The sequence below is a fragment of the Pseudoalteromonas sp. NZS127_1 genome, from assembly GCF_015864295.1.
Taxonomy (GTDB): domain Bacteria; phylum Pseudomonadota; class Gammaproteobacteria; order Enterobacterales; family Alteromonadaceae; genus Pseudoalteromonas; species Pseudoalteromonas arctica.
Genome location: NZ_JADYXO010000013.1, coordinates 57,672 through 115,342, shown reverse-complemented (window position 1 = coordinate 115,342; position 57,671 = coordinate 57,672). Strand labels below are relative to the sequence as shown.

The following is a 57,671-nucleotide window of genomic DNA, read 5'->3' as shown; positions in this document are numbered from 1 at the left end:
TGGCTGGCTATATTTTTACTTTGTAGCAGCCTAATCGTTATTTTTAGAACCAAACTTAAACACGCAGTTTGGTCTATTGCATCAGGCTTTATAGCGTACGGCACCAGTATTGGCTCGGCTATGTACCTTGATTACACGTTAGGTACGTTTGTAGGTGCTTTATCGGTGGGTATATTTAGTAACTTGTTTAACCGCGTTGCTAATGCGCCGGCCTCTATTGTTGCCATGCAAGGCTTAATTGTATTAGTACCAGGAAGCAAAACGTATATTGGCTTAAACTCACTTATTGAAGGCCAAGACTTTGTATATGCAGAGCACATAGGCCAACAAACGTTTTTAATATTTATGTCGCTTGTTGCAGGACTAATATTTGCAAACGTAGCTCTTCCGCCTAAAAAGAGTTTGTAAATTATACTGAGCACTCGCTTTACTTTGATTGAGTAAAGCGAGTAAATCGTTAAGCTAAAAACAACTGCCAAGTAGCAATTTATACCAATGCTAAGTGTTTTAGCTCATTACATTGCACTTGAGTCAAACTCAAAAACCTCATAATGATTCCAGCGTAAAAACAGTTCGCCGCTTTCTAAATAAAAATTTATATCATCACTTGATGGATAGCAAAAATCATCCCAGTGATCACAAAAAATTAGCCAAGGTAATGTAAGTGCTGTTTCTTGATCCCAGCAAATTGTTATTGTTTGCGAATCATTTACTAAGCCCTTTAACCATTGCCGTGTTAATTCACTTCCTTCTGTGGAGTCGAATCTTTTTGCGCCAACCGGAAAGTTAATGGGTGTGGCGGCAATTAATGCTCTTGCTTGCTCTTCACTCAACGGAATAAGTTTGTTTAATGTATCTTTAGAAAAATCACCATGGGATGCGCTAATCCATCGCCATGCTAAAGAAAAGTCTTCAATTTTAATCAACGCTCTATACCTACTTTTACGAACACTTAATTGACTCTACAACACTATTACAACGCTCTAAATACCCTATTAATTTTGGACCTTCGGGGTAGTCAGAGCAATTGCCTATTATAAGGCCTGCAACTTTACCTGCGGGTTCTATTTCTACGTCCATGTATGATGCAAACATAGCGTTGTTTTTGGTTTCAGTCCACATAAAGTGGTAGTGAGTATTATGTGTACTAAGAAATTTACGATCTGGTTTATTAAACTTACTGGTTGTTGCTGTCAGAAACGTATTTTTCTTCTTAACGGTAATTTCTGCGCCGCTTATAGCCCAAGATAATGGCCATTCTCTTGCAATTTCGGTAGAAACCTCACATTCGCCAAGTGAATTAACATTATCTAAATCAGAAATTATATTTGCGTATTCACTGGTGCGTAAACTGCTTTGCTGAGCTTGAATAAGCCATAAAACAGCCAGCGACAGTAAAACCGATTTCCATTTCATTATTGCTCCGTTCCCTCTATGAAGTAGAGGTGTTTTATGCGTATTTTTATTAATTTAATGATAAACCATATATGATTTTCTATTTTGGTTCAATTACTTACAAACAGCAGCCATAGCTTATTAATAATAAAAGATGATAGTGAGGATTATTACTTGGCACTACCCTATTGAGCCAAAATACCCAATAGGGTAGTCACTTAATTAGCGTGACCAGTTAGTTTTGGCAAGCTCTATAATTTCGTTTCCTTTGCCGTTTATTAATGCTTTCATCATGTAAACACTAAAGCCTTTTGCTTGCTCTAGTTTAATTTGCGGTGGCATTGAAAGCTCTTGTTTTGCAGTATCGACTTCTAAAACAACAGGTCCTGAGTGGTTCATCATCTCGTTCATTGCCGATGGCAGTTTTTCAGGGTCGTCCACATGAATCCCTTTTAAGCCACAGGCTTCTGCAATTTTAGCAAAACTTGGGTTTTCTAAATCAGTATCGCTTGATAAAAACCCACTGGCTTTCATTTCCATAGCCACAAAACTAAGTGAGCGATTATTATAAACAATAATCTTTATTGGTAAATTAAGCTGCTTAAGCGAGATCAAATCGCCCATTAACATCGAAAAGCCGCCATCACCACACATTGCAATTACTTGGCGGTCTCTGTTAACAGATTGAACGCCCATTGCCTGCGACATCGCATTTGCCATAGAGCCATGATTAAACGAGCCAATTAAACGGCGCTTACCGTTCATTGATAAATAACGCGCAGCCCACACTGTTGGCGTACCTACATCACAAGTAAAAACAGCATCGTCTGCTGCTTTATCGTTTAGTAAACGCGTTAGATATTGCGGGTGAATTAAATTTTGCGACGTTTTGCCACTGGCAAGTTCATCGAGATCTTGTCTCGACTCTTTGTAGTTTTTAACACTCTTTTGTAAGTGTGAACTTGTGCGTTCACCTTTAATATAATCAAGCAGTGTTGTTACTGAATTTTTTGTATCGCCTAATACACCACAATCAATTTGAACGTGTCGCCCAAGTGACGCTGCCTGATTATCAATTTGCAATATGGTGGTATTTTCAGGATAAAAAGCACGATAAGGAAAGCTCGTACCAATCATAAGTAACGTATCGGCTTCTTGCATTGCATGGTAGCCCGACGCAAAACCAATAAACCCAGTCATACCAACACCGTAAGGATTGTCGTATTCAATAAATTCTTTACCGCGCATGGCGTGCACAATCGGTGCTTGTAATTTTTTGGCTAGCGCAACAATTTCGTCATGGGCGTCTTTACAACCAGCACCACACAATAAGGTTACTTTTTTACTTTTATTAAGATGAGTCGCCATTGCTTCAATATCAGATAAAGCAGGCGTATAAATCGCAGGTTTTGGTACATTCCATTTTGGTGTAATGTTTTTAGGCATATCTTTTAATGCAATGTCGCCAGGTAGCACTAGTACACTCACGCCTTTGTTTAGTATTGCTTGTCGCATTGCGGTTTCTAGCAGGTACGGCATTTGCTCAGGGCTCGAAACCATTTCACAATATACACTGCATTCTTTAAATAATTCTTGCGGATGGGTTTCTTGAAAATAACTACTGCCAATTTCAGATGAAGGAATGTGTGCGGCAATAGCTAATACCGGTACATTATTACGCTGACAATCAAATAAGCCGTTAATTAAATGAAGATTACCCGGCCCGCAAGAACCCGCGCACACTGCAAGCTCGCCTGATAAATGCGCTTCGCCACCGGCTGCAAATGCGGCAACTTCTTCATGTCGCGTTCCTAGCCATTCAATTGTTCCCATTTTTCGCAGGCTTTCACTAATGCCGTTAAGTGAATCGCCAGTTACTCCCCAAATACGTTTTACGCCAGCTTGTTCGAGGGTTTTAGTGATAAAACTTGCGATATTTTGACTCATAATATAGAACTCCTAAATATTCAGTTATTCTGTAAATTGATTTTTCGCCTCTGCTCTATCAAGTAAGTCATCGTTTCGAAATGCGCTCAATTATTGAGAATCGATAAGCTTAGGTATTTTGATAATGATAGATATATTACTACTGAGACTTTACTAACAAACGATACTCCTAGGTTTGCTGCGCCCCCATACTGATACATAAAACATGAATGTCCGCTTTAAAGTGTTTATGAATATGCGAGTGCGAGATTTTTAGTGGCTTAACTATGAATATGTTATTATGCGCTCAATTATTTTACTGAATGCTTTTCTCTTACTTCTATGTCAAATTCTGCTTTGTGCTTTACATTATTTTCTCAAAATATCGATTCTCTCGCGCTTCCTGAAAAGTTTACTTTCCCTTTTTATTACGAGCCGCAACCATTAGCTGTAGCAGCCACAAAACAATTACAGCAACAACTTGAAACGTTAACGCATTTAAAAGCAGAAAATGCCGGTAAAATGTTTGGGGTTTTAGTGGTGCAAAATACTAAGCAACAATTAGGCTTTTTAAGTGCTTACTCGGGGCAAATTGAAGGTGATAAAGCCAATATTAACTTTGTACCGCCTGTTTCTAGCATGCAGCTGCAGGACGATAGCTATTTGGCTCAAAGTAAAATAATTAACGATATTAATGCTCAAATTGAGCAGTTAGAAAATAGTGAACAACTGCATGAAGTTAATAGCAAACTTGATGATGCAACACAGAGTTACCAGCAAGCACTATTAGCCCAACAGGCAGTAATGCAAGCCGGTCGCCAGCAACGAAAAATACAACGTACCGAAGGCGAATTAGAGCTTAGCGAAAGTGATTTTGAGCAGTTAAAAAATAAGCTTGCAGGGCAAAGTATCGTAGAAAAAAAGCAACTGCTGGCACTTAAAGCCTATTGGCAAAATATAATCGAGTCACTGCAGCAAACACACATCAATATTTCTGATGAAATTGCTCATTTAAAAAAGCGCCGTAAAACGCTTTCTAAAAGCTTACAAAAAAAGTTGTTTGCGCAGTACAAATTTTTAAATGCAAATGGTGAAACTACAGACTTAAATGCCATATTTGCAGCATTACCTGAGCACACTCCTCCTTCGGGGGCTGGCGATTGTGCAGCGCCTAAATTATTACAATACGCCTATAAACATGACTTAAAGCCACTTGCTATGGCTGAATTTTGGTGGGGAGCTGCGCCAAAATCAGCAATTAGGCAGCATAAAAACTACTACCCTTCTTGTTATAGTAAATGCCAACCAATACTTGGGCACATGCTAAAGGGTTTAGATGTTGAAGATAACCCGCTACTTATCAACCCAGCTCAGGGTAAAGATCTAAGTATTGTTTATAAAGATGACGATTTACTTGTGGTAAATAAGCCCGCTGAGTTTTTATCTGTGCCTGGCGTTAATATTGATGACTCAGTTTATATGCGAATCAAAACGCAGTTTCCAGAGGCATCAGGCCCGCTAATTGTACACAGATTAGATATGTCGACTTCTGGGTTATTGATGATTGCACTTAATAAACGCGTGCACAAAGCACTGCAAAAGCAGTTTATTGAACGCACCATAGATAAACGTTATGTCGCATTAGTTAATGGTAACGTAGCTGAGGATAGCGGAGTAATTGATTTACCCTTAGTGCTCGACTTTGATGATAAACCGCGCCAAATGGTGTGTTACACACACGGTAAGCCATCACTTACTACCTGGCAGGTTTTAGAGCGTAACAACAATATTACCCGATTACAGTTATACCCTAAAACAGGGCGAACTCATCAATTAAGAGTCCATTGTGCGCACAGCTTAGGTTTAAACATGCCAATTATAGGCGACACACATTACGGGCAAAAAGCCGATAGATTACATTTACATGCAGAATACTTAGCATTTACTCACCCAATTACGGATAAACGATTAGAGTTTGAAGTAGCCGCAGATTTTTAATAAAAACACATAGCTACAACCACTATATTATACAATGTGTTGGTTTTTATTAATTAAATTGATATCGTTTATGGTCTTTCTATTCAATGATGAGTATAAAAAAACGGTACAAACCCAAGTTTATTAAGTAATGTTAATAAGTACTTCAATAATAAAAATAAGTCAGCAAAGGATTAACATGACTAACAATACACAAATAAAGGTTTTAGGTAATACTTTGTGGGCTAAGTATATTGTTCTCATTTTATTTTTACTTTTAAGTAAGCTTTCCTCAGCTAACGGCGACTCATTAAGTGCAACTTTACACGCACTAGACTTTGACACGACTCAAGTCCTGATCAATAACATAAAACTAAATGAATTAGACTATCTTCAAAATGAAGACAAGCTCACTCAAGCGTTTAAAATAAGCAAAGAGCAAAATTGGAAAAAACTTCATCTAGAAGCGGCCGCTTTGTATGCGGAGTTACTTTTTAGACAAGAAAAATACGAAGCGTTAAACACACACTTATCCTATTACTTAAAGAACAAAGAGTTACCAAATCAAAAAAGTGTATATTTATTATTTCTCGAATCACAACTCAAGTCTCTAGCAAGGGAGGCGAACCCAACTCCAGCACACACGCTAGCCACCAAATTAGAAGAGAGCTTGCAACAGCATTCAACTAAAGAAAAAATCATTATTTTACGAGCACTTGCTTACTATTACACCGATACAGATGCATTGAAAAAGACCCTAAATGTTGCACTAGAGGGGCTAGAATTAGCATTAAAAGATGACGATTCAGCATCTCAAGGGTACTTTTTTAGAAAAATAGCCGATGCATATAATTATCTAAACGAAAAAGACAAAGCCATATATTATGCAAAAAAAGCGGTTGCGGCCTATGAGCAAACACAAGATGGGCTTTTTACTGCAAAAGCATACTGGAGCTTAGGCAATGTATTGCTTGAAGTAGAAAAACCTAAAGATGCCTTAATATACCTAGATAAAGCATTGCTCTATTTTAAAAAAGTTAATATGCAAAAAGGCTTAACCTTTGCTCAGTACTCAATTGCCAATATTGAGTACTTACAAGCAAACTACGATAAAGCTTTAACTTTAACTAAAGAAAACATTGAGCTTGCTCGTTCTGCAGGTGTATACGACATGCAACTCGCATCGCTCATTTTGTTAGCTGACATATATATAAAACAAGATTTAATCGAGAGAGCAAATGAAGCAAACGATGAGGTGTTTTTAAAATTAGATAAATTCAGCCGCAGTATTTATAAAGCCGATTTTTTAAGTAAACGCTATGAGCTAAAGCGACGCCTTAACTACACTGACGAGGCTTTTGAAGCAATTGAACAAAAGCTCCTTTATACAAAAAAACACTACGAAGCAACTAGTGAAAATAATATAAAAACACTACAGGTGCAGTTTGAAGTAAAAGAAAAAGAAGAAAAAATACAGCAACTAGAGTACGCAAAAGACATTAGTGAACTACAAGCTAAAGAAGAGTACCAACAAAAAATAATTTGGCGACTCAGCGCTGCTATTGCATTTATTTTAGTGATTGCTTCATTATTTTTATTTTATCGGCAAGCCCGACAACGTCAAAAATATTACGATATTTCATTAACAGATTATCTAACAAATTGCCCTAATCGCAGAGGAATAATGCGCGCAGCAGAAGCAAAGCTTGGTGAAGGTAAAATGACGATAGCAATTGTTGACTTAGACTACTTTAAAAAAGTTAACGACCATTTTGGTCACGATGTTGGAGATTTAGTTCTTATTGCCTTTGCAAAAGCTGCAAAAGAAACACTATGTAATGATCATCAGTTTGGTCGTTACGGCGGCGAAGAATGGTTATTTGCACTAAATACGGTTGATGAACGAATAATTCGCGATATATTTGACCAGCTCGCCATTAGCTTCGCCAAGCATTGCAGTAATATAGAAGACTTTCCTAGTGATACAAAAATCACCTTTAGTGCAGGGGCCTCTGTAAGTGGCCCTTTAAAAAGCACACTAGATGTTCTTATTAAACATGCAGATAAATTACTTTATAAAGCAAAAGAAAACGGAAGAAACCAAGTCGTTGTTGATTAAATAAACACAGCTAAAAGTATTGGCTCATTTACTTGACTAAAGCCCATCTAAGATCATTTTTTTGATGGTCTTTGCTTTTACAAAATGATCTAATTTATGGGTGTGTATCCACCAAGTAGCAGCTTCCATAAGTAGCGCTGGGTCGTCGTTTTTATTAGCAAAAAATGCATAAAAAGAAAGCCCTACATTTTCGCCTTTAACTGCTATTTTTTTATCGCATACGGTAATTATTTTTGCTCTTAGTTCTTCCCTCATACATACCTTATTTAATTATATTTTTACTATTAAAATACGCCATTTAAAACGCTAACGATTAGCTGTAAAAGGCTTCTATCAACCAAGCCATGATTCTCAAGCTCTTTATTAGGCGTATTTACTTTTGCAGCTTTGCATTCATTATCTAATATCTCATTTTTACGTGTATCGGTTTCGTATGCAATATCTGCTTGTTCCATACATTTTGCCGAGCCTGCGTAAGGCTGTGCCGCACAAGCGCTTAGTAATAAAAAAAGTGGAATTGCTATCAATAATTGCTTCATAACTAATCCTATTTTTACGTAACTTATTTACTTTAGACTATAGCTGCAAGTTAGCCGTATTTACTTTTCTACCTCCATTACAAAAAATTCAAAAAAGAACGTACCTATAGCATCAAAAAAAGTGTCATTTTTTTCATCCTTTTTAATTTGTGCGCTAATGCATTGATTATAAACTTCTGAGCTTGTTTGAGCGCCATTTCGATCAACCGTTTCAGCCTCTTCAATGCATAAGTTAGGGTCAGAACGTGGGGCAGTACTACAAGCACTTAGTAAAGCGCACAGCAATAATGCGGCGATGGGGCTTTTTGTGTTCATCCTTAAACTATCCTATTAAGTTAACGTGCTACCTGCATTTATACCGATTGGTATTATATGTGGGAGTAATATATAGATTGTACCTAAATAATGTTGCTACTTTATCACTGCAATAAAATAAACAACCAGTAAATATTTGTAAGGTTCTGTAGGGATTTATACTCACTTCTATAATTGAACTACGTAAAAGCCTGAAATTATTGCATTCATATCACTGTAAAATTTACAGTGATAGCAGCCCAAAAATAAAAAATCAAAATAAAAGCAATAAAATACATCAACTTAATATTTGGCATTTAGTTTGCTAGTTAGTGATATAAGCAAATAAATTGTAAAAGGATTAGTTATGAATATTTTTGAAGCACTACGTCATGACCATGACAAACAACGAGAATTGGTAGATGCGCTTATTCAAACGCACGGCGACACAGAGCAGCGCCACACGCTAATGGACGAGCTAAAAACAGAACTAGAACAACACGCAAAGTTTGAAGAACGTTACTTTTACAACCCACTTATGTTTGATGACTTAACTCATGAAAAAGCGCGCCACAGCGTAGCTGAACATCACGAAATTGATGAATTAATTGAACAACTTGAAGATACCGAAATGAGCTCGTCTGCATGGTTAGTTGCAGCTAAAAAACTGCATCATTTAGTACATCATCATTTAAGTGAAGAAGAACACGAAGTATTTCAATTAGCGGGTAAAGCACTAACCGAAGGGCAAAAACAAAGCTTGGCAAAGCAGTATAATGATGCAATGCACTAATACTTTTTATTTGTGAGTAACTTTACTCACAAATAATTGAACCACCTTATATACACTCCCTTGTGTACTATTGGTTATAAGCCACTTGGCTTATAACCATTTTTTTAAGCCTATATGCTAACTCTTCTCTAGTAAGGGTGCTTCTGTCGGATCAAAAATTCGATACGCCACTAGCTTTAAACCATCGTTAATAAAAAACCACACCAAAGCATATGCCCACACAGCAAGTGCCCATCCCCATCCTAGTGGGGTCATAAACACACCATAAACAGCAATAAGTGTTGCTATAACTTGCGTGCCAAATACGGCGACCATTAATATAGCAGACGGTTTAATAGACCAAAATGGACCTCGGGTACGCGCTAAAAATATAGTCAAATGCCCTGCTACAGAAAGTAATAAGTACATTAATGTTTGAAGATGAGGACGGTCGAGTTCAAATACTTTATCTCCTAAGTAAAATAAACCAAAGGCTGCAATTGGCCCTACAATTCCCAGCACAGATGCAATACCTAAAACGAGCCGCATATTCCATGTCTCGGGCTTATTTTGATAATGCACATTGTCGTATGCAATAGACAAAATGGCGGCATCGTTAAGTAAAGCAAGCATTACAATCATGACTGCTGTTAACGGATAAAAGTTAAAAATTAATATCGCCATGGTCATAAACAGTAATACGCGCAGTGTTTCAGCAACCCTGTAAATAGCGTAACTGTTCATGCGTTGAAATATTTTTCGGCTTTCTTTAACTGCATCAATAATAACCGACAAGCCATCGGTCATTAACACAATTGATGCTGCTGAACGCGCTGCATCTGTAGCACCCGATACAGCAATGCCACAGTCAGCTTTTTTAAGTGCTGGCGCATCATTTACGCCATCTCCTGTCATGCCAACAATGTGCCCTCTATGCTGAAGCACATCAATAATATGGTATTTATGCTCAGGGAATACTTGTGCGAATCCGTCAGCACTCTCGATAGAATCATCTAACTGTGTGGCTTGATGATACTCAGTTGCACCAAATCCACTAGCATCAAGAATGTTTGTCCCTAAACCCAGTTTACTTGCAGTTTCGCGCGCAATGGCTACTTGGTCGCCCGTGACCATTTTAACACTCATACCCATTTCTTTTGCATCGGCAATGGTTTGTATTGCTTCTTCACGCGGTGGATCAAAAAGTGGCAATACGCCTATAAATTGCCATTTACCTTGCTCGTCTGTTTTAGCAACCGCTAAAGAGCGAAACCCACGTGCTGCAAATTCATCTATTGATGCCTCAACTTGAGTTTTAACTGCCTCAATATTAGCCGACAAAGCTAAAATAACCTGCGGTGCACCTTTGGTCACTTTAAACGTTTTGCCATCAGCATTTTTAATTAATGCTTCAGTACGTTTGCTCACAGGATCAAATGGCTGAAAATGTTCTATATGATAAGAATCTAGATACTGCTCAGCTTTTACACTTTGTAATACTGCTAAGTCAATCGGATCGTTATTTTCTGAGCGAGATGCTAATGCCGCGTACAATATAACTTGCTCAGCAGAGCCTTTATTTATTGAGTTTTCGATATAAAACGGGTCACCCAACGTTAATAGGTTTTGTGTCAATGTGCCGGTTTTATCAGAACAAAGAATATCAACACCCGCTAGCTCTTCAATTGCAGCTAAACGTGTTACAACCACTTGCTTTTTAGCCAATAAACGAGCGCCTACAGCCATAGTAACTGATAGCACTGTTGGCATTGCAACTGGTATTGCAGCAACAGTTAATACGAGTGCAAACTGTAATGTGGTGATCATTGGATCATCGCGAAACAAAGCAACAATAACTATAAGCAGTACTAAAGCCGCAGCAAGCATTATTAAATAATTACCAATTTTAAGCACCGCACGCTGAAAATGACTTGCAGTTCGCTCCCCTTGTACTAACTGTGCTGTTTTACCAAAAAAGGTATTTGCACCGGTCGCGTATACTATTGCCTCTATTTCACCTTGGCGGATAATAGATCCCGAATAAACAGTTTCACCCGCCGACTTTATAACCGGTAACGACTCACCCGTAAGTGATGATTGATCGACCTCTACTGTATCGCCATCTAACAAACGCGCATCAGCAGGCACTATATCGCCCATACGCATTCTTATAACATCGCCTGGCACAAGGTCACTGGCATTTAAGTTTTGCCATTGAGTATCGCGGCGTACTCTCGCCTTATTTGCTAATTTTGCTTTTAATGCAGCAATTGCATTGCCCGCTTGGTGCTCTTCCCAAAAGCCAACCAATACGTTGGACAACAATAATACAAGAATAATAAAAAAATCAGCCCAGTGTTTAGCAAGTGCCGATAAAATAATAGCGGCCTCGATCATCCACGGTATTGGCCCCCAAAAGTAAGATAAAAATTTGAGTAATAAGTTTGTTTTTTCTTCGACTAGTTCGTTAGGCCCGTATTGTACCAATCTTTGTGTTGCGTCAATTTGGCTTAACCCGTCGGGTGATGTTTTTAGTTTTTCTTGAAATTGTGCTAAATCGAGGTTACTCCATTCATCACTATTTTGATTGTTTGTTGATTTATTTGCTGAACGGTTTGGTGATTGATGTACTGATGAGATTTTGACCTTTTTCATGCAAGCCTTCTATACAACATTGAGTTGAATAATTTTTAAAACCGACTAACCGTATAGCTAACATAAACTAAAGCAGTCGATATTGTTCTTAAAAATGTATTAAATTTGATCTAACGCAATATTGAGACTGAAATAAAATGAAAAATTTATTTTAAAAGGATGACTAAGAAATTGGGTTACGAGGAGAATTGCCGAAAGGCTATATACGGGGCCGAAGTAGTAAATAACTTAGCCCCGTGTACTTTTTAGTTACAGCTCTGTCGGCTTATAACGATTAGTTTTGATTACTTTACAGTAAACTTAACGTCTTGGTCACGTAGTAAGTAAAGTGCAAAACACGCTGCCCACATTGGCCACGCTGTAAAGAATAATAAGTTGTTAAAACCGTCTATATACTGATTGTACGAAGAAAGCGTAGATAAGCCGTGCATTACAAAAATGATACCGTAAGTAACGCGCTTTTTAATACCCGCTAAAAATGCCAACACTAAAACAAGTTGAAGAGCACCAATTACATAAGCAACAATATCAGATGAGCCACTAATACCGTAAAAATGTTCAAAAATACGTGCGCTATGACCAGGATTTACGAATTTATCAAACGTCCACATAACCATTACAATAAATACGCCTAAACGCAAAGATAAAAGTGACCATTGTAAACGGTTTTGAACATCAGAATTGATTGAGCCTGTCATAAAACTTCCTTAAATAAATATTAATAAACGCTGAAGTAACCTAGACCGTATAAGTTATTTTTTATTTCAAAAAAATTTAATTATTTTAAATAAAAAAGTAATTAAGCCTTGTAGTAATAAAAGTGAAGCTTATTTTAGGAATTTTAAAATGCTGCGTAAAAGTTAACAATTTTAAAATGTTAGCAGGTGAAAAGTAGTCTATAATTAAAAAAGCCCATTAAAAGCAAATATTTACATTCACTCTAATACAATCGCTCTATTAATATTTTACCAACTAATAAAACAATAGTACTTAATTACCACCTTTATAATGCATCCGTTTTGTTATGTTCTAAAAAACAAAAAGAATCGAAATTTTACTGAAATTTATTTTTAATCCTTTCGGTCTTTATCGCCAACAACATTTTAACCGTAGAGAGAAAACGTTTGAAACACGCATATTTAGCACTTTCCCTAGCCACCATATTAAATACACCACTTAATGCTTTTGCAGCCGAAGAATCAAAAACAACAAAAGATGGCGCAATAGAGCGCATTGAGGTGGCAGGCCAAGTTATTAAATCTCAAGGTCTTTCGGTTAAAAACGCCACTGTAGACGGCCCGTTTGGCGACAACTTAGCCCTACAAGATATAGCCCGATCAGTAACACCAATTTCAAGCGAGTTAATAGAGCAACTCAATATTACGACTTTACAAGACGTGCTCGCAGTAAGCCCTAATACCTATTCAGCCAGTGGTTTTGGGGCACCCAGTTTACCTACTATTCGTGGGCAACTGGGTGAGCTTTTTCAAGATGGTACACGCCGTCAAGCTGGTAATAATGGCTTTGGTGTGCCGTTATCGTTCAACTCTATAGAACAGATAGATGTAGTAAAAGGCGCGCCACCAGTATTATTTGGCTCAAGCCAACGCAACGGTGGTTTTGTAAACTTACATTCTAAAAAAGCATCTACGGATGAAAGCAAAGGCAAAGCAACTGTATCTGCAGGTCGATGGGATCAATACAGTGTCTTAGTTGATTACAGTGCACCCATTGTAAAAGATAAAGTAGGTTTTAGAGTAAGCGCTGAACACATAGATAACGGCAGCTACTACGATTTTTCAGGCACAAAGAGCGACAGCTTATTTGCATCATTACGCGTATTACCTGATGACAAGAGCAGCTGGGATATTAACTTTGAGTTATATCAAGTTGAATTTACCGATAACGCAGGTATTAACCGCCCTACTCAAGCGCTAATAGATAATGGCCTTTATATTACCGGCCAAGGCGTGCAAGCAAATGGCAGCACAGTACCGGCAGCAGGTTCAATAATCTCACCAACTGGGCAAGTAAAAATAGATCGCAGTACAGTGCTTACCGATCCTGATAATCAAAACGAAGCCACTACTTATTTACTACACAGCATTTATAAGCGTGAACTTTCCAACAATGCATCAATAAAAAACATTACGTATTTTCAGCACTTACAACGCGAAGAAATTGCACAAAATAGCTTTGTTGAAATTATAGATGGTGCCGATACCGCGCAAAACCGTACCGAGCTTACCTATCTTTGGAATAGCGACCAGCAAACAATTTTTGCATTTGATGTGCGTTATAACCGCGTATTAGGCTACAGCCAATTTACAACAGAAGCCGATTTACCTATTGATTTAACAGGCCCACTTTCAAACCGCCGCATTCCTTTAACTGATGTACAACAAGCGCGTTTAATTGAAATTAGCCCAGGTATATTTGTATCCCCTGGTGGTCAATATGATATTAATAATGACGGCAATGGCGACTTTAACTTATCAGACACTACCGATTCGCGCTCATGGCAAACAGGCTTTGCTATTCAGCAGGATTCTGATTGGACAGATAAGTTTCATACAAGTGTTGGCTACCGCATTGATTTTTATGACGTAGACGCGCACGACCCAATAGCACCAGAGGGTGAAATTGCAGCTCGTGATAGCATTAACGATAAGCTACATTCAGGGCAAGTAAGCTTTAACTACCGATTAAACGGTGATTACACCACTTATGGTGCAGCAAGTTACAACGAAGCCACATCAAATAGCATGGCTGGCGGCACGTCTCTTGGTGGCGACAACACGATTAGCGCGCAAAACTTTTCAACCGAAAATACTTTAGTTGAATTTGGTTTAAAATACGCACCAACCGACAGTGATTGGTACGCCGATGGAGCAGTATTCAGCCAACGTCGTAGTTTACGTAATCGCGATGGTAGCAATACCGGCATTCGTACTACCGGCTTTGAAAGCCAAGTATTTTATGATGCTTACCCTTATTGGCTAAGTGCTGGCTACAGCTATATTGATGCTCGCTACGATAATTCTGCAAGTAGCCAAGATTCAGCTCAAGTAGCCGATGCATTTGACAACTCACGTCCAGATATTATTGAAGGTACCAGTGTTGGCGCACCTAGTTTTACTCCATTTGCACGCTCTAATCGCCAAGTTCAAGGCATTCCTGAGCAGTCGTTCAGTTTTAACGGAAATTATTCAATTAATTCGAAATGGCAAACGGGTTTTTCAGGTCTATATACAAAGAGTTACCCATTAGACTTTTTGGCGACAGTTAAGATTCGTGATCAGTACACATTAAACGTTAATACTAGCTATGCTTTTACGCCTAGTACTAAGTTACGTTTAGATGTAAACAACGTAACGAATCAAAAAAACTGGCGCCCTGTATTTGAAGGCGGTTACTTTGGTGCAACATTGGCTTTTCCTGAGTTGCCAATAAACGCAAAGTTAACCCTTACGCATAGTTTTTAAGAGAGAGAACATGATTAAAAAAATATTTTTATTATTGATTGCAGCTGCCGCTATCGGCCTGTTCTTTCATTTTGACTTACACCAACTACTTACACTTGATGGCTTAAAAGGGTCGATGGATCAATTTAGCGATTACAAAGAGCAATCACCGCTACTTGTTATTGGTGGGTTCTTTTTATTGTATGTAGTGGTAACGGCTCTCTCTTTACCGGGCGCGGCTATTTTAACACTTGCCGCAGGTGCATTGTTTGGTTTAGTTGAAGGCTTATTGGTTGCCTCTTTTGCATCAACTATTGGCGCAACACTTGCCTTTTTAGTATCACGCTACTTACTACGTGACACTATTAAGCAACGCTTTCCTGAGCGCTTAGCTGCAATTGACGCAGGCGTTGAAAAAGAAGGTGGTTTTTACTTATTCACTCTTCGTTTAGTGCCTGTGTTTCCGTTCTTTTTAATTAACTTATTGATGGGTGTTACTTCAATAAAGTCGTGGACTTATTACTGGGTAAGCCAAGCAGGTATGTTAGCCGGCACATTTGTATTTGTTAATGCAGGTACACAGCTGGCGCAAATAGATAGCTTATCTGGCATTTTATCGTTCAACTTAATTTTATCATTCGCTCTATTGGGTATTTTCCCTTTCATTGCAAAAGGAATCTTAAACGTGTTTAAAAAACGTCGAGTATACAAAAATTATACTAAACCTAAAAAATTCGACCGCAACATGATTGTTATTGGTGCTGGGGCTGGTGGTTTGGTAACAAGTTATATTGCTGCTGCTGTTAAAGCAAAAGTAACTCTTATTGAAGCGGGCGAAATGGGCGGCGACTGTTTAAACTACGGTTGTGTTCCAAGTAAAGCAGTTATTAAAAGCGCTAAAATTGCAGAGCAAATTCGCCACGGCGAAAACTACGGTCTAGAAAACGCAACACCGCAGTTTTCGTTCAAAAAAGTAATGGCACGTGTACACAAAGTTATTGCAGATGTAGCACCACACGACAGTGTTGAGCGCTACACCGACTTAGGCGTAGATGTAGTAAAAGGTTACGGTAAATTAATAGACCCGTGGACTGTAGAAATTAAACTTAACGACGGTGGCACGCAAACACTCACCGCTCGTACTATTGTGATTGCCACTGGCGCACGCCCATTTGTACCGCCACTACCTGGTATTGAAGAAACAGGCTATGTAACAAGCGATACATTGTGGAATAAATTTGCAGAGCTAGATGAGGCACCTAAAAAGCTTGTAGTACTTGGTGGTGGTCCAATTGGTAGCGAATTAGCACAAAGCTTTGCACGTTTAGGTTCAAGCGTTACGCAAATTGAAATGGCAGAACGCATAATGATCAAAGAAGACCTAGAAGTGTCTACTTTTGCTCACGAAGCGTTAACCGAAAGTGGCGTTAATATTTTAACATCGCATCAGGCACTGCGCTGTGAAGCCCGCGATGGTAAAAAATTCATTATTGTTAAACATAACGACAAAGAAATCGATATTGAATACGACGAGCTATTATGTGCTGTTGGCCGAAGTGCACGCCTTAAAGGTTACGGCCTTGAAGAGCTTGGCATAGAAACAAACCGTACTGTTGTAACTAACGAATACCTTGAAACGCTATACCCAAATATTTTTGCAGCAGGCGATATTGTAGGTCCATACCAGTTTACACATGTGGCAGCCCATCAAGGTTGGTACGCAGCGGTAAATGGCTTATTTGGTCACCTTAAAAAGTTTAAAGTAGATTACCGTGTTATTCCGTGGACTACGTTTATTGACCCAGAAGTTGCACGTGTTGGCTTAAACGAGCAAGATGCAAAAGACAAAGGCATAGACTTTGAGATTACTCGCTTTGAATTTGAAGAGCTAGACCGTGCAATTACCGACAGCGCTACAAAAGGCTTTATTAAAGTAATTACACCCAAAGGCAAAGACAAAATACTCGGTGTTACTGTGGTCTCTGAGCACGCTGGCGACTTAATAGCTGAGTTTGTACTGGCAATGAAACACGGTTTAGGTCTTAACAAAATACTCGGTACTATTCATAGTTACCCTACATGGGCTGAAGGTAACAAATACGCAGCAGGTGAGTGGAAACGCGCTCATGCACCTGAAAAAGTGCTTAACTTGCTTGAAAAATACCACACTTGGCGTCGAGGTTAATTATGCTTAAAACACCTCTAAAAGCATTACTACTTGGCTCGGCTTTAGTTGCAACATCGTTTGCAACTTCATTTTCAGCCCAAGCCCAGAGCATGCACGATAGCTGGAATACATTGTTAAATAAGCACGTTATCGAAATTAACCAAGGTCACAGTACTGAGGTTGATTACGCTGCCATAAAACGTGAGCATGCACAGCTAAAAACGTATTTAGATTCGTTAACGGCTGTAACACAAAGCGAATTTGACGCATGGGAAAAGCCTAAGCAACTCGCTTTTTTAATCAATGCTTATAATGCGTGGACTGTTGAGCTTATTTTAACTAAGTACCCTGATCTCAAGTCAATTAAAGACTTAGGAAGCTTTTTTAGCTCACCATGGAGTAAAGAGTTTGTGCCATTACTTGGCAAAACTCGCAGCCTTGATGATATAGAACATGGTTTAATACGTGGCAGCGGTAAATACAACGACCCACGCATTCACTTTGCAGTAAATTGCGCGAGTATTGGTTGCCCAGCGCTTCGAGAAGAAGCGTATACAGCCACTGATTTAGAAAGCCAATTGCAAGAGCAAACAGTGCGCTTTTTATCAGATATGACACGTAATATGGCTCAAGAAAATACGCTAAGCGTGTCTTCAATATTTAAATGGTACGGCGATGACTTTGAAAAAGGTTTTAGAGGTACAAATACGCTACAGCAGTTTTTCTTGCAATACAGCGATGCTCTTAAACTGATACCCGCTCAGCAAAAAGCACTTAAAAATGATGACATGAAAGTTGAATTTTTAGACTACAACTGGGATTTAAATGTTCGCCATTAAGTTTTGGCAAACACTGACGCGATACAGCTTTTGCTGTGTCGCGTTTTGCGTTTGTACAATCGCAAATTTAGCTGTTTTTTCGAGCACTGCGTTTGCTAATACCGTTATTAACTCAAATAGTAAAAGTAATTTAGTAATAAACACACAACAGGGATCTCGCTGGCAACAAGTTCAAACACTTGGTAGCAATCAATATGTATACTTTTATGCATGGGGCGGCGACGCGCAAATAAATGCCTATATTCAATGGGCTGCAAAACAAGTTAAAACTAAGTACAACATAAACTTAGTACATGTAAAATTAAGTGACACCAGCGAAGCAGTAAGCCGTGTACTTGCCGAAAAATCAGCAAACAATAACAACCAAGGCAGCGTAGATTTAATGTGGATCAACGGGGCTAACTTTGCCACCATGAGCGAGCACTCTCTTCTTTTAAAAGAATGGGCGAATAAATTACCTAACTTTGCATTAACTGATCCGGCTAACAACCCTGCTGTAAACTTTGATTTTGGACTACCCACCAATGGAATGGAAGCGCCATGGGGGCAAGCGTCACTTACGTTTTATTACGACAGCATTGCAATAAATGGTAATGCAAACAACAAATTGCCGACTACATTAAACGAATTATTAAACTGGAGCGCGCAAAATCCTGGTCGCTTTAGTTACCCAAAGCCGCCTGACTTTTTAGGCATGAGCTTTTTAAAGTACGCCTTAGTTGTACTGCATCAGCAAAGCAGCGAAAACATTAAAGCGCAGCTAAACCAACCAGCTACTACTAAAAACACGGCGCAAGTGTTAACCCCTTTGTGGGAGTTTTTAAATAAACTACACCCAACTCTTTGGCGCGGCGGCACTCATTTTATGCAAAGTGGTGCGCAAATGCGCCGCCTAGTAGACGATACAGAGCTCAGCTTAGCCTTTACTTTTTCTGCACCAGAAGTACCGGCAGCTGTAAAACGGTTTGATTTACCAAACAGCATTCGCAGCTATGCAATGAGTGATGGCAGTTTAAGTAATACCCATTTTGTGGCAATCCCTTACAATGCAACCCACCAGCAAAGTGCGCAATTAGTGGCTAATTTTTTAATGAGCCCAGAGGCGCAAGCTGAAAAACAAAAAGCGCATATATGGGGCGATAAAAGCGTACTTATTCAATCAACGCTAACGCCTGATCAGCAAGCCTTATTTAAAACAGCTAAACCGCATCCAAGTGCACTGCCTTTAAACAGTATTAAACGCACATTGAGCGAACCTCATCCAAGCTGGGTAAACGCCATTATGCAAGGTTGGCAAACCCGTTATGGAGTAAGCCAATGAGCGTTATTTCAAAAAGTGTACCAGTAAATACCAAAGCAACAACGCAGTGCAGCACCGATATGTTTACGCGCATTGTAAAATTTAGCCCGCGATTTTTACTCGCTTTACTTATACTACCCGTACTTGGTGGCTTAATTAGCGTATTGCTGCCTGCCTTTGGTTATGCGCCCGTACTTGAGCAAACAACGTTTAGCTTGCAAGGTTTTAATGCCCTTTGGCAAACACCGGGCCTTACCCAAATGGTTACCCTAAGCGTTGCAACAGGCTTAATAAGTACACTACTTGCGTTTATCATTACCTTAATGATTTTAGCTGCGTTTTTTAATAGCCCTTGGCTTAATCGAATTCAGCGTTTATTGAGCCCTATATTAGTGATACCTCATGCCGCAGCGGCTATTGCAGTAGGGTTTTTAATTGCCCCTTCAGGTATGATTTCACGCTTAGCGTCGCCTTGGTTGAGCGGCTGGGAACTTGCGCCAAACGGCATGTTTCCGCATGATTCGTTCGGTATTAGTATAATTTTGGGCTTAACACTCAAAGAGCTGCCTTTTTTACTATTAATGGCACTGGGTGTACTTGCCCAACCTGAGCTTGGCAAAAAGTTACGCCAGCAACACAAGGTTGCGCTTAACTTGGGTTATTGCCCAATGACCGCCTTTTTTAAAGTAATACTGCCCAGTCTTTATCCGCTACTGCGTTTACCGCTTTTAGCCGTATTGGCTTATGCCAGTGCCAGTGTAGAAATGCCACTTATTTTAGGCCCAAATACACCGCCAACACTCGCTGTAGCTATCATGCATTGGTTTAACGATGTTGATTTAAACCTGCGAATTAAAGCCTCAGCAGGTGCTTTATTACAACTGGCTGTTACAGGCGGGTTGTTAGCGCTTTGGCTTGGCGCAGAAAAGGCTGTAAAAGTGTTATTTGGTGACTCTCTTACTAACGGAGTGCGTGAATACGGAGGATTTTATTGGCAAAAAATAACGGTAGTACTCACCGCATTAGTAATTAGCTTTATACTGTTGTCACTTATTGGTTTAGTTATGTGGTCGGTTGCCGGCTTTTGGCGCTTTCCAGATGCAATGCCTGAACAATTTACGCTACTGCATTTTAAAAGTGCGCTAATGCAAATGAGCAGCCCACTTTTTAATACGCTAGCAATTGGTTTAGTAACCACACTATTTGCCATTATCCTTACTTTATTGTGCTTAGAATCAGAGCAATTAAGTGACAAGCCTATTTCTCGCTTTACCAGTTTAATTATTTACTTACCGTTATTAGTACCCAGTATTGCCTTTTTGTTTGGGCTAGTATGGATACAACAACTAGTGAATAACCAAGCCGCATTTTTTAATGTAGTACTTACTCATTTACTGTTTGTGTTGCCTTATGTGTTTTTGTCACTTGCGAGCAGCTATAGGCGCTTAGATCCTCGTTTTTCTCATGTTGCAGCAAGCCTAGGTGCAGCGCCATGCAAGGTGTTTTTTAAAGTAAAACTACCTCAGTTGTTTGCTCCTATTTTAATTGCAGCCGCACTGGGCTTAGCCATTAGTTTTGGGCAATACCTACCCACGCTTTTAGCTGGCGGCGGGCGAATAGCCACAATAACAACCGAAGCCGTTACGCTTGCCAATGGCGCAAGCAGACGCACCAGTGCCGTGTACGCTATTATGCAAATGGCGTTGCCACTTATTGGATTTATATTGGCATGGGGTTTACCTAAATACTTTTTCAAAAGCGCACGTATTTAAAAGTGCGCAAATTTAAAGCACCCATGTTTAACATTATCAGGGTTAAGGTTTTTTTAATGCAGTCATCATTACAGATTAAAAATTGTCAGCTTTATCGCCAAAATGAGTTGCTACTTAGCTTAAATGAGCAAGTTAATGGCGGTGAAATTCTAACTATTATGGGCCCTTCAGGCAGTGGTAAATCAAGCTTATTAAATTGGCTTACAGGTACTTTACCAAGTAGCTTTAAGGCCAATGGTGAAGTATGGCTTAACGGTCAAAATATCGATAACACCCCTCCACACTTGCGCCATATTGGAGTGCTTTATCAAGACGCTTTATTGTTTTCGCATTTAACGGTTGCTGGTAACATTGCCTTTGCAATGCCCAAAGGTAATAAAAAACAACGCCTTGAAAAAATAGAACACGCACTTGAGCAAGTAGGTCTTAAAGACATGGGCAATCGCCATCCCGATAACCTCTCTGGCGGACAACAAGCCCGTGTTGCATTATTACGTATGCTGCTGAGCGAACCTAAAGCCATTTTACTCGACGAACCCTTTAGCAAACTCGACACACAACTGCGTGTTGATACACGCGAGCTCGTGTTTAGCCAAATACGGGATCACAAACTACCCGCAATAATGGTAACCCACGACCACAGCGACGCAGAAGCTGCAAATGGCACACTCATTACTCTAAGTAGCGCACTTTAATACATGATTTTAATACATAGCTTTAAACGCATAAGGCACCAAACATGTTAGACAAATATATTACCCCTGTAATAAAGCCGCTGTTAACACCGGTTGTAGCATTAATGCACAAGCGCGGTATAACGCCCGACCAGCTTACCGTAGTTGGCTTTTTAGTTGGATTATTAGCGGTGCCATTACTGGCGTTTGAAATGTGGTACGGCGCATTAGTGGCCATTGCTTTAAATCGAATTTTAGATGGGCTTGATGGCGCATTAGCACGCTATGCAAACCAAAGTTCAAGCGCAGGTGGTTTTTTAGACATTACGCTCGACTTTTTATTTTACGCGGCTATTCCACTTGGGTTTATTTTGGCAAATCCTGAACAAAATGCGATTGCAGGCGCTATATTGCTTGCCACATTTATTGGCACGGGTTCAAGCTTTTTGGCATTTGCGATTGCAGCCGAAAAATTTAAACTCGAAAAACCGCAATTTAAATACAAAAGCTTTTATTACTTAAACGGCTTAACAGAAGGTACTGAAACAATAGCGCTATTTATTGCATTTTGTATTTGGCCGCAGCATTTTGCCATTATGGCGAGTATTTTTGCTATTGCGTGTGGCATAACCATTTTTACCCGTATACATGGTGGTTATCATACACTTAAGCAACAAGAAGCTGGTGCTAACAAAGCAACTGAAGATACCCTTAGCAGTGCAAATTCTGAGGTAATAAATGACTAACGAAATATGGTGGCGCTTAGGCTGCTTTTTTAGCATTTTAGTTATTATGATGCTGCTTGAATCGCGTATGCCTGCGCGTACATCTCCCATTAAAAGCAGCACTCGTTGGTTTGCTAATTTTGGATTAGTGTTTGCATCATCAGTTATTGCGCGCTTAGTGGTCCCTATTGGGTTAACTGCCGTGGCACTTTATAATCAAGAACACGGCATAGGCTTATTTAACCAAATCGCCATGCCAAGCGTAATAACTATTGTTTTAAGCATGCTATTACTCGATATACTCATTTACTGGCAACATAGGTTATTTCATAACGTACCTATTTTATGGCGTTTGCACCGTGTACACCACGCCGATGCACACGTAGACACCAGTACAGGCCTGCGCTTTCATCCTATCGAAATTATACTTAGCATACTTATAAAGCTCATTGCAGTTACTGCCTTAGGTGTACCTGCTATTGCAGTATTAATATTTGAAATAGCACTTAATGGTTTAGCATTATTTAACCATGCAAATATACGCCTACCCAATGCAATAGAAAAACCACTGCGTTTAATATTAATGACGCAAATATTGCATCGTATTCACCACAGCCAAGTAGTTAGTGAAACTAACTCAAACTATGGTTTTAGTGTAATTTGGTGGGATAAATTATTTGGTAGCTACAAAGATAAAGCAAAAAAAACCGACGCAGATATAAATATTGGCTTAAAAGAATACCCAAGCCAAAAGCAAAATGCCTCATTGTGGGGTTTATTGATTATGCCATTTAAAAATAAGTGAGCATAAGCTCACTTATTTAATATATTACATCAGGTTATTTACTTTTTATATTTTTTATTGCTTTTAAAATATCGTCTGGGCGCTGAAAAACTGCCATATGATCGCTATTACTTAGAGGTATATATTGCCCACCCGATTGCTCACTAATTTGCTGGCTCCATAAAGAGCCCTCTTGTTGCCATAATACTAAATTATCGACGAAGTCAGGTTCTGCATTTTTAATATCATACGATTCAAAATCAGTATCTATAACGGAGATTGGAGTGGATGTGGCTATATCGGCACTAATAACACGATTTAAATCATCATGATAATTCATAATCTCTCTTGCTCGTGTTACTTGTTTATCAATTTGAGTACGGCTTTGGCTTATTAAATCAAAATACGGCCAATCCATTTCTGCTTTATACTGTGAAGGGATGAGTGTTTCGGTCGCTGTACGTTCATCAGTTAATTTATCTCGAGTCCTTTGCGTCCAATTACCTTCTTCTATATGTGTGATTAAGGTATCACCTGCATCTCTATACCAATATACGGGCCAATCTTGATACAAGCTAATAGAGTGTGGCAGCAAAACATCGGGGTCAATCCACACCATACCGTTAAGGCTAGTTACAAATTGTGAATCAGGTGAATTTTGCCATAAATGAGCCAAAATATTTGCACTGGCAAAGCTAACAATAATTAGCTCCTTTTCATTAAGCAGTCCTAACGTTTTATCTAATGCAGGCACAAAAGAAGCATACGATGGTTGCTCAGCAGGGCTACTAAAACCGCTTCCAAAGCGTTCTATGACGTGTACACGATGAGTTTTTGCTATCAATGGCTGCAGTAAAGCAAACCAAGCACTGTCACTATGAAAGTTTTTATTAAAGCCCGATAAAAGAATAATCGCGGGCCCCGAATGTTCAAGGCCCATGCTACGTACATGTACATCGTTTTTTTGTTGTTGATCAACGCGATATAATTTTGAGTAGGTATCGAGTTTAGTTTTACTTACTGTATTAAAAAAGCTTATTAATTCATCCGTGGTGTTAAAACTACTAAATTCCCAACTATGCCCACCTCCTTCAATTGCTACCAATTGGTTGATATAGCTATCATTTTTAAATGTATATTTAGCGATTGCCTGACTTTTTTCTAATTGTACACCCGAATCAATACTGTTTTCTTTGGCTATTAGTTCAATAGCAAGCCTACTTGGGATTAATCCAAAATTTGAATGAGTTTTACCTTCAAAGGGTAAAGTCTGATCATTTGTGCCTTGTACCATCATGTAGTTGGTGTGATTTACTATCTCGCATCGTTGAGACAGCTGCTCTGACATAGGCGAGGCAACTGATGCTATGGCCGCAAACCTTAAACTACTATTACACATTAAATTTTGTGTAAATAAACCTCCTTGAGAAAACCCGACCGCAAAAAGCTCTCCATCAATAATGTTGTATTTAGCTTTAACATCATCAACAACATTTTCGACAAACATCAAATCATTAATGCCTAATCGATGGGGTTTATTGCAATCACATCCTTCATTCCACTCTTCAACTTTTGATTGTGGGTAAACAACTATATAATTTTCTGATGCAGATTCAAACGCAGCCATACTCTGCATATTTTTAGCGCTCTGCCCAGAACCATGAAAAGCTAATAAAAGCTTATAAGATTTTTTTGTATCAAAGTTATTACGTGGTGTTGCCACATAATAACTTCGATTTTTTAATTTAACTTTAGTTAAACCCTTGGGCTGGGTACTTGTTAAACTCGAATCCTTATTAGTACCATTACAACCGGCCATTAATAATGTGACAGTCATTATTTTCAATAATAAATATAAATAAGTACGCATCTTCTCTACTCTCATTAAATATGAGTTGGTAGCAAATCATATACTTATTTGTTGTTGCCATAGTTGACGCTTATGTTTTTGTTATATTTATGTTATGTTTTAAAAAGCAATGTAATTTCAATATGATAGAGAACCCTATGGCTGTCCATATTTCTGGTGTTATTTTTGACGAAGAGCAGCGAACATTAAAAAATGACAGTCAAACTAGAAAACTTGAACCAAAAGTATTCAGTTTATTAATTACTTTACTAGCAGCTAATGGGAAAATTGTCACTCGCGACCAACTCATAGTTGAAGTCTGGAATAATCGGGTTGTAGGTGAGGGAGCGATCAATCGAACCGTGTCTTTATTAAGAAACCATTTTTCAGCGTTAACTAATGAAAATATTATTGAAACTGTCCCAACTCATGGGTATCGGTTAGTTGCTACTGTAACGAACACAGATATTTCTCACGATGAAATGCCTGTTGAGCAAAAGGTTGCTTTTAAAAGCCCATCATTCAAGAAACCTATGCGCAATATCAAAAAAGCATCAATTATTGCAATTATTATAACTCTGCTATTAATTACCCTTTTTAGCACACTCTTCAAAGTTGAAAACTTAATCACGCCAAATAAATTATCACTTGTTAGTGCGCCATTGATTGGTTTGCAAGGTAGAGAATATAAGCTCTCGGCCACCCAATCTGGGGGACTCATTTTGTTCCATCACCTTGATGAGGATGACCGTCAATCGGTTTATTTATATGATACAAAAACACATACTCAAAACAGTGTACTAACAAATTCGTTGGCGACGATAAGTGCTGATGGAGAATATATCGTTTATGCAACACACATTGATGAACAATGTTTAATTTCGACTTATCATGTACACACTAAGAAAAAGCAGTTTTTATTTTCATGTGATGAGTTCCCAACCTCACTAGCTTGGGGAGAAAACAATACATTTTACTTCAATAAACGTTTTAGTAAATCTCATCCATATCAAGTATATAGCTATAATATAAACACGAGTAGATTAAGACAAATTACAAATCCAAGTAGTAAAAATAATACTAAGGGCGATTTTGATTTCTCCTACAATAACCATAGTAATCAACTTGCTATTGTTCGTTATATAAGCGAAAACGACTCAAAAATAATTATTAAAAATGAAGAAGATAAATTAAACGAATACGTAGTTAATCTGCGTGTAAAAAGTCTTGTATGGCATTCTAAAAACAATACTTTAGTTATCGCAAACAACAACACTATTTTCTCTTTAGAAGCCGCTAGTGGTGAATATTATTCGATAAAAAAATTAGATTTTACAATTAACTCTTTAGCTATTATCCCAGCTAAATTGAATGCCTCGCTATTAGTAAGTAGCCTTAATGTCGTAAGCGAAATTGTAAAATATAACACTATTAACAGCAGTCAACATGTGTGGCAGCAAAGTGCGCGCACAGAGCTGCTTCCTCGTATGCGGGCAAACATTCAAACTTTTTTGTCTACGCGTTACAAAAGCCATCACTTTTGGAGAGTTAAAAACGACGAGGCCCAATTAATTGATATCGATTTACCCTTTGATCTACAGTTTGTACGCTACGAACTATCTGATGATGGCAGCCGTATTTTATTTACTAAGCACGGCGATGTTTTTGAACTAGATTTAAATAAAAATGCCTATCAAAAAGTGTTTACTAAAAATCACAATAGCTATGTTGCTAATTACGACGCACAAAATAACATTATTTATAGCACAAACGCTTCTGGACAATGGCAACTGTGGTTGTATCAACGAAGTACCGATACACACAGTCAATTAACTTTAAATGGGGGTTATAGCGGCAGAATCGTAGATCAATACCTCTATTACTCTAAATTTAATGTAGATGGTTTATGGCGTAAAAATTTAACAACAACAAGTGAAGAACTTGTTATTAAAAACTTCAATCGAATCAACTGGCTAAACTGGCAACTTATTGACCACCAATTATACTTTTATCGAGAAGCAACGGGAATTTGGACTTTTAATATCAATACTCAAAAAGAGAATTTGATCATGCCAAAACCTGATGGTTTTGTTCACCAATATACAGTGGCACCTGATCAGCAACATATATTCTGGGTACGCCTAAAAACCATTCAAGGTGATATTTATCAATATACCTTTTAATTATCGTTTTTAAATATAGGTGTGTGTTTTTCAAATATAAAATAATAAAAATGCTTTACTATAAACTGTTTAGCAATACATATGTAAATAAGTAAACTGCTTACGCTCCTCGTATTTATGTATTTTTCAGTCCTGCAACTGGTCTTACCGTAAACTAATTGTAAATAAAATAAACAAATATGTTGACCATTTGCGTACTCCACAATATCATTTGTAAGCGCTTACAAAACGCATTTACAAATGTAAGCGCTTACAACACAAAAATACATAGATCGTAAAACAATTAATCTGACAATAATCTGTTGAAACCGGGGTTCAGTTATGAACATTGAAACAACGCACATTACACGTTTACTTGCCGCTATCTCTTTAGTTACGTTAGCTGGCTGTGGTGGCGACTCTGCCACTAAATCAAATTTTGAAAATGTAGATGCCTCTGAACCAGTATCAGATTGGCAAATGGTTTGGAGCGACGAGTTTGAAGGCTCAGCCATTGATACAAACAAATGGAACTATGAATTAAACTGCAATGGCGGTGGTAACAACGAGAAACAGTGTTACACCGACAGCGAGCAAAATGCATTTATTGCAGACGGTGTGTTAAACATTGTTGCCCTACCCGCTGAAGAAGGTGCAGAAAAACCTTATACTTCAGCACGCTTAAATACGCGTTACAACGCTGACTTTACGTATGGTCGCTTTGAAGTGCGCGCCAAACTTCCATCAGGACAAGGTAGCTGGCCAGCATTTTGGATGCTGCCAACAGATGAAGTTTATGGCACTTGGCCTCGTTCTGGCGAAATAGATGTTTTAGAATCAGTAAATCTTAAAACACCGGATGAAGACGGTGGAATAGAGTCAAGCATCCACGGCACACTTCATTACGGACGCGCGTGGCCAGATAACAGCTCTACGGGCAAAGAATTTAAATTCCCTGAAAATACTAACCCGGCAGATGATTTCCACACGTATGCTGTTGAATGGCAAGAAGGTGAAATTCGCTGGTACGTAGACGGTTACCTTTATGCAACTCAGCGTCAATCAGAAGTTCGTACTAATGCAAGTGACGAGGCTGTAGGTCTAAAACACCGTGGCTGGTTTGCAGAATATTTTGAGCAAGGTTCTGGCGAGCTTGAAACTCACTGGGATAGCGCACCATTTGATAAAGACTTTCACTTATTGCTAAACCTAGCAGTAGGCGGCGACTGGCCTGAAAACGTTAATGATCTAGGTATAGATGCTAGCGCATTTGAAAACGGCCAAACCTTTGCTATTGATTACGTACGTGTTTATCAATGTGCATCAAACCCTGAAACAGGTAAAGGCTGTGAAACTATTCGCCCGGGTTACAATAGCCTAGAAGATGCATTGCTTGAAGGCGATGCACCAATTCCTAGCCCACCTTCGACAGGCATTGCAACACCACTGACTATTTTTGGTGAGTCATTTAATCCAAATTGGCCTGCATGGGATTGTTGTGGAGGATCTACTCCCGCTATTGTTGCAGATGAAACCCAAGGTGATGTAGTTGAATTTGTAGTAGGTGCAGAACCCACTGTAATGGGCTTTATTAGCCGTGAGATTTTTATTACTGACGAAGAAGGAAAAGCCAGCCCGTTTGATGCTTCTCCAATGCTGGATGAAGGTTACGTTCGTTTTAAAATGAAAGTAACAAATGCACCAGGCACTGCTGATGCAGCTTGGCTTGTAAAACTTGAAAGTAATGAAGGTTCTAGCGCATTAGAAATGCCGATTACAGATAGCATTGAAGGCGTAAGTCCTGTTGTTGGCCAATGGCAAACTTATACATTTTTATTAAAAGATCTAGATGCTGCAAATTTAGATATTAGTGCAATTGATGTGATCATGGTGTTTCCAGCATGGGGCGCAGGTGAAGGCGCTGTTTATTTAATTGACGATGTTGAGATTACTCAAGATAACTTAGGCGTATCACCTGAGCTTACTATTTTTACTGATGAGCAAAATCTAGCATGGCCAATGTGGGATTGTTGTGGTGGCTCAACCCCTGTTGAAGCTATGGATGATGAAGAGCATGGTTTAACCGCAGAATTTAGCATTGGTGCAGAGCCTACTGTAATGGGCTTTAATAGCCGTACATCGTTAGGTGGCGCAGGTGAATCGTTTGATGCTAGTAGCATTTTAGATGAAGGCGTTATTCAATTTGATTTAAAAGTAACATCTGCACCGAGCGACCCAGCAACACCGTGGTTATTTAAAGTTGAATCAAACGAAGGTGACTCTGCAGTAGAGCTTGAATTAACGGCAAGTGTTGAAGGCGTAGCGCCAGTTACTGGCGAGTGGCAAACATATACGTTTAAGCTGTCTGATCTTGCAGCTGCTGGCTTAGATGTAAGTACTATAGATGTACTAATGATTTTCCCAGCGTGGGGTGCAGGTGAAGGCTCTGTTTACCGTGTAGATAACGTTAAGATTTATAATCCAAATGCAGCGCCAGCTGCAACGGGTGAGCTTACTGTATTTAAAGATGCACCTGCCGATCAGTGGAGTATTTGGGATTGTTGTGGTGGCTCTACACCAACAACAGAAACCGATGATGACGCGCATGGCGCAGTAGCGCAATTTAGCATTGGTTCTATTGCTACAGTAATGGGCTTTATTGCTGATGAAGACGTATCGTTCGATGCCTCTGCAATACTTGAAAATGGTGTAGTTCAATTTGATATGAAACTAGTCTCTGCGCCTTCAGATATTGACGCACAATGGCTATTTAAAATTGAATCAATTGGTACATCGAGTGCCGTAGAGCTTGCTTTATCTAGCAGTGTTGAAGGCCAAGTACCTGTAACGGGCGAATGGCAAACATACACCTTCCCTCTTCAGCAATTATTTGATGCCGGCTTAGACATTAGCGCATTAAACGTAATTATGGTTTTTCCTAGCTGGGACATGGGCGATGGCGCGCTTTACCGTATAGACAACGTGATTATTGCAAATCCATAAAACACACACCAATAGGCGCTTAGCGCCTATTGCTACACAACAACATTTTATAAAGCAGAGCTATTATGAACACATTCAATTTTAAAAAGAGCCAACTTGCGGCTTCTGTGTCTCTCATCATTGCTGCGAGCACATTAAACACAGCTATTGCGGCAGAAGCAGAAACAAGCGTTTCATCTGATGTAGAAGTTATTGAAGTAAAAGGTATTCGTGGTTCACTTATTCGTTCTATGGATATGAAACGCGACTCTTCTGGCATTGTAGATGCCATTTCATCTGAAGAAATGGGTAAATTCCCAGATACCAACTTAGCAGAATCATTACAACGTATTACCGGCGTATCGGTGAGCCGTGCAAACGGTGAAGGTAGCCAAATTACAGTACGTGGTTTTGGCCCTGAGTTTAACTTAATTACCTTAAATGGCCGCCAAATGCCGGGCACAGGTTATACACGTTCGTATAACCTTGAAAACATCGCCTCTGAAGGTGTAAGCGCGCTTGAAGTATTTAAAACTGCACGTGCAGACGTGCCAAGCGGTGGCTTAGGTGCAACAGTTAATATTTCTACTGCGCGCCCTTTTCAAAAGCCGGGTCAGAACTTTTCAGCAACCGTTAAAGCAAACCACGACTCGTCAAACGAAGCTGGCGATGACGTAACACCAGAGTTTTCTACTGTTTACAGCAATACTTTTGTAGATGACACTTTTGGTTTTGGTTTTTCGTTTTCGCACCAAGAGCGTGACTTTCAAAAACAAAGTGCCAATATTCAAGGCTGGCAAGCAAACGTAGACCTACCTGATTTAGATAGCAGCAACGTTGTTGATAACCGTACAGATACATCAGGTAACTACTACCTCCCTAAAGACATGAACTACTCTATTGAAGATGTAGAACGTGAACGTACGAACGGACAAGTTACTTTTCAGTTTGCACCGGTAGATGGCTTTGTAGCAACACTTGATTACACCGCAAGTAAAGCTGTAACAGGTTCTCAAAGTATTGGTTGGGGTATTTGGAACGACTTTGGTAGCAATATTAATGGCTACGAACTAGATGAAAATGGTACAGCTGTTTATGCTGATATTAGCGGTAACGATGCATCATTCACAGCTAATAAAGGTACTACAGAAGTAAAAGCGCGCTCTCTAGGTTTAAATCTAGATTGGGAAATTAACGACACGTGGCACGTAGAGCTTGATTACCACGACTCTAAAAACGAAACTGATAACGGCGCCGACAACGGGCTGGGAAGTGCCGGCCAAGTAATTTTAGGTTCTGATCAGCTAGCTAATAAAATTTATGATTACCGTACGGGCGAAGTACCCAGTGCACAAGTTAATTGGTTAAATGGCACAAGTGAATTAACGCCTGGCGAAATTGATTCAAACTTTAGTCAGTTTATTCATTCACCAGGTGAATCAAACATTGAACAATTACAGCTGCATACGACATGGTATAACGAAAGCTATGACATTGGTTTAGTTAAAGTTAAATTTGGCGCATCACGTACAGAACAAAACACCGGTGGTTACACCGCGTGGAGTGGTTTAGTAGGTGGTCCAGGCTTTAACCCATCGTATACAGAAATATTCCCAGATAGTATGTTTACCCGCAACGATACATCAGGCCTTTTAGATCAGTTTGATGGCGGCGGCAGCGACTTACAACCTGGTTACTACTATACCTATGACTTTGACGAAGCTGTTGCGCGCCAAATTGCGTATTTAACGGCTGATGTAACGGGTGGCGATGCATATACAGCTAATGCATACGCAGACGGAATAGATAGCGAGAGCTACGTAGAAGAAATCACTAATAGCTTTTATGTTCAATCAAGCTGGGAATTTGACGTAAGTAACTACTACGTAAAAGTAAATGCAGGCCTACGCTATGAGCAAACAGACGTAACAAGTACTGTGCGCCAACGCGTTGAAGATCAAGTTAATTGGATCAGCGCTTCAGAGTGGATCATGCAATACGCTGCTGGCGGCGATGATAACTTCTTAGAGCAACAAGGTGATTACGATGTTTTACTGCCTTCAATCGACGTAAGTGTTGATTTAACTGAAGACGTAGTAGCCCGCGTATCTTGGGGTAAAACAATGTCGCGTGCACCACTAGGTAATCTAGCCGGTGGTCGTAGTTTAACAGGCAGCCCAAAACCAGGTTCTCGTACAGGTGGCCAAGGTAATACAAACTTATTACCGTTTGAATCAACAAACCTTGATTTATCACTTGAGTATTACTACGCAGAAGGCAGCTACGCATCTGTTGGTTACTTTAAAAAAGATGTTGATAACTTTATTCAAACCACCATTACGCAAACCACTATTGATGGCTTGCACGATATTTTAAACGGCCCTCGTTACTTACAAGCCGTAAGCGATATTGAATCACGTGACGAGCAAGCAACAACCGACGCTATTTTTGCACAAATGATTGCCAGCGGTTACGGCAATGCAAATGGCGTTATTGAACCAAACAGCGACGATCCGCTAATAACATGGAATATTAGCCAACCACAAAACACCGACAGTAAATCGGTAGATGGTTTTGAAGTAGCTGTTCAGCACTTAATTGGTGAAACCGGTTTTGGTATTGGTGTTAACGCAACATTTGTAGATGGCGACGTTGAATTTGATAGCGAAAGCCTTGATCAACAAGCACCACTTACAGGCTTAAGTGACTCAGCTAACTTCCAAGGCTTTTACGAAAAAGACGGCCTATCAGTTAAAATTACTTACGCATGGCGCGACGCGTACTTAATTGGTGTAGGCCAAGCGCAAGGTTCAGCTGATGCGCCTCCGCAATATGCTAAAGCGTATGGCCAATGGGATATGAGCGTTAACTACGATGTAAACGAAAACGTAACGGTATTTTTTGATGGCATAAACTTAAATAATGCCACCGAAGAAGGTTACGGACGTTACGAAGAGCAATTCTTATTTGCTAATCAATACGGTCCTCGTTACTCAATTGGTGCTCGTTACACGTTCTAAACTATTTCCTAGTTAGAAGGTTAAGCCGCTTGTTACAACAAGCGGCTTTTTTTATAGCGTTTTTATTTGCTCAAGCAACACATTGGTTGTCCAATCAAGGCCGTTATACGCCACATCGGGTTTGTAAAAATCCCCTGCCCCTCGCGCTCTGTTTACGTATACTTTGTTAGGTACAATAACTTTGCCTAAGCCTGAAGGTAAATCAGCTAAACGTACCTCCATATACATAGAATCAGCACTACTTGGTGCACCAAATAACGTTGTATTTTCAAAAAGCTTAAACTTATCAAGTGCATCTAAACAAGCACTAGCACATTGCGGCGGAACAATAACAAACACCTTGGTTTTAAAGTCACTCACTAAAGGTGTATGTGGTATGTTATTTAGCGTATTAGTCTTTTCTTCTACATAAAACGGGGCATCATTTTCAAGTGATAGAGCCATGCCAGCAGCGACGGTTTTAAGAGTTTTCAGTACTTCGGGTTGATCTTTTACAACGCTAAATAAAGACTCTACATAGTCAGTATTATCTTTTGATGCTCTCCACCATACTTGCGTGTTTTGAGAAGTATTATTTGCTTTTTGCTCTACTACTTTTTGGCCCCATAATCCTTTTGCTATTTGTGAGCTCCAATAAGATGAACCACCTTAGTTATGGCGCAAATCTAATACCACGGCTTTTGCAGTAAGTAACTTGCTACGTTGCTGTTGTATTTTTTCAAACACTTTATTGTAGGCAGCAGTTTGTTTATCGGTTGATGAAAAGCTAGGCATAGCAATCCAACCAATGTTTTTTTCAGGCCACGTTAAATCAATGGGGAGTTCATCATCGTTATAAGCATTTTCTAAATGCTTACTTGCTGACTTAGGCTTTACTGACCAATTTAGTGCTTGTGTATAGGTATCACCATTGGCTTTAACAAATTCGCATTCTTTTAGGGGAGTTAAAAATGGATTACCCTCGTCAATTAGTAACCGCCAACCTTGCTGCCACCAGTGCCCAGGTTGTGCCACTTCACCATGAAACTTAAATATTCTCTCACGCATTAAGGTATCAGTGCTTTGCCTATCACATTGGCTTACAACCTCGCCTTTGCTAATATTGCTGGCTTCGCTGTAATACACTTTTAGCGCATCACCTCGCCAAACAGCACTAAAGCCTGGCCAGCGGCGCGCGGGTCTATCTACGCTTGAAAACGCACCAGCATGACCATCTTGTAACATAGTGCTAAAGCGTGCAATTGCCGCTACATGAACTTGCGGACCGCTCGCTTGTGACGAGAGTGCAAGTGCCTCTGCTTTTGCTTGTTTTAATAAACCAGGGAAAGTTGGGTTATTAACATCAAACATACCCGGGTGATTTTGTGCAGTAATACTATAAGCGGCCTCAATATCTCGCTCTGTTATGCTGCGCCACTGCTCAAATGTAGTGGGTATAACGGGCTTTTGTTCAGCATTTGCAACAGAGGATAATAGTAAAGTTGGGAGTAATACATAGTTGATTATTTTTGTTTTTATAGTCATAAAAATCCGTATTTAGTGTTGTTATGTGGCTATGCATTCAACCTTTTTGACATAACCATTACGTCGATATTACGAAAATTAACGCATTCATCTGGTTTCCAGCCCAGCTTTGCATATAACCCCCCCGATAGGTCTTCTGTCTGTAAGTGCAGGGTTTCTACTCTTAATGTAATCGCAATCTCTTGAATTCTTTTAATAAGGCTTGCTGCAACGTTATTACCTCGATATTTAGGTTCAACATATATACCCGCCAACCAAAGCTCTTTATTTGGATAAATGGACATTTGATTAAGCTTTATTTGTGCAGCACCTAAAAGTTCTTCGCCATCTATCGCTAAAATGACCAATGGAAACTTAGTTTTATTAAGGCAAGACTGGAGTCTTGAAACAAATATATTATCTAAGGGGTTTTCGAGAAGGTGCCCCCATTCTTCAAAATACCATTCAGCTACTTTAGGAATTTGATCTTCATGATCAGCTAGATAAACAATTTCCATTTTATCTCCAGTACAGTGAAAGCCATATAACGAGCCTATAGATTAACTCGTTTTTTATTTTTTATTAATAAACAAACCATAGCTGAGTTCCTATTTTGGTTCAATCTATTGCTCTACTTTTACCCAGCATATAAAAAAGAGTTTAATGTTGTTTTAATTAGCATTTGGGAATGGATTACGGGTGTTTAAGTGGCTTTTATTTAGACTAAAAGAGCAAGGTTTATGATGAGTGTCTAGTTTGATTTTATTCGGCGACTACTGATAAAACCATACGCATAGCCCAATAAAATAATTTTAGCATTACCGAAGGCGGATACGCCGCCGTGCCCGTTTTGTTGTTGTTATACCACGCGTCAAATCCCGATAAATCGAGCTTATTTTCGATGATATAACAAAGGGCATATTCAAAGGTTCCCGGCAGAATTTGCTCAGCGAAATTGATAGGAATGAATTTATTTTGACAGGATAAGTCAGGCTTAACTTCTCACCCAAAGAAAGTGCCATAACGGTTTACCATAGGTGAATAATATCTATTAGATCATAGCGAATAGATGGATTAAAGGTTAAAAAAACAATCAATTAAATATAGTAAGATACGTTCCTAGAAAGAGTAATTCTACAGCCTCAACGCCGAGTTAAGGTGTGAGCAACGCAATACCGATGCCGCCGCATAACACCTTAACCACTAAAACCAACGGATAGTAAAAATGCCGCGTGTTGTGAATCACTCTTAAACAGTTTGCTATGTTTATTTTCTTGGCCATGGGTTATCAGGTTCAACATGTATCATAGGTTTGTCATCAGAGCCCTTTCCCTGACTGCGCCCCTTACCACTAGGAGTACCCCGCCACGGACCCTTACCTGAATCACCACGAGATGCTTTACCTCGCCCAACACCGTCTTTATCGCTACCTTTCGTAGAGCCTTTACCTACGTCGTTACTTTCTTTTTTTGACATCTCAGATACCTTTTGGAACAAAGAAGCTTTCAGGTGGATATGCTTTGAGAACTTCATCGATACATTTTGTTTTTACTGCTTTTTTTTCAGTGCTTTCAGGAGACTTACTGACTAAAGTCGCTTGTTTTTCCATAATTTCATTGAACTTAATTTCGTGAGTTTCATTGTATTCCCTAGTCGTACTGATACTCACTTTTAGCTGTATCAACTCATATGATAAAACTCGATATTCGCTAAGTACTTCTTCATATAGACGCACTCTTTTGGTTATACCTAAGATTGGTTTCGCAACAGATATAACCGCCGAAATGACCAAAAATACTTGCCAAAAAACACCACCCAGACCGTCACTCCACAAAGTTAAGCCAGCTATAGCAGATGTCGAGGCTGTTGCAGCGATAGTAAACTCCATTAAATTGTTAATTCGTACATACTTTTGGAGCCTGTATCCAAAGTATTTCTCATTCAACTTTGCTGTTCGTAGCAAGTCATATACTTCCCAAACGGGATGCCTCTCTCTCAAGTTACCTCCTGTAAATATAACGAGCCTGTAGATTAACTCGTTTTTTTATTTGTTTTTATTGATTAATAAACCATAGCTGAGTTCCTATTTTGGTTCAATTGATTACTGTATTTTTACGCAGAATATAGAAGTATTTGATATTGTTTTAATTGGCGTTTTGGAAGGGATTAAGAGTGCTTGAGTAGCTTAAATTTAGGTTAAAAGGGCTTCCCCTTCTTAATGTATCGTATTTTGCAGCTTTTCTATATTATGAACAAGGTAATACAGCTGCCGCACAATAAATTAAAGGCATTCACTTTCACCAGGCCCCGTAAGGTCAATTTATTCATGCCTTAAATCACTGTAATATTCCGCTTTCTATTTGAAGAAAAGTAGGCTCTATACGGTCAAGTCATTTGGCTTTCTTTAATAAACAGCTGTTGTCGAGCAATTGGTCTGTCTATTTTTACTTTCATTTTGTCTACATAGCTCAGCTTTTTGTGTGATTCATTATTTATAAACACTAAAGGCAAAAAGAAAGACCTGAGCCAAATTATTAAGGCTGTACTTAACATTTTTCTTAAGTACTTAACTATGACATCCGTGTAGGTAACAAAGGAGCATCTTCCCTAGAAAAAACCAAAGGTCAGCGCGCTCTAAAATAGCAGCGCACTATAAGTAATATTTTATATACATTAAGGTTTCTTTATCACGTAAACTTTAATCAGAGTAATTAATTTTATAGTACTATATTTTGTAAGCTCCAAAATATACGGTTTCTTTTATTGCACCCATTTTTCTATAATCGTTTTTCTAAAGTGATATCTAAAAACCTAAACCCACCTGTAGGTAACTGAACATTAATCTTCCCATTTGTGATTTTAAACTCATCCCCTGACAAAATATCTTTAATTTTTTTAGGCGATATAGTGTTAAAGGTTACCTCAGCTAGTGCTGTTTGTGGATTAATATAACCGCCGTCAATCAAGGTTAAACGTAAATTAGTAGGGGATGTTTGCGCAACAACCCAGGCAACATTTCCTTTAACGGTAATTGGTAATAACGCTGATTTCTCTTTAATACTTTTTTCTATCGTTTTATAAAACTCTTTTGCTGAAAAATGTTGTTTTCCATCTGCAGAAACATACTCCCTACCGTCAGTTAAGTACTCTTGCATAATGTTTTTATAAATAGGGTGTAAATGATCAACTAAAGCACCTCTAGCTGCTTTATCATCAGCGAATACGCCCTTTTGTGGTGGTGTAATTAACACTAAACCGTTTGGGTATTGAGGTAAGAAACCCAAACGCCTTTCTTTAACACCTGCGGCATAACGTGAAAAATCCCACTCAGTCACAGGAGCACCAGGCCATGAGCCATTTAGTCGGCTGAATACCATTGGATTTTCATCTTCGACCTTTTGATCATACAGCGACGTTGTTTTAACATTATTCCCTTCATCTAAATAATGGTTATCTGGTGGCAACATGCCAATATTTACAGGTGAATAGCTTAAAATTTCATTAGGTTTAGGTATGTACAACGCGCCTTTGCCAATTAAATCCCAAAAGGTTTTCATGTGTGTTTGGTCAACAGGAAAATTATTAATATAAGTCGCGCCATTAGCTGCACTATAGATGTACTGTCGCAGAGCATGATTAGGCAACATTTGATGCGAATTTTGTCTTAATCGATCATAACTTGTGTTGTCTCGAGCTAAACGCGCTCCCCAACTGTTAACCGAACCACTAGCCCACAAACCGACTCTACCGGCAATGCTTAATTCCATCGATTTATCAGTAGTTTCTTCCATTGCAGGTACAAAAACATCGGCAAATTCACCGGAAATTAGCCTTGACCACCCTTTTTTATAAACCATTGATTGCCAGAACGTGTGCTTGTTCCTTAAAAACAAGTTGCCGTTGAGTTTTTGTGCCGCCTCCGCTAAAGGAAACATAAAATCTTCTAACATTATTTCAAAATCTTTATCGTAGTGAGCCACTTCAGGAAAAATTAAAACAGATTTTTTCCCATTGGCTACTTTTAAGGTTTTAATATGAGTATCTAAACTACGGTAGTATGGATCGTTACCATGACCGCCCCAATAGGCTGCACCAACATCACCACTGTAGAGTTGTTTGGCTTTTTCTAATATTTCGGCTTGCGATAAATCATATTTTTTTCTTCGGTCACGTTTATTTTGATAAACCTTGTTCGGTATTGCAGAACGATCCCAATTTTCAGTACCCAGGTTGCCTGAATCAAGAAATATAGGGCTATCGTATTCATTCGTGATGTGTTTAACCACTTTCTTTGATGTCTTATTTATATCAGACATTAAATATACAGGTAATGGTTTATGTTTATATGTCGTTTCTTGGTAATGCGTTAACTGCTGGTTTACCTTGTCAATATTATTCAAAATAGCAGCAATTTTTCCAGGAGGGTTTAAGTTTTTAAATTGATTATCCCATCCTTTTTTCGCAATATCTAAAACGTGAATGCTGCTACCACCACTTTGACTACTGGCTAAAATAATTTTATTTGTTGCAGGGTCTTTCCACATATCGTTATACGAATACTTTCCTGTAACCACATTAGCTTTAGTTTTAGCTTTTTTCATAGTGGCAGGAATAATAGTTAAACTATTACCGTAAAGGATAAATATACTTTTTTCACCTTGATATTCAACTAGTTCGGTTTGAGCTATTCGATAACCAAACTTACCGAATATAGGTGATATTGTTTTTAATGGAATAACGGTTTCAGACTTTGTTTTAGGATCATATAAGGCGATGCTTTGGTTTTTCATTTTAGTGCTGCCCAAAAGCACCTCTTGATTTGCGTCGTCATCAATATCTACTACACGTATATCACCAATGGGTGAGCGCATCGCTTTTAATGGGTCAGCAATAAATGGCTTATCTACGAGTGGTTTAAATAAATATATAGCGCCAGATCCTTGCATTGAATTAACAACACCTAGCACCGCTAAAACATCACTACCGTCGGCTTGTTTAAGTGCTCTTAAAAAGTTGATTGAGTGACGTTTAGCTGGTTGAGAGCGCGCCTGAGGGTTATCTTTGGTTGCTTTGTTTGGGCGCGATTTTTCAATTGAATAAGTTGAAGATGCAATGGTTTTTATTAACTTACCTTGAGTGTCTAAATAATAAAAATTATTATCAAAACCACCGGCGACCACATATGAAGTATTATCTTTTTTTATAGCAGTAACAGAGTACATAGGTGCATCATTAATTTTAAATGACCATTTCAATTTACCTTTGTCGGATAAACAATACACATGACCATCTGCATTAGCGGTCAATATTTCATCATTACCATCACCGGTAATATCTTGTGTCCAAACATCATGGTTCATAAAACCAGACAATTTATTTTCCCATAAAACTTTACCGTCATAATCTACTGCAAATAAAGTCCCCTCGTAACTTGAGCCTACGATGTATGAGCCAGATTTGCGATTAGCTGATCTCACTTTACTAATAGTGTATGGGGTTTCAATACTATACAACGCAGGCGTTACATAAGGCCCTAATCTACTAGGACTAGCGGTAGTGCAACCGCTTGTTAGCAATACACATAATACAAGGTATGACATTTTTTTGATTATAATTTTCATTTTTATCCCTGAATTAAGTATTTACTCAAACATTTTATATTTCTATTATGCGGAATAATTAAACAAGAGAACCACTTTAATTGCTATAATTAAATAGACAAAGCCGAATCACTAAATTTACTTTTGGACTAAGCGTTCATCTTTTTACTGAACTAGACTGCCACCCTAATGAAATATACAAAACGGTGCCATTAAATTTAATTTAAGATTAATAATTTATCTTTTATCGCCGGGTTATTTCATTTCATCCATTAAAATAAGTCATTAGCGCTCTTACTACAAAACAAGACTGTTGTGGTCAACTAATTCCGGACAGTAAGTTAAGTTTGTCTTCTGCTACAGCAGGGGCAAGCATTCGATTATAGCTATATGGCCCGCGCCAGTTATAGTAATTCATCAAATAACGTTATCCATAAAGCAAAAAAGCACTCTATAAGAGTGCTTTAATTTAAGTTTTCAATCAGGCTATTCGTCTAGCCAATCTATGGCTGCGGTAGCATTTTCAAAGTATTGAACCTCACCCGATATAAACCAGTTACCTATTTTCGCCATTCGCGCTTGCCACTCTTTATTACCGTAAATAGCTACTTTTTTAAATTCTTTAGAGTGCTTAACACCTAACTTGAGGTCGTCCCACGCTGCGCGTAGTTCCCAGCCTTCAAGTTCACTACCATCTATTAAAACATTTACTACAGGATGATTAACTTCGCTAAGTGCTGAATTTATCATTGGGGTGATTATTTTATAGTCGTCGTGAGTAAGTGTACCAACGGCTTTAAGTTTTAAAAAAAACTCTCGTCCTGCACGTTCAAGACCAATAGATAAACCATGTATTGTGTGTACCATTGCCACTCTCCTTAAATAGTAAGTAACAAAAATACACCTTCTAAAGTTAATTAGTCCTGAACTAAATCAATAAATAGCCCTGAACTAGATCAATAAATAATCTTAAATAAACTACTCAATTATGCGTTTTGTACACGAGAGATCTGGTTTTCTACATCAGTTAAATGGCCTGTTTTAAGCCATACCTTTGCACCGTTACTTCCCGCTTTAACATTAATAGTGCTATTAATAGGCACTCTTAACCAACTGTTTTTTACAAGGGTATCGGCTTGCTCGTCAAACGAGCCCTCAAGTACTAGAAGCTCTGCTCCACCTTTTGCGTTTATAACCATGTCGGCATTAGGCTCAAAGTGTAATAAGCTTACGTCTTCAAAGTCGTCTTTATATAAAGGTGTTACGGCTACATTTTTAAAATGTGGATGCACCGTACTTTGCATCAAGTCTGTTTGCAAACGCACATGCGTTCGATCCTCTGGCTGAAACTGCCATAACTTTACAAATATAACGCAGCCGTTTTCAGATCCCGGTTTATGCTTTGATTGCGGAGGGTTACGGATATAGGAACCTGCCGGAAAATCGCCATGCTCATCTTGAAATACACCTTCTAGCACAACAAACTCCTCACCACCTGTATGTACATGTGGTGAAAATTCACTGCCCGGTGCATAACGAACAATAGTTGTTGCGCGAGCAACTTCGTCGCCCACCCGATCCAGCGCTCGTCTATCAACGCCCGCCATTGGCGATGCAACCCACGGGAGTGTTTCGCTATGTACTACAACTCGCTTACTAAAATCGGCAGCAATTTTCATATTTGGCTCCTAACCGGTGTTTTACTTAAACCCTAACCTAAAACAAGTAAATTAAGCAGCAACACTTGGGCGTTTTGCTACTTTTTCTTGCCATGCTACTAAATGGGTTAACTCATTTGGGATTGCTATTTGTGCAAATCCAGCAAATACCAGCCCAGCATACAATGTAATATCAGCAATACTAAACTGCTCACCACCAACAAATGCTGATTGCGCTAATACATCATTAAAATAGCTAAACCCTTGGCGTGCCTTTTCGCCTTGTTTTTCACCCCACGCCACATTTTGATACGTTTCAAGCTCTGGACCTAAACCATCAGTTGCATGATGAAAGTAAGTTGCCACAGCGTCAAGCACCATAGATTCTGCGCGTTTTTGCATCATGTTAATTACTGCACGCTCTTTTGCGGTTTCACCCATTAAAGATGGGCCTTCAAATGCGGTATCAATATACTCAGTAATAGCGGTACTTTCTGATATAAACGTGCCGTCATCTAGCTCTAATACGGGCACACCTGCTAATGGATTTTTAGCTAAGAAGGCTTCTGTTCTGTGCTCACCATTTAATAAATCAACAGGTACAAACTCAACATTTGCAGTGGCATTTTTTTCAGCTAAAGCGATACGAACACGAAGTGGGTTTGGAAAGTTTTCTACATCATAAATTTTCATAGCAATCTCTATCTTTATTGTTTAAAAGTGAATTAATGGCAGCAACCTACCTACCGGTAGGTAATTTATAGTATTAAACTAAATTTAAGTCAACGTTTAAATTTTTCTGATTTATAGGATTTAACTTAATTCATAATAAAATTAGGGGGTTGCTTAAAAATAAAAACGCTTGTAAATAACTACCTACTGGTCGATAATTTTGCTATTCCAATTGCATTAAATAAGTGATCTATTATTGCGCTAAGAAAATAGCGCAATAACAAGGCGAAAATTATGACATCTAGTTATTCTATATGAATAATTTTTAACGCAGTTAGTGAGTTGTTTAATGCGATACAATGATCATGTTTTAATAAAATTGGTATTACTGTAGATAGGAAAATATTAAAAGTGAGTAAAAAAGAAGCGTTATTAAAAGCAGCTGAAAACAAGGTGCGCCTTGGCGGGTACAGTAATTTTAGTTTTAGAGAGCTCGCAAGCGAAGTTGGAATTAAGAGCGCCAGTGTGCACTATCACTTTCCGACTAAGGCCGATTTAGGTGCTGAGCTTGCTCATCAATATACTAATTCTTTTTTAGCTGCGTTAGGCGAGCCAAACGAGCTTAAAGCAAGCGGTAAAAATCCTATTGATGTGTACACTCAGCTTTTTAGAAGTGCATTAGTAACCGATCGTAAAATGTGTTTATGTGGTTTGCTAGGAGCCGAAAGCGATAGCCTTCCAGATAAAGTACGCCTTGAAGTAAAACGCTTTTTTAATCAAAATTTAACATGGCTTAGCGCTGCGCATTTAGCTAATGGTGAACTCAACCCTACTAAAGCGGCTATTCAAACAGTGAGCTTGCTTGAGGGTGCTATGATGATAAGCAAAACGCTCGACGATAACAGTTACTTTGAACTTGCAACTCAGTAATACCTAAATTTAGTACACAAAAAAAGCGAGCTATTCATTATGAATAGCTCGCTTTTTTAATGCTTGAAATAACTTATGTGATTATTATTAAACCGCTGTTGGTTTAACTTTATGCTTAGAGTGCACAATAGCTAAAACAATTAAGCCAATCACTGTTACTACAGCGCCAATAGGTTTACCTAAATCACTTGATAAGTTAAGACCAATTGCGGCAGTACCAATATAAGAAACCGTTACCGCAGTTGCTATAACAGCAGGAACACTGGCAATCCAATGGAATGTACCACGGTCAAACAGGTACTTAGTGGCAAGCCATAATACGCTTGTAGAAAGCAGCATGTTTGAAAATGCAAAGTAGCGCCAAATTAATGAGAAATCGAGCTTCGTCATAAAGTACGCTATAGCAAGTATAGGCACCGCTACTAATAAACGGTTACGTAAACTTTGCGGAATATTAAACGCATCAACAACGGTTAAACGTAATGAGCGGAACGCTGTATCACCAGAAGTAATTGGGAAAACGGCTACTGCAATAATTGCCATTATACCGCCAAATACACCTAAGTAACTGTTAGCTACATGGTTAACAACTAAACCTGGACCACCTTGATCAAGCAATGCTTTTAAGCCCGCGTAACCATCTGGGAACGCTGCAATACCAGCAAGTGCCCATACACAACCTACAATACCTTCACACATCATAGCGCCGTAGTAAACTGGACGTACGTATTTTTCGTTAGTTAAACAACGCGCAATAATTGGCGCTTGAGTAGAGTGGAAACCACTAATAGCACCACAGGTAATTGTTATAAATAACAATGGCCATGTTGGTAATCCATCAGGGTTTGGCTCTAAAAAGTCATGTGCGTGATCAGCTTCAAAGTAAGCTAAAAAGTCACTTGGTACCGGTAAGTGCGGCGCATTAATAAGTAATGAAATAGCAATTGCCACTGTCATTACAATCATTAGCGCACCAAAAATTGGGTAAAACTTAGTAATGATTTTATCAATTGGTAGCAAGGTAGCTAAAAAGTAATACGCTAAAATAGCGAGTACCCAAAAGGTATTATTTGCCAGTATTGTACCTTCAAAAAAATCAAGGTTACTTAGCAAACCTGCAGGGCTCATAATAAATACTACACCTACAAAAAACAGTAGCATGGCAGTAAATACAAGCATAAAGCCTTTAAATACGACGTTGTAATAATGGCCTGCGATTTCTGGTAGGCTTTTACCGTCTTCTTTTATACTCATTACACCTGAGAAGAAGTCGTGTACAGCGCCACCTAAAACATTACCCAGTACAATCCATACTAGTGCAACTGGTCCGTATAAAGCACCTAAAATTGGGCCAAATATTGGGCCTACGCCAGCAATGTTTAAAAACTGAATTAAAAATGCTCTTACTGGGTGAATGGCTACGTAATCCACACCTTCGCTAAAGCGTTTTTGTGGTGTGTCAGCAGTTGAATCCAAACCGGCTTGTTTTTCAACAAATGGGCTGTAAAACTTATAGCCCAGTATTAAAATAGTGAGGCAGATAAAAAAGATGATCATAAAGCACGTTTCTCTTTTTGTATTTTAGTTATAGAGCGCATTGTGTGTCGCCCCGCCTTTTCAATCCGTGAATAATCGACGAACAATAACAAAGCTTCAACCCTCAAACAATAAGACGTTTAGCTAATACAATAATCGATATAAGCCACTATTTACGCAACCTGCACACTTAACGCTCCACATTGAATATTTATTACACACGTCTTATTTTGGGCACAAAAAAAGCGGTTAAACTTTTACGTTATAACCGCTTTCACACACAATGTTTTTTAAAGTGGGTTCATAAACTCACTAATTTGTTGATGCGTTAAAGTAGGTGTTGCGCCAGAACTTTCGGCGACCATTGCTCCAACGGCACATGCAAAGTCAACGGCATATTGCGCGTCGTCGTTGCTACAAAGCTGATAAATTAACGAACCTAAAAACGAATCCCCTGCGCCAACAGTGTCAATTACGCTAATTAAATAACCTGAATTATAAAAATTCTCGCCTTTGATTGTTAATAAAGCACCGTGGCTACCTTTGGTTACACATAAGTAATCGGTATTTGTTTGCTGTGCTATAAACGCTAAATTTTGTTCAAGCGAATGAAACTTACAACCCATCGCTTTTGCTATTTCGTATAGCTCTTCATCGTTTAATTTAATAAAGTCTGCTTTATTCATTAAATCTACAAGTGTTTCTAGCTTGTAATGCGGTGCACGTAGGTTTACGTCAAATACTTTAAAGTTTGCTACATCAACTAGTTGATTTAATGTTGCCAGTGACGCTTCGCTTCGCCCAATTAGGCTGCCAAATACAAATACATCGCTACTTTTAACTTTACTAAGTAACTCATCAGTAAGCGCTATATTATCCCACGCAGTGTCTGCCACTATTTCATAACTTGCTGAGCCGCCACTGTCGAGTGTTACCTCAACCGTGCTGGTTTTTTTGTCACTATTAATAGCAATGTATTCGCAGCTTACGCCTTTGCTAGTAATTTCGCCTAGTAGCTCAGCGCCTAACTCGTCGTTGCCAACAGCGCTGATCATATCGGCTTTAATGCCTAGTGAGTTGATACGCACACACATATTAAGTGGCGCGCCACCTAAGCGTTTACCTGAATCAAAACAATCCCACAGCACTTCGCCAAAGCAGCTAACACTTACGTTTTCGCCTGATTTATGATTAATTAAAATGCTCATAATTAGTTACTCTTTTGATCAAGTACAGCCTGCATAATGGCTTTAATTTTACTATTAGGTGCATACAACGCAGCAATCGACTTTTTATATTCAGCAGTAAACGTTTCGTTATGCTCAAGCTTACCAAACAAGCTCGTTAACTTTAAAAGTGCAGACGGGCTAGTTTGAGTCTCTTGCGCGTAAGAATTAAGCTCTTTGTGCATCGCATCTTGAATTTCAAGCTTTTCGCCGTTTTCACTTAAACCCTTATCGCTGTATAAACACCAAGTTGCAATAACAAGCGTTGCCAGTGATACATCTCGACCTTGTACTAGGTTTTCGTTAATTGTGGCAATTAAAAACTTAGGCAGTTTAGCTGAGCTTTCACTACAGATACGCGCTAGGCTGTCTTTAATATTAGGATTAGCAAAACGCTCTATTAACGTATCTTTGTAGCTTTCAAGGTCAATGCCTTCAAGTGGTTCAAGATTTGGCGTTACTTCTTTATCCATAAAAGCACGCAGGTATGTGGCAAATAATTCATCCGATACCGTTTCATCAATAGTGCCATAGCCATGGATTGAACCTAATAAACCAAGTACAGAATGCCCTGCATTAAGTAAACGTATTTTCATGGTTTCATAAGGCGTTACATCAGTAACAAACTGAGCACCAACAACATCCCAATTTGGACGAGAGTCACTAAATGTGTCCTCTATTACCCATTGTGTAAACGACTCACAGGTAATTGGCCACTCGTCGCTAACACCATATGCATCAACCACGTAATCAATATCACTCTTTTTAGATACCGGTGTAATACGGTCAACCATCGCATTTGGAAACGATACGTTTTGCTCAATCCACTCACTTAGGTCTTTGTCTTGCTCTGTAGCAAAGGCTAAAAGCATTTTGCGTGTTACGTTACCGTTGTGCTGAATGTTATCGCACGACTGCACTGTAAATGCGCCTAAGCCTTGCTCTTTACGCAGTTTTAACGCAGCCGTAATGTAACCAAACGCTGTAATTGGGTCGTTCGGGTTATTAATGTCGTTAATAATATCTGGATTACTGTAATCAAACTCGCCCGTTGCAGGGTTAAAGTTGTAGCCGCCCTCGGTAATAGTAAGCGACACAATTTTAGTATCGCTGTGCGCTAACTTATTAATTACCGCTTGTTTGTCCTCTGGAGCAAACAAAAAGTCGATCATTGAGCCTATTACTTTGTTATCTATTTTACCGTCTGGGTGTCTAACAGTAAGCGTATAAAGGTAATCTTGCTGCTTTAAAATATCACGCAGACCACGATTACCCTCTAAAAGGCCAACACCACATATGCCCCATTGCTCAGAGCCTGGGGTTTTTAAAAGCTCGTTAACATATACCGCTTGATGAGCACGATGAAAACCGCCCACGCCAATATGAACAATACCGGCTTTAACTGCGCTACGGTCGTAGGTTGGTGTATCAACATGGCTTGGTAATTGAGCCAAGCTTAGTTGGTTTAGCCCTGTAACTAGAGCGTCAGTGTGTTGATGTTGCGTCATGGTGCGACCTTACTAAACAAAAATAAAATATAAATTACGATACTGTATTACGATAAGTAATTACGATGCTGTATTGAGTACTTTATGGCGTTTTAACGACCAGTACGCAGTAACAAAATAAATAACAGTACAAATAAAACAGGCTATTTCGAATTGCGATTTATTAGCGCTGTACATACTCATAGTTTCACTGAAAAACATCACCTGGCTGGCAAATATAAAAATAATAACCAGTGAAACCGTAGAAACCGCATTAAGTACTTTGGTAAATACAGAGCTGTCAATTACTGGCTTTGGAATGTCTTTAGCTTCAGCGGCTTGATATTCTTTAATATCACGTTGCTCTTGCTCTTCTGCTTCAATCTCTTGTGTGTAATCTTCACCGGCGCCGTATTTTTTAGCTAAAAGCGTGTAAATAACAATTGTGAAAATCCACGTAGGAATAAACAAGTAGTAAAACGACATTACATCAATTGCGTTTAAGCCAAAGCCAAACACAAGCGCTAACGCCCAAGATGCTATAGCCGGTACGCTGCGAGTAATGTTTTTATATTTAGCCCAGTAACGTGTTAGGCCAATTTTAGGAAATAACACATGTTCAGCAAACACAATGCCGCCTACTGGCACAACTAATAAGCCTGCGTAGGTAAGTAGCGGAAGCATTTGTGAAAATACAAACGGGAAACACGCAATAATCACGGTTACAACACCTACAATAGCGGTTGTGCGTTCACGTGATTGATTAACAAATATAGATTGTGCTGCAAGGCCTGCACGGTAAAGGTTTGCGTTAGCTGTAGTCCAACCGGCAATAATTACAATAACAAAACCAGTCCAACCTAATGCATGGTATGCAACATCGCCCGGATCAAGTGATGAAATAGTTGTTTTAAGTAATACCGCAACACCTGCGCCCATAATACCGGCAGAGATCCACGCTAAGTAATGACCAAAAAACATGCCCACACCAGAAAACAAACCATAGCTTTTGCGTTTAGCAAATCTAAAAATAGCCATGTCGATTAAACCAAAGTGAGTAATTGAGTTAGCAGCCCATGCAAAGCCAATCACTTCTAATAGGCCAATACCTTTTTCACCATCGGCATTGGTGCCCGTCCATATGGAGGAGTCGCCTATGGTCATAAAGTCGCTAAAGCTAGTTAAAGAGGTAGAACCTAATACGTGATTTGAAAGCTCAGGGAATAACGCGAACGAACCTGCAATAAATATAACAAATAGCCACGGCGCACACAGTTTCGAAAAGTCAGCAACCGTAGAAAAGCCATACATCGCAACAAACACAACAATAGAGCCAACAGCTAAAACAATGGCTACAAACCAAAAGCTATTTGGATACCAATCAAGTTGTGCAGGTATATCAAACAAAAACCGCACGGCGGTGGAGGATACCGTGATCATCGCGGCCGATATAACACTAAAAATAACCACGTTAGCCCAGTTATAGAGCTTGGTCATTGAGTTACCAGCGATTTTGTTTAAGTAGTTATATAAACTTAAGCGGGTTTCTACTGCAATGGGTGCAGTAATCAGCCACCAAGAACACATTGCTAACAGGTTACCTATTAATAAACCCAGTAGAATGTCGATGGTTGAAGCGCCTAATGCAACAAACGTTGCACCAATAACAAATTCAGTAGCCGCAACATGTTCGCCAGCATATAGCCCTGCAAAATGTTTCCAGCCGTGAAGCTTATTATTAGCAACAGGAAGTTGCTCTTCGTTTACATCTTTAAATGTTTGTGTGTGTGGACTCGTTGCCATGGTATTTCCTATTGTTAACAGCAAAAGATTTAATACCTAAATACTTTGCCTTTTATAATTTGGCTTATAAACGCATGATGTTTCGCCATGTCTTGTTTTATTTTTAGTAAAGCAAAACCATCTACATTTATATTTTGCGTTTGCTTGCCTGTCAGTGTGTAAGGCGAGCAAATCACGTTTAAAACTTTGTTTATTTAAAAAGCCGCGTGTTTACTGCTTTTTAAGTGCAGGGTATGCACTAAAAAAATCTTGCCAATGCGGTAAATGATCAACATTTGGGTAAGCACTGTGCACATGATTAACAGAGCCTTGCATATGTTGCCCACCGCTGTAATGCAGTACTTGCATGTTGGCGTCGATTCCTGCATTTACGCCGGCTTTACTGTCTTCAATCACTAAACAATGCTCTGGCTTTACACCCATTTGTTTAGCTGCATGTAAAAATAAATCGGGTGCTGGTTTGCCACGCTTAACTTCGCTGCTGGTAAAAACCGTATCGCTAAAGTACTTACTTAAACTCACTACGCTCAACGCTTTTGCGGTGCGTGCTGGGCTGCTGCTAGTAGCTATACAAATAGGCACAGCTAAATTGTTAAGTACGTCTTTTATACCGTCAGTCGTGGTTAGCCCGGTTTCAAATTCGTTTAACAGTGCTTCGCGGTAGTCACCTTCAAAGCTTTCAGGAAGAGTGACATTAAATGCATCCGCTATTTTTTGGCTTACTGTTTTAAAATTGCAGCCTAAAAAGTGTTGCTGTACATAAGCACGGTCAATATCAACGCCTTTTTCAACAAGCATATTAATGAGTACTTGTGCGCTTAAAATTTCGCTATCAATAACAACGCCATCACAATCAAATATCACTAGCTCAATGTTAGTATTCATCTTGTCACCTTATTAAAACTGTTTGGTTTAGCTAATTTAAGTATAACGAGTTAAGCGCGATTAATATTGTGCAGCTTTTTAGTGCAACTCAATAATGAGCATAAGCCCACCGATTGAGCATATTCCCTTTATTGCACGAATATGTCAACACACTGTAAGTATAAAACGCACCAGCTTGGTGAAAATACACTCAGATAAAACTAAAAACCTTTGTATTTAATCAACTTTATAAAAGCATATTGCGACCAAGGTCGTAGTAAAAAAATTCCGTTAACGTAAAAAGTGCTCCTGTTAATTTATTTCATCTGTTTTACAAATCACATCAATCTAATTAATCAGTTTTACCGAAGTTAATAAAGTCAATACTATCGTTAACAGATTAACAGCCTGCACCACTGCCGGCACTTTTAAATAGATGAGGTCGACAATGAATACTCAAATAAACAAAACAAAATTAACACTAACTGCACTAGCACTTGCAATGGCATTACCGGCAAGCGCAGCAACAACACTTACTAAAGATAACGGCGCAGCTGTTGGCGACAACCAAAATTCAATTACTGCAGGCGAACGTGGCAGTGTATTACTAGAAGACGTGCAACTAATTCAAAAACTACAACGCTTTGCACGTGAGCGTATTCCTGAGCGTGTTGTGCATGCTCGTGGTACTGGCGCACACGGTGTGTTTGTAGCATCAAAAGAGCTAGACGATTTAACAATTGCAGCACCGTTTGCACAAGCTGGTAAAGAAACAGACGTATTTGTTCGCTTTTCATCAGTAATTCACTCAAAAGGTAGCCCAGAAACACTGCGTGACCCACGTGGCTTTGCAACTAAGTTTTACACAGACCAAGGTAACTGGGATTTAGTAGGTAATAACTTACCTGTGTTCTTTATTCGTGATGCGATTAAATTTCCAGACATGGTTCACTCTTTAAAACCATCTCCGGTTGATAACATTCAAGATCCTAACCGTGTATTTGACTTTTTCTCACACGAACCAGGTTCTACACAAATGCTAACGTGGGTTTACAGCGACTACGGTACACCAGCAAGTCTTCGTAAAATGGACGGTTGGGGTGTACATGCATACAAAATGATTAATAAATCGGGTGATGTTAAATACGTTAAGTTTCATTGGGTAAGCCAGCAAGGCATTGATAACCTTGACGCAAAAGAAGTGGCAAAAGTACAAAGCCAAAACTTTCAGCATTTAACACAAGATTTATACACTGAAATAAACAGAGGCAATTTCCCAAAATGGGATCTGTACATTAAAACGCTTGATCCGTCGCAACTTGATGACTTTGATTACAACCCGTTAGATGCAACAAAAATGTGGTTAGACATTAAAGAAACTAAAGTAGGAACAATGACCTTAAACCGTATGCCAACTAACTTCTTCCAATCTACAGAACAAGTAGCAATGGCACCGGCAAACATTATTCCAGGTATTGAGCCATCAGAAGACCGCTTATTACAAGGTCGTATGTTTTCTTACGCTGATACACAAATGTACCGCCTAGGTGCTAACCACCAGCAATTGCCAATTAACCGTGCAAAAGTTGAAGTGGTTAACTACAACCAAGACGGCGCAATGAACTACGGGAATACAACAAGCAATGTGAACTACCAGCCAAGCCAAGAAAACGTAGCTGAAAACCCAATTGCACGTAGAAGTAACACAGAGCTTAAAGGCTTTGTACAACAAGCCGCGATTAAAAAGCAGCAAAACTTCGCGCAAGCAGGTGTTATATACCGTGGTTTTAGCAAACAAGAACGTACAAACCTAATTAATAACCTAGCAGGCGATTTAGGTAAAGTGCAAAACAGCAGTGTTAAACACAAAATGCTTAGCCACTTTTACAAAGCTGATACTGAGTACGGTACACGCTTAACTAAAGCTGTAAACGGCGACCTTAAAATGGTTAAACAACTAGCCGCTAACTTGTAAGTAGCTAGTTGTAATTAACTAGCTGTAAGTAATCAGTTGTAAAAATTAGTCCCAACTAAGCAAGCAGCTATATAAGCAACCACAATTATGAGGAAGGGATAACCCCCTTCCTCTTTTTATAAGAGACAATTGTTATGCGTAATTTATTAATTATAGTCGCTCTACTACTGAGCTTTACCAGTAGCGTTTACGCTCAAAATACCCCAAGTACACAAACACCCAGTACGCAAGTTGAAAGCCAACATTCTGCAAAAACACAATACCAAAGCTTATTTGCTTATTACTTTGCCGCAGCACGTACAAACGACACAGCTGTAATAGAGCAATTTGTAGATGCCGGTATTCCTATCGACAGTTACAACAATAAAGGTTACACCGCATTAATGATTGCCACTTATCACGGTAATAAAAACACGGTAAACACGCTTTTACACTTAGGCGCTAATGCTTGCATGGAAGATAACCGGGGTAACACAGCACTTATGGCCGCTATATTCAGAGGTGAATTTAGTATTGCAAAAACACTCGTATCACTTGATTGCGATAACGCGCATCAAAACAAAGCCGGTCAAACAGCCGAGCAATTTGCACAAACATTTGGTCAACAAAAAGTTATAGAGTTACTAGCGCAGGTAAATAATGCAAAATAAACTGCACGCAACAAAAAGCCCTAAAACTTTAGGGCTTTTGATTTACTAAATATATGTTCAAATTAAACGTACTTACTCTAAAAACAGTGTGTTTATTAAGCTTTCTTGTTCTTTTCCAGCTTCATGTTTTAATGCTCGTATAAAATCCATAGAATTGGCGGGACTGTTTGGATAACCATGATTTTCCCAAACCAACTTGAGCGCATTAATAATGGGTTCATCCCCAATAGCAGCGCGTAGCTTAGCAAAGACAATAGTTGCTTGCGAATATTGGTCAAAGCTTTGTGTAGCATCAACTAAGGCTGATCGCTCCTTTATGTTCATCAACATACTTTGCTCGTAGCGTGTTGTTTCATACTCAACCAGCGCTTGCATTGTCGCTTTCCCATAACGCTGCTCTATAACAACAAGCTCAATATACTTTGCCATAGACTCCACTAAAAAAGCGCTATCTGAAAGTACCCCATTACCAATATCATGGCCAAACCATTGATGAGCGGTTTCGTGAACTGCACGGCGATAGCGTTGATCAAAGCCTGCATTAGCGCTTGGCTTTGATCTAAAACCAACACTGTCTTCAATAAGTATAAGTTGCGGCAATGCATAACCTGTAGCACCAACACTAGGCGAGCCTATTAAACTCAATTGTTTTGCTCTATAAGGGCTTATATTATTAAGCCATTTTATTGTATCGCCCATTGCGCTGAGGTTTATAGCTATAGACTCCGCTCGTGCTGGCTCGTTTTTATCTTTAGCAAACACGTTTAACATCACGCCATTTTGCTGCTTGGTAACAGGGGAATAAGGCACCGTCACCCAAGCTGGGATTGCATTTATGGGTGCACGAGTCTCAAAATGAAATATTTCGCGGTCATCTTTGCTGGTACGTGATATTTCCTCTCCTTGGGTTATAACCTGATAACCACTTGTTGTACTCACTTTACTCGACATAGTAAGCCACTGGTAATGAGTACTTGCTTTCACCGTTTTAGCAAATAGCTTCGTGGGTCTAATAACCGACTTCACTTTAAGTGCGTGTTGCTGACGAAGTATCGGATCGGTTAATTCATAATTACCTTGATAGCCAACAGTCGGCAATAAAGGCACTGATCGTATATAGCTAAATTCAGGGGTTATTATCTGATGGCCTCTTACTGGCCAAAGCTTAGCTTGATGAACATCAAACCGTGTAACTAGTTTACGTATTTCTCCTGGCTGCATTTCATTCTCAAACTTAAACACAGCTTGATTAAGCAAGGGAAAGCTTTTAGCCCTTTGCGCGCCATCGATTTCAATATCGGCCCATTTATAAAAACCAGAGCGCCCAACCAATATCTCTTTAATAGGGGCTTGATGGGTGTTTTTTAAGGTATATATTAAGGAAAAATGAGCTTGCTGCTGATGCGGATAAAAGTCTACATTAGCATCAATGTGCATAATGCTTGGCTGTGCTACATTGCGCCATTGTGAGAATGCTTTTTCGTATTGTGCTTTAAATGCCTCGCGTTTATGCGAGTTGGTTAAAGGCTTCTCCTCAACCAGTCTTAAATGTAATTGAGTAAATAGCGCCACAGTGATAAGTAAAGGTATAAGTAACCAAAAATGTTTAACCCCCATTACTCTTTGGCTCAACCCGGCACCTCGGTGATTAAAAACTCCCGTAATTATAACTAAACTTATACACGCCACTAACCAAACTGATATATAAGGCCAATAACTACTTATACTTGCACGATAACCCCAAAAGTTATCAGGTGCCTGCAAAGGCGTCCAACCAACACTCCACAATGTATGCGTAAGACCAAGATAAGTCATTATCGGTGTAAATTTGATCAGTAAAATAACAGCAATTAGCAAACCCGCAATAAGCTGCGAACGACACAAATTAAATACACACAAAAATACACACGCAATAATGGCAAGCACAATTGCCATCAAAAATAAAATGGTTAAATGTACTTCAAATTGATATGCACTGTGTAAAAACCACTGAGCTGCACTTGCCCCTAATAAGCTCATTGTTAAAAAAACCAATATCATAGTACCTAGGACCAATAACTGACTGTTTAAAAAGTAATATGTTTTGAGCGGTGTAGCAGCGATCAGCTCAGCTATATTATAGTATTTAGCAAAGCAGCTTACTTGCCAGCTCCACAAAGCCATTAATAAAGTGCCAAACAACAATTGCATATCAAATGCATAATAGCTAATTGCATCAAGGCTTGTGGTGCTCATAACACTCATTGGTTCAACATAACCAGACGACGAGGCAACACTATTAAAAACCATCACCGGCCAAACAAAAATAATCAGTAAAGTAACAGGGTGTGAAACCAAATTAACCAGCGTAGTTTTGTATAAACTGGCCATCATCAAAAATGGCTTTTGCGTGACTCTCGCTGTTTTATATTCAGCGGGTTTTAACGTGTTGTAACGAATGTATTCGTTAGTATTTTTAGTTTTTTTACTCTTTAATAATGTGTGTTTTTTATTTTTACTAAAAGTAATATAAAAAATACCAACAGCAAGCATACTCACAACAACGCGATTAATAGCAAATGAAGCCCCTAATGAATTGGTTAAACTGTTTATTACGGCAGTGTATGCAAAAGGGTCAAGCCAAACAAATAATGTATAAAAGCGATTGCTTATAATACTACTTCCAGCAAGCATTGGATTTCCGGTAATACTTGCAAGCATTATGTAGCCTATCCACAACACCGTAAAAACAACATAATTGGGTAATGAATTAGCTGATTTATGGCAAACAAAAAAGGCAATAACAACTAAAAAGCAGCTATTTGGTAACAATACTAAAAAGCTATTAAATACAGTAAAATAAACCACATTTGGTATATAGCCCAATTGCCTTACATGCATGTATATCATTACTAAATCGCTAATTAAGCTGATAATAAAAACCAAGAAAATCAGTAAGCATACTCTTGCTAAACTGCGCTTAAATAAACTAGTTTGCGTAGCATAAATAAGCTCCTGCATTGACGCGTGCTGATCTCGTAAAAATATAACGGGTGCCAATACTCCTACAAGCACAGGTAACTGCATCATTTGTAGCATTGTAATATTTAACTTAAATTGTTTTAACGAATCAACTTCAACTGCTGCAAGCCCAGAGGACAACATAACCGCAAATACCAAAGGTATAATAATGCACAGCCAAACAAGTGGTTGGCGCACTGCATATCGCCACTCATTAAAAATTAACATGTTTGACTTCCTTCATTAAGTGCAAAAAAGTACTTGTCTTGAAGCGTAGCGGGCGAATTTATTGCATTGTGTGCAGGCGCTGTGTCTGCATACACACGAAATGACGCTCTACCATAGCGATGGCTCTTACTTAATACATGCTGAGTTGGTATGCCCGTAGGTAAACTTTCGAGCTGCCAAATCTTACCTTCTAAAGGAACTAGTAACTCTTTTACGTCACCGCTTTGTATGAGTGCTCCTTGATCTATAATGGCCACGTAGTGACATAAATTTTCTACATCTTCAACAATATGGGTCGATAACAATACCAACCTATTTTGACTAATACTAACGAGTAAATTGTTTAAACTTTCTCGCTCCACGGGATCAAGCCCAGCAGTGGGTTCATCCATAATAATTAGCTTTGGGTTACCTAACAAAGCCTGAGCCACACCAAAACGCTGCTTCATTCCTCCCGAAAAATTAACGACCTTTTTATTAGCAAACTGAGTCAAATTGGTTAGTTCAAGTAAACTATTAATTTGGTTTTTGCGTGCATTACCATCTATACCTTTTAATACGGCAATATGCTCAAGTAACGCTCGACAACTCATATTGGGATACACACCAAAATATTGTGGTAAATAGCCTAGCTGCGATCTAAGCGCATCTGGTTGGCTAATTACATCAAGGCCATTAAAATTAATATGTCCGGAGTCGGCATTTTGTAAACACGCGAGTGTGCGCATAAGTGTTGATTTACCCGCCCCATTTGGGCCAAGTAGACCAACCATACCGGCGGGTAGAGTGATCGTCACATCATTCAAAGCCTGCGTACCATCTGCGTATTTTTTGTTAATATTTTTCAGTGTAAGCATTAGTTTCTTCCTTAATTGGTATAGCACCAGCTTAAGAAAACAAGTCAATACAAGCGAGAAAACAATGGTTAACGTCTTGAAATAAATGATGAACATAAAAAAGTAACGTTGGTCATTTAAATATGACCTTTCATCATTTAAATAAACGGACTAGTGTGCTTAAAACGGTTACTAACCCTATGAAATGAAATAATTATTTTAAAAATAAATTATGATTGAAACAGTTTTATGGATAAACTAGCGCGCTCAGCGTAGTGAATTGTGCAA

The 57,671-nt window shown here is 39.0% G+C and carries 41 protein-coding genes and 1 pseudogene (1 of these 42 only partly in view); 18 read left to right on the top strand and 24 right to left on the bottom strand.

What is annotated here, in order from left to right; genetic code table 11:
- A protein-coding gene (locus I6F50_RS13045) for a threonine/serine exporter ThrE family protein (protein WP_010553647.1) crosses the window boundary here: on the top strand, positions 1-408 show its 3' end. The gene continues 819 nt to the left of window position 1, outside the view; only the last 408 of its 1,227 coding nucleotides appear in the window; its start codon lies off the left edge, out of view; the stop codon is at positions 406-408.
- Positions 409-515: 107 nt separating this feature from the next.
- On the opposite strand, the gene I6F50_RS13040 is transcribed toward I6F50_RS13045, so the two are convergent.
- The 3 genes from I6F50_RS13040 to poxB form a co-directional block, all read right to left on the bottom strand.
- Positions 516-926, bottom strand: a complete 411-nt coding sequence (locus I6F50_RS13040) for a hypothetical protein (protein WP_165740153.1) — start codon at positions 924-926, stop codon at positions 516-518.
- A 16-nt stretch (positions 927-942) separates the two neighbouring features.
- Positions 943-1,416 carry a hypothetical protein gene (locus tag I6F50_RS13035; protein WP_197176442.1) on the bottom strand — a complete coding sequence of 158 codons (474 nt, stop codon included), beginning with the start codon at positions 1,414-1,416 and terminating at the stop codon, positions 943-945.
- A 201-nt stretch (positions 1,417-1,617) separates the two neighbouring features.
- Positions 1,618-3,342 carry a ubiquinone-dependent pyruvate dehydrogenase gene (gene poxB / locus I6F50_RS13030; RefSeq protein WP_197176439.1) on the bottom strand — a complete coding sequence of 575 codons (1,725 nt, stop codon included), beginning with the start codon at positions 3,340-3,342 and terminating at the stop codon, positions 1,618-1,620.
- Positions 3,343-3,663: 321 nt separating this feature from the next.
- On the opposite strand from poxB, the gene I6F50_RS13025 reads away from it, so the two are divergent.
- Positions 3,664-5,319, top strand: coding sequence for an RluA family pseudouridine synthase (locus tag I6F50_RS13025; RefSeq protein ID WP_197176438.1), 1,656 nt, complete (start codon positions 3,664-3,666; stop codon positions 5,317-5,319).
- Between the two features lie 178 nt (positions 5,320-5,497).
- Positions 5,498-7,417, top strand: a complete 1,920-nt coding sequence (locus I6F50_RS13020) for a GGDEF domain-containing protein (protein WP_165728966.1) — start codon at positions 5,498-5,500, stop codon at positions 7,415-7,417.
- A gap of 36 nt (positions 7,418-7,453) precedes the next feature.
- Here I6F50_RS13020 and I6F50_RS13015 read toward each other — a convergent pair whose 3' ends face one another.
- The 3 genes from I6F50_RS13015 to I6F50_RS13005 are packed head-to-tail and all read right to left on the bottom strand — an operon-like array spanning position 7,454 to position 8,271.
- Positions 7,454-7,672 (bottom strand): DUF6500 family protein, encoded by a 219-nt coding sequence (locus I6F50_RS13015; protein WP_165728967.1) that lies wholly within the window; start codon positions 7,670-7,672, stop codon positions 7,454-7,456.
- Between the two features lie 29 nt (positions 7,673-7,701).
- On the bottom strand, positions 7,702-7,956 hold the full coding sequence (locus I6F50_RS13010) for a hypothetical protein (protein WP_024592905.1): 255 nt from the start codon (positions 7,954-7,956) through the stop codon (positions 7,702-7,704).
- Positions 7,957-8,016: 60 nt separating this feature from the next.
- Entirely contained in the window at positions 8,017-8,271 is a 255-nt protein-coding gene (locus I6F50_RS13005; protein ID WP_197119647.1) for a hypothetical protein, read from the bottom strand.
- A gap of 346 nt (positions 8,272-8,617) precedes the next feature.
- On the opposite strand from I6F50_RS13005, the gene I6F50_RS13000 reads away from it, so the two are divergent.
- Entirely contained in the window at positions 8,618-9,043 is a 426-nt protein-coding gene (locus tag I6F50_RS13000) for a hemerythrin domain-containing protein (protein ID WP_007581776.1), read from the top strand.
- Between the two features lie 117 nt (positions 9,044-9,160).
- On the opposite strand, the gene I6F50_RS12995 is transcribed toward I6F50_RS13000, so the two are convergent.
- Positions 9,161-11,677, bottom strand: a complete 2,517-nt coding sequence (locus I6F50_RS12995; protein WP_165741368.1) for a plasma-membrane proton-efflux P-type ATPase — start codon at positions 11,675-11,677, stop codon at positions 9,161-9,163.
- Positions 11,678-11,961: 284 nt separating this feature from the next.
- Positions 11,962-12,375: a hypothetical protein gene (locus I6F50_RS12990; protein WP_165741369.1), complete on the bottom strand. Its 414-nt coding sequence runs from the start codon at positions 12,373-12,375 to the stop codon at positions 11,962-11,964.
- A 426-nt stretch (positions 12,376-12,801) separates the two neighbouring features.
- On the opposite strand from I6F50_RS12990, the gene I6F50_RS12985 reads away from it, so the two are divergent.
- The 8 genes from I6F50_RS12985 to I6F50_RS12950 are packed head-to-tail and all read left to right on the top strand — an operon-like array spanning position 12,802 to position 23,423.
- Positions 12,802-15,162, top strand: a complete 2,361-nt coding sequence (locus I6F50_RS12985) for a TonB-dependent siderophore receptor (RefSeq protein WP_197119645.1) — start codon at positions 12,802-12,804, stop codon at positions 15,160-15,162.
- 10 nt (positions 15,163-15,172) lie between these two features.
- Positions 15,173-17,326: an FAD-dependent oxidoreductase gene (locus I6F50_RS12980; RefSeq protein ID WP_165740879.1), complete on the top strand. Its 2,154-nt coding sequence runs from the start codon at positions 15,173-15,175 to the stop codon at positions 17,324-17,326.
- Between the two features lie 2 nt (positions 17,327-17,328).
- On the top strand, positions 17,329-18,147 hold the full coding sequence (locus tag I6F50_RS12975; protein ID WP_165740878.1) for a DUF547 domain-containing protein: 819 nt from the start codon (positions 17,329-17,331) through the stop codon (positions 18,145-18,147).
- Positions 18,134-19,468 carry an ABC transporter substrate-binding protein gene (locus tag I6F50_RS12970; RefSeq protein ID WP_165740877.1) on the top strand — a complete coding sequence of 445 codons (1,335 nt, stop codon included), beginning with the start codon at positions 18,134-18,136 and terminating at the stop codon, positions 19,466-19,468. The genes I6F50_RS12975 and I6F50_RS12970 overlap by 14 nt, the downstream gene beginning before the upstream one ends.
- Positions 19,465-21,219, top strand: coding sequence for an ABC transporter permease (locus I6F50_RS12965; protein WP_165740876.1), 1,755 nt, complete (start codon positions 19,465-19,467; stop codon positions 21,217-21,219). The genes I6F50_RS12970 and I6F50_RS12965 overlap by 4 nt, the downstream gene beginning before the upstream one ends.
- Before the next feature lie 56 nt (positions 21,220-21,275).
- Entirely contained in the window at positions 21,276-21,914 is a 639-nt protein-coding gene (locus tag I6F50_RS12960) for an ATP-binding cassette domain-containing protein (protein ID WP_165740875.1), read from the top strand.
- Between the two features lie 44 nt (positions 21,915-21,958).
- On the top strand, positions 21,959-22,639 hold the full coding sequence (locus tag I6F50_RS12955; protein WP_165740874.1) for a CDP-alcohol phosphatidyltransferase family protein: 681 nt from the start codon (positions 21,959-21,961) through the stop codon (positions 22,637-22,639).
- A complete protein-coding gene (locus tag I6F50_RS12950) occupies positions 22,632-23,423 on the top strand; it encodes a sterol desaturase family protein (protein ID WP_165740873.1) in 792 nt (263 codons plus the stop codon). The genes I6F50_RS12955 and I6F50_RS12950 overlap by 8 nt, the downstream gene beginning before the upstream one ends.
- Before the next feature lie 34 nt (positions 23,424-23,457).
- Here I6F50_RS12950 and I6F50_RS12945 read toward each other — a convergent pair whose 3' ends face one another.
- A complete protein-coding gene (locus I6F50_RS12945; protein ID WP_165740559.1) occupies positions 23,458-25,239 on the bottom strand; it encodes an alpha/beta hydrolase in 1,782 nt (593 codons plus the stop codon).
- Positions 25,240-25,409: 170 nt separating this feature from the next.
- Between I6F50_RS12945 and I6F50_RS12940 the strand changes: the two genes are divergently transcribed.
- The 3 genes from I6F50_RS12940 to I6F50_RS12930 all read left to right on the top strand — a co-directional run bounded on the left by I6F50_RS12940 (position 25,410) and on the right by I6F50_RS12930 (position 33,415).
- Entirely contained in the window at positions 25,410-27,434 is a 2,025-nt protein-coding gene (locus I6F50_RS12940; protein WP_165740558.1) for a winged helix-turn-helix domain-containing protein, read from the top strand.
- Between the two features lie 321 nt (positions 27,435-27,755).
- Complete coding sequence (locus I6F50_RS12935) at positions 27,756-30,416, top strand: glycoside hydrolase family 16 protein (protein WP_197176436.1); 2,661 nt, start codon at positions 27,756-27,758, stop codon at positions 30,414-30,416.
- Between the two features lie 65 nt (positions 30,417-30,481).
- Complete coding sequence (locus I6F50_RS12930) at positions 30,482-33,415, top strand: TonB-dependent receptor (protein WP_197176434.1); 2,934 nt, start codon at positions 30,482-30,484, stop codon at positions 33,413-33,415.
- A gap of 51 nt (positions 33,416-33,466) precedes the next feature.
- Here the strand turns inward: I6F50_RS12930 and I6F50_RS12925 are convergent.
- From I6F50_RS12925 to I6F50_RS12885, 8 genes and pseudogenes are all read right to left on the bottom strand, one after another.
- Positions 33,467-34,939 (bottom strand): annotated as a pseudogene (locus I6F50_RS12925) (S41 family peptidase).
- A gap of 29 nt (positions 34,940-34,968) precedes the next feature.
- Positions 34,969-35,436, bottom strand: a complete 468-nt coding sequence (locus tag I6F50_RS12920) for a GNAT family N-acetyltransferase (protein WP_165740554.1) — start codon at positions 35,434-35,436, stop codon at positions 34,969-34,971.
- Positions 35,437-36,184: 748 nt separating this feature from the next.
- The gene (locus tag I6F50_RS12910) at positions 36,185-36,394 is read right to left on the bottom strand and encodes a hypothetical protein (protein WP_165740552.1); all 210 of its coding nucleotides are present in this window, start codon (positions 36,392-36,394) and stop codon (positions 36,185-36,187) included.
- 1 nt (position 36,395) lies between these two features.
- On the bottom strand, positions 36,396-36,881 hold the full coding sequence (locus I6F50_RS12905; protein ID WP_165740551.1) for a hypothetical protein: 486 nt from the start codon (positions 36,879-36,881) through the stop codon (positions 36,396-36,398).
- An 814-nt stretch (positions 36,882-37,695) separates the two neighbouring features.
- Entirely contained in the window at positions 37,696-40,539 is a 2,844-nt protein-coding gene (locus tag I6F50_RS12900) for a PQQ-binding-like beta-propeller repeat protein (RefSeq protein ID WP_165741919.1), read from the bottom strand.
- Positions 40,540-41,004: 465 nt separating this feature from the next.
- Positions 41,005-41,385: an STAS/SEC14 domain-containing protein gene (locus I6F50_RS12895; protein ID WP_165728989.1), complete on the bottom strand. Its 381-nt coding sequence runs from the start codon at positions 41,383-41,385 to the stop codon at positions 41,005-41,007.
- Between the two features lie 119 nt (positions 41,386-41,504).
- On the bottom strand, positions 41,505-42,197 hold the full coding sequence (locus I6F50_RS12890) for a cupin domain-containing protein (protein WP_165728990.1): 693 nt from the start codon (positions 42,195-42,197) through the stop codon (positions 41,505-41,507).
- A gap of 51 nt (positions 42,198-42,248) precedes the next feature.
- On the bottom strand, positions 42,249-42,869 hold the full coding sequence (locus I6F50_RS12885) for a glutathione S-transferase family protein (RefSeq protein ID WP_165728991.1): 621 nt from the start codon (positions 42,867-42,869) through the stop codon (positions 42,249-42,251).
- A gap of 390 nt (positions 42,870-43,259) precedes the next feature.
- Here I6F50_RS12885 and I6F50_RS12880 point away from each other — a divergent pair, with 390 nt between their 5' ends.
- Positions 43,260-43,778 (top strand): TetR/AcrR family transcriptional regulator, encoded by a 519-nt coding sequence (locus I6F50_RS12880; protein WP_101163235.1) that lies wholly within the window; start codon positions 43,260-43,262, stop codon positions 43,776-43,778.
- 87 nt (positions 43,779-43,865) lie between these two features.
- Here the strand turns inward: I6F50_RS12880 and I6F50_RS12875 are convergent, their stop codons facing one another.
- From I6F50_RS12875 to I6F50_RS12855, 5 genes are all read right to left on the bottom strand, one after another.
- Positions 43,866-45,335 carry a carbon starvation protein A gene (locus I6F50_RS12875; protein ID WP_004334688.1) on the bottom strand — a complete coding sequence of 490 codons (1,470 nt, stop codon included), beginning with the start codon at positions 45,333-45,335 and terminating at the stop codon, positions 43,866-43,868.
- Positions 45,336-45,604: 269 nt separating this feature from the next.
- On the bottom strand, positions 45,605-46,522 hold the full coding sequence (locus tag I6F50_RS12870; RefSeq protein ID WP_007584308.1) for a carbohydrate kinase: 918 nt from the start codon (positions 46,520-46,522) through the stop codon (positions 45,605-45,607).
- Positions 46,523-46,524: 2 nt separating this feature from the next.
- Positions 46,525-48,048 (bottom strand): mannitol dehydrogenase family protein, encoded by a 1,524-nt coding sequence (locus tag I6F50_RS12865; RefSeq protein WP_165739947.1) that lies wholly within the window; start codon positions 48,046-48,048, stop codon positions 46,525-46,527.
- A gap of 60 nt (positions 48,049-48,108) precedes the next feature.
- Positions 48,109-49,830 (bottom strand): cytosine permease, encoded by a 1,722-nt coding sequence (locus tag I6F50_RS12860; protein WP_024591939.1) that lies wholly within the window; start codon positions 49,828-49,830, stop codon positions 48,109-48,111.
- A 210-nt stretch (positions 49,831-50,040) separates the two neighbouring features.
- A complete protein-coding gene (locus I6F50_RS12855; RefSeq protein WP_165728995.1) occupies positions 50,041-50,715 on the bottom strand; it encodes an HAD family phosphatase in 675 nt (224 codons plus the stop codon).
- A gap of 427 nt (positions 50,716-51,142) precedes the next feature.
- On the opposite strand from I6F50_RS12855, the gene I6F50_RS12850 reads away from it, so the two are divergent.
- A complete protein-coding gene (locus I6F50_RS12850) occupies positions 51,143-52,669 on the top strand; it encodes a catalase (protein ID WP_165739945.1) in 1,527 nt (508 codons plus the stop codon).
- 134 nt (positions 52,670-52,803) lie between these two features.
- Positions 52,804-53,319, top strand: a complete 516-nt coding sequence (locus I6F50_RS12845) for an ankyrin repeat domain-containing protein (protein WP_165739943.1) — start codon at positions 52,804-52,806, stop codon at positions 53,317-53,319.
- Positions 53,320-53,391: 72 nt separating this feature from the next.
- Here the strand turns inward: I6F50_RS12845 and I6F50_RS12840 are convergent, their stop codons facing one another.
- Positions 53,392-56,547, bottom strand: a complete 3,156-nt coding sequence (locus I6F50_RS12840) for a M1 family metallopeptidase (RefSeq protein WP_165739942.1) — start codon at positions 56,545-56,547, stop codon at positions 53,392-53,394.
- Positions 56,541-57,404 carry an ABC transporter ATP-binding protein gene (locus I6F50_RS12835; protein WP_165728998.1) on the bottom strand — a complete coding sequence of 288 codons (864 nt, stop codon included), beginning with the start codon at positions 57,402-57,404 and terminating at the stop codon, positions 56,541-56,543. The genes I6F50_RS12840 and I6F50_RS12835 overlap by 7 nt, the downstream gene beginning before the upstream one ends.
- Between the last annotated feature and the right edge of the window lie 267 nt (positions 57,405-57,671).

Excerpts from the sequence above, each read along its gene's own strand:
- I6F50_RS12910 (WP_165740552.1), bottom strand. The coding sequence starts at position 36,394 with ATGTCAAAAAAAGAAAGTAACGACGTAGGTAAAGGCTCTACGAAAGGT.
- I6F50_RS13015 (WP_165728967.1), bottom strand. The coding sequence starts at position 7,672 with ATGAGGGAAGAACTAAGAGCAAAAATAATTACCGTATGCGATAAAAAA.
- I6F50_RS12870 (WP_007584308.1), bottom strand. The coding sequence starts at position 46,522 with ATGAGCATTTTAATTAATCATAAATCAGGCGAAAACGTAAGTGTTAGC.
- I6F50_RS12875 (WP_004334688.1), bottom strand. The coding sequence starts at position 45,335 with ATGATCATCTTTTTTATCTGCCTCACTATTTTAATACTGGGCTATAAG.
- poxB (WP_197176439.1), bottom strand. The coding sequence starts at position 3,342 with ATGAGTCAAAATATCGCAAGTTTTATCACTAAAACCCTCGAACAAGCT.
- I6F50_RS12990 (WP_165741369.1), bottom strand. The coding sequence starts at position 12,375 with ATGACAGGCTCAATCAATTCTGATGTTCAAAACCGTTTACAATGGTCA.
- I6F50_RS12900 (WP_165741919.1), bottom strand. The coding sequence starts at position 40,539 with ATGAAAATTATAATCAAAAAAATGTCATACCTTGTATTATGTGTATTG.
- I6F50_RS13010 (WP_024592905.1), bottom strand. The coding sequence starts at position 7,956 with ATGAAGCAATTATTGATAGCAATTCCACTTTTTTTATTACTAAGCGCT.
- I6F50_RS13035 (WP_197176442.1), bottom strand. The coding sequence starts at position 1,416 with ATGAAATGGAAATCGGTTTTACTGTCGCTGGCTGTTTTATGGCTTATT.
- I6F50_RS12965 (WP_165740876.1), top strand. The coding sequence starts at position 19,465 with ATGAGCGTTATTTCAAAAAGTGTACCAGTAAATACCAAAGCAACAACG.
- I6F50_RS12840 (WP_165739942.1), bottom strand. The coding sequence starts at position 56,547 with ATGTTAATTTTTAATGAGTGGCGATATGCAGTGCGCCAACCACTTGTT.
- I6F50_RS12980 (WP_165740879.1), top strand. The coding sequence starts at position 15,173 with ATGATTAAAAAAATATTTTTATTATTGATTGCAGCTGCCGCTATCGGC.
- I6F50_RS12930 (WP_197176434.1), top strand. The coding sequence starts at position 30,482 with ATGAACACATTCAATTTTAAAAAGAGCCAACTTGCGGCTTCTGTGTCT.
- I6F50_RS12850 (WP_165739945.1), top strand. The coding sequence starts at position 51,143 with ATGAATACTCAAATAAACAAAACAAAATTAACACTAACTGCACTAGCA.
- I6F50_RS12950 (WP_165740873.1), top strand. The coding sequence starts at position 22,632 with ATGACTAACGAAATATGGTGGCGCTTAGGCTGCTTTTTTAGCATTTTA.
- I6F50_RS12970 (WP_165740877.1), top strand. The coding sequence starts at position 18,134 with ATGTTCGCCATTAAGTTTTGGCAAACACTGACGCGATACAGCTTTTGC.
- I6F50_RS12860 (WP_024591939.1), bottom strand. The coding sequence starts at position 49,830 with ATGGCAACGAGTCCACACACACAAACATTTAAAGATGTAAACGAAGAG.
- I6F50_RS12945 (WP_165740559.1), bottom strand. The coding sequence starts at position 25,239 with ATGACTGTCACATTATTAATGGCCGGTTGTAATGGTACTAATAAGGAT.
- I6F50_RS12955 (WP_165740874.1), top strand. The coding sequence starts at position 21,959 with ATGTTAGACAAATATATTACCCCTGTAATAAAGCCGCTGTTAACACCG.
- I6F50_RS12995 (WP_165741368.1), bottom strand. The coding sequence starts at position 11,677 with ATGAAAAAGGTCAAAATCTCATCAGTACATCAATCACCAAACCGTTCA.
- I6F50_RS13025 (WP_197176438.1), top strand. The coding sequence starts at position 3,664 with ATGTCAAATTCTGCTTTGTGCTTTACATTATTTTCTCAAAATATCGAT.
- I6F50_RS12920 (WP_165740554.1), bottom strand. The coding sequence starts at position 35,436 with ATGGAAATTGTTTATCTAGCTGATCATGAAGATCAAATTCCTAAAGTA.
- I6F50_RS12960 (WP_165740875.1), top strand. The coding sequence starts at position 21,276 with ATGCAGTCATCATTACAGATTAAAAATTGTCAGCTTTATCGCCAAAAT.
- I6F50_RS12940 (WP_165740558.1), top strand. The coding sequence starts at position 25,410 with ATGGCTGTCCATATTTCTGGTGTTATTTTTGACGAAGAGCAGCGAACA.
- I6F50_RS12855 (WP_165728995.1), bottom strand. The coding sequence starts at position 50,715 with ATGAATACTAACATTGAGCTAGTGATATTTGATTGTGATGGCGTTGTT.
- I6F50_RS12890 (WP_165728990.1), bottom strand. The coding sequence starts at position 42,197 with ATGAAAATTGCTGCCGATTTTAGTAAGCGAGTTGTAGTACATAGCGAA.
- I6F50_RS13005 (WP_197119647.1), bottom strand. The coding sequence starts at position 8,271 with ATGAACACAAAAAGCCCCATCGCCGCATTATTGCTGTGCGCTTTACTA.
- I6F50_RS12845 (WP_165739943.1), top strand. The coding sequence starts at position 52,804 with ATGCGTAATTTATTAATTATAGTCGCTCTACTACTGAGCTTTACCAGT.
- I6F50_RS12865 (WP_165739947.1), bottom strand. The coding sequence starts at position 48,048 with ATGACGCAACATCAACACACTGACGCTCTAGTTACAGGGCTAAACCAA.
- I6F50_RS12895 (WP_165728989.1), bottom strand. The coding sequence starts at position 41,385 with ATGGTACACACAATACATGGTTTATCTATTGGTCTTGAACGTGCAGGA.
- I6F50_RS12935 (WP_197176436.1), top strand. The coding sequence starts at position 27,756 with ATGAACATTGAAACAACGCACATTACACGTTTACTTGCCGCTATCTCT.
- I6F50_RS12975 (WP_165740878.1), top strand. The coding sequence starts at position 17,329 with ATGCTTAAAACACCTCTAAAAGCATTACTACTTGGCTCGGCTTTAGTT.
- I6F50_RS12835 (WP_165728998.1), bottom strand. The coding sequence starts at position 57,404 with ATGCTTACACTGAAAAATATTAACAAAAAATACGCAGATGGTACGCAG.
- I6F50_RS13020 (WP_165728966.1), top strand. The coding sequence starts at position 5,498 with ATGACTAACAATACACAAATAAAGGTTTTAGGTAATACTTTGTGGGCT.
- I6F50_RS12885 (WP_165728991.1), bottom strand. The coding sequence starts at position 42,869 with ATGAAAATTTATGATGTAGAAAACTTTCCAAACCCACTTCGTGTTCGT.
- I6F50_RS13000 (WP_007581776.1), top strand. The coding sequence starts at position 8,618 with ATGAATATTTTTGAAGCACTACGTCATGACCATGACAAACAACGAGAA.